The sequence below is a fragment of the Arthrobacter sp. 01T428 genome (assembly GCF_056398685.1).
On the sequence record NZ_JBFTPW010000003.1, the window covers coordinates 1 to 57,671 of the forward strand.

Below are 57,671 nucleotides of genomic sequence, written 5' to 3' on the forward strand. Positions count from 1 at the left end.
AGGCAGCCGCCGATCACCGCGGCAATGATGTACAGGAACTCGTTGCCCACGCCCTCACCGGACTGCACCGCGTCGAACGCGAAGAGGTTGTGCATGCCCAGGACCCAGCCGCAGAACCCCACCGCCATGAACAAGCCGATCTTGGTCTTGGTCACCGGGACACCCACCGCACGGGCAGCGTTCGCGTCCCCGCCGGCGGCGAAGATCCAGTTGCCCACCTTCGTGCGCAGCAGCACCCAGGACGCGATCGCGACCAGGATGATCCAGAAGAACACCGTGATCTTCACCTCGACCCCGCCGATGCTGACCGACGACGCGAACACCGCATGCGCCGACTCGAACCCGTCCAGCTTGGAAATCGACGGCGAGGACACGGACCCGCCAATCAGCCGGGTCAGGGCCAGGTTCAGGCCCGTGAGCATCAGGAACGTCGCGAGCGTCACGATGAAGGACGGCAGCTTCGTCTTGACCAGGATCCAGCCGTTGATGAAACCGATGCCGAGCGAAACGACGAGCGCCAGCACGACGCCGACCCACGCGTTCAGCGAGAAGTTCCAGCTGAACAGCGAGGCAGTCAGGGCCGAGGAAATCACGGCTACACCGGTGGAAAGGTCGAACTCGCCGCCGATCATCAACAGCGACACCCCCACCGCCATGATCCCGATCGTCGAAGAACCATACAGCACGGTCGCGAGCGCGTTCGGCTGCGTGAACGTCTGGGACACCGAAGCGAAGAAAATGAAGAGAACAACGGCCCCCACGAGGGCGCCGACTTCAGGCCTGCCCAGAAACTTCTGGACCGGGCTCCGGCGTCCGATCCGCTCATCGCCGGGGGCCGAAGCCGGTGCCGGCGGCAGGGTTGCTGTGTTTGCCATAGGAAGAACTCCTTGTTGGTCAGGCCGCGCGGCGGTCACCCGCCGCGCGGCCAGAATCCTGGATCTAGCGGACGCCCTGCTGGGCGAATTTGAGGACGTCGGAAGCGTTGGACTTGTCCACGATGGTGGGACCGGTCAGAACGGGCTGGCCGCCGCCGAGCTTGAAGCCGCCGCGCTTGGCCTGCCACAGGGAGTCAACGGACATGTAGCCCTGGAGCCACGGCTGCTGGTCCACGGTGAAGATCACAGAGCCGTCCACGATTTTCTGGGCGAGGTCCGCGTTCAGGTCGAAGCTGGCCACCTTTGCAGAGCTGCTGGCGTCCGTGACGGACTTGAGGAGCGTGAGGGTGATCGGCGCGCCCAAGCCGATGATGACATCTGCATCCTTGGCTGCCTGGAGCTTCGCAGTAGCGGTGGACTGGACCGCAGTCATGTCCTTGCCATCGACGTAAAGGATTTCCGTTCCAGGCACTTTCGCCTTGACACCGGCACACCGTGCCTCAAGGCCAACGTGGCCTTGCTGCTGGATCACGCAGACCGGGTGTTTGAAGCCTTGCGATGCAAGCTTGGTTCCGACGGCCTCGCCAGCGAGCTTCTCGTTCGAGCCGAAGTGGGTGAACGCGCCGAGCTGTGCCGAGACGCCTTCGCCGGCGTTGAGGCTCACTACGGGGATACCGGCATCGGTTGCTTTCTTAAGGACGTCCTTGAGGGCATCCGGCGTGGCGAGCGTGACGGCTATACCGTCAACCTTTTGGTCGATAGCCTGCTGCACGAGCTGGGCCTGGCGGCCAGCTTCGGGGTCGCTTGTGTACAGGAGGTCAACATTGTCCTTCGCGGACGCTTCCTCAGCGCCCTTACGGACGATATCCCAGAATGTATCGCCTGCCGCCGCGTGGGTGATGAGGGCGACTTTCATACGCGGAGTGCTGACGGCTTGACCGCCGCCGGCGGCGTTACCGCTGTCAGCTGGCTTCCCGCCCGTGCTGGAACAAGCGCTTAGAGCCATCATCGGAACGACGGCCGCAACGAGTGCCGCCTTCCGCCAGGAAAACTTCTTCACGATTTATCTCCTTTGATTGGGGTTGTGGCCCTGCCACTCTGCAGGAGCTCAAAGCCCTCTACACAGATCATGGTGACTCGCCTCACAGATGTCAATACTTTGTCCTGACATTAGGATGTTTTTACGTGAGATGGTCACGTGATCTCCCGGGGAACACCGTTCAGATCGGGGCTACGGGGCGGGCCGAGACGTGGTGCTTCGCACCACCAGGACGGGATCAATCAGGGTGCGCTCGGGCTTGATGGCGGGGTCTTCAATCCTGGCGAGCAGCCTGTGCGCAGCATTAATGCCGACAACGTCGCTTCGGTTGTCGACGGAAGTGATGTCCAAGTACCTCGACTTGGCCAGCGGGGAATTGTCGTAGCCGATCACAGAAATGTCGTTGGGCACGCGAAGGCCCCTGGCCTTGAGGACGGCGAAGGCGCCCACGGCCATGGTGTCGTTGGCCGCGAAGATCGCGGTGGTGTCCGGATGGTGGTCCAGCAGCCAGGAGGCGCCGGCGTAGCCATCTTCCTCCGAAGTACCTTGGGACTCGGCAATCAGGAGTTCGACGCCGGCTGCCTGGATCTGCCGCCGGAAACCGGCGCGCCGATGGGCTGACGCGCCGTCGGACCCTGAGAGATGGCCGATGCGGGTGTGGCCCAGCTCCAGCAAGTGGCTCGCGGCCAGGCCGCCTCCGCCGTCGTCGTCGTTGGTAATGAGGTCGGCGCCGCTCGGCACCCCCATGCGCCATCCGGCCACCACCGTGGGTACCCAGGTCCGCGCCAGCATAGGCTCGCTCGGTTCCGCCGCGATCACCAGCGCATCAATGTGCATGGCGAGGAGGCCGTCCGTGGCTTCTTTGATGCGGTGCTCGCCGGGCCGGGAGTCGGCCAGCATGACGTGGTATCCGAGATCGGAGAGGACGGATTCCATACCCCTCAGCAGGTCCACGAACCAGAGGTTCCGGTAGTCGTCGATCACCAGGCCGATGCTCTTGGTCCGATTGCTCGCGAGGGTTGTCGCGGCCCGGCTGGGCCGGTAGCCCAACTCCGATATTGCGGCCTGGACGGCTTCGCGGCGCTTGTCACTGACCCTCGCCGGCGCTTGGAGGACCAAGGACACCAACGACGGCGAGACGCCGGCTAGCTTGGCAACGTCATAGATGGTGGGGCGGCGGGTTTTTGGACTGCTGGCACTCATGGTTCGGGAACCTTTCTCCTCTGCTGTCAAGGGTATTCCCAAGACATTGACAGGACATACTCACATGATTACGCTGTAAGTCCAGTGCTAAATTGTAGCGCTCCAAAATGCCCCGGTGTGCTCGACACCCAGGCTGAATTTCGAAGGAGAAATCAATGGCTGAGAGCCTAGGGGTCGCCGTCATCGGCGCAGGAATGGCCGGCAAGGCACACGCGGCGGCCTACCGCACAGCGTCTGCCCTTTACAGCCCCGTGCTTCCGCCGGTGCGCCTCGTGTCGATCGGCGACGTGAACCCGGAGTTCGGGTCCCTCGCTGCCCGGCGTTTCGGCTACGAACGCAATGACACCTCATGGCAGGCGATCGCGGAAGCGGACGATATCGACGTCGTGAGTGTCGTCATCGCGAACTCTCTTCACCGCGAGGTGGTCGAGGGACTCCTGGCCGCAGGGAAGCACGTCCTCTGCGAGAAGCCGCTGAGCGACTCGATCGAGGACGCCCGGGCCATGGCGGACGCAGCCCGCAACGCTTCCAGCATCGCGCGCATCGGCTTCACGTTCCGCCGCACACCGGGCATCGCCTACATCCGCGACTTGATCCGCACCGGCGTCCTCGGCAAGGTGCTGCACTTCAGCGGCCGCTACTGGACCGACTACGGCTTCAGCCCTTCCGCTCCCATGAGCTGGCGCTACAAGGGGGGTCCCGGCTCCGGTGCGCTGGCCGACGTCGGAAGCCACCTGGCCTATGTCTCCGAGTTCCTGTGCGGCGACATCACGTCCATCAGCGGCGGTCGCCTGAGCACCGTCATCGACAAGCGCCCTGTGCCCCTTGGCGCCGTCATGGGCCACGACCACGCCGCTGTCAGCGACACCTTCGAGGCCGTAGAGAACGACGACTACGCTGCTTTCAACGCAGCATTCGAGAACGGCGCGGGCAGCTTCGAAGTGTCCCGCGTTGCAGCCGGCCACGCCAACAGCCTCAACTTCGAAGTGTTCTGCGAAAACGGTGCGGCGAAGTTCGACCAGCGCCGCCCCTCCGAAATCCAGCTCTTCCTCAACGATGGCTCCGGCAACGAGAACGGCTACCGCCAGGTCATCCTCGGCCCGGGCCACCCCTACATCGCCGGCGGCCTCGCCATGGACGCCCCCGAAGTGGGCTTCGGGCAGAACGACGCCTTCGGTTACCAGGCCCGGGCGTTCCTCGAGGAGGTCGCCGGACTTCCGGAATCCGAGTCACTCCCCCGCTGCGCCACGTTCGACGAAGGCGTCCGCAACATGGAACTGCTCGGCGCCGTCACCGAATCCGCACTCAACAACGGAAAGACCATCACGCTATGAAACTCGGCGTCTACAACGCAATCCTGCACGACAGGCCGCTTCCCGAGGCCTTGAAGGTCATCGCGGACCTGGGTCTGACGGGCATCGAGATCAACACCGGCGGCTTCCTCCCCGCGGTCCACGTCCCCACCTTCGACGACATTCTTGTCTCGGATGCCGCCCGCGACGACTACCTCGCGATCTTCGAGGGGACCGGCGTCGCGATCGCAGGACTGAACTGCAACGGCAACCCCTTGCACCCCAAGCGCGAGATCGGCGAGAAGCATGCCGAGGACATCCGCCGTTCCATCCGGCTTGCAGAGCGCCTCGGCCAGAACCGGGTAGTGACCATGTCCGGCGTGCCCGGGGGCGAGCCGGGAGCCACCACGGTCAACTGGGTCGTCAACGCCTGGAACTCGGCGGCCCTGGACGTGCTGGACTACCAGTGGGACATCGCAGCGAAGTTCTGGCGCGAGACAGACCGCCTGGCCGCTGGGTATGGCGTCAAGGTAGCCCTCGAACTGCACCCGCAGAACATCGTGTTCAACTCCGCAGATGTCCACAAGCTCATCGAACTCACGGGCGCCACCCACGTCGGCGTCGAACTGGATGCCTCGCACCTGTTCTGGCAGCAGATGGATCCGGTAGCCGTGGTCCGCGAACTCGGACCCCTGGTCTTCCAGGCAGCCGCGAAAGACGTGCGCATCAACACCGCGAACGCAGCCCTCTACGGGGTGCTCGACAACAGCTTCCGCCGGCTCTCCCCGGAGGAAAGCCGCACCAACCTCGGCGGCGACGAATGGGCCAACGGGTGGCCCAAGAACTCCGCGTGGGACTTCGTTGCCCTCGGCCGCGGGCACGACACCGCCTACTGGACCGAGTTCCTGCGTGCCCTCTATGAAGTGGACCCGAACATGCTGGTCAACATCGAGCACGAAGACACTTCCCTCGGCCGGATCGAAGGACTCGAAGTGGCAGCCAAGGTCCTGCGGGATGCCGACGCAGCGCTGGAAGCGTCGCTGGAGGTGACGGCGTAGGGGGTTCCTCGCTAGCCGGTTCACCGAACCACAGAGGAGGGCCTCATCCGAGATGGGGCCCTCTTGTGTTGGCCTGCAGGGCTCTCTATTCCCACCCTTGTTACACTGGATGATGAATCCATAAAATAGTCAAGCAAAGACTCGTGGTGTGGGCCAGGGAGGCAATCATGGAAGAGTTCGCGGATTTCCGGGCACCGCTATACGAGGTGAAGGCCAATCTGTTCAAGGGGCTGGCCCACCCGGTCAGGATCCGGGTACTGGAGCTGCTGTCGGCCGCGCCCGAAGTGTCAGTGACTGAGCTTCTGGCCGCAACGGGCCTGGAGGCCTCGCACCTGTCCCAGCATCTGTCGGTGCTGCGCCGATACCACCTCGTCAAGGGAGAGCGACGGGCGCTGCAGATGTTCTACACCCTGGCCTACCCACAAGTCGCGGAACTCCTCTCCGTCGCCAGACTGCTGCTCAACGACATTCTGCACACCACCCGGGCGCAGCTTGAGTCCTCGGAAGCGACTGCATCCGCGTCAGCCGCAGCGGCCAGCACCCGGTGAAGCTACTGGTCGCGGTCCGAGCCTTGCTGCCCGGGCGGCAGGATTACGCGCTATTGCCCGGTACCTGGAAAGGAGACTTGATTGCCGGGGTCACGGTCGGCATCGTCGCGCTGCCGCTGGCCCTGGCATTTGGTGTCAGCTCCGGCGCGGGTGCGGCCAGCGGATTGATCACCGCGGTGATCGCCGGCGTGATCGCGGCCGTCTTCGGTGGTTCCAACATCCAGGTCTCCGGACCCACCGGCGCCATGGTCGTGGTTCTGGGCCCGGTCATCGCCGCCCACGGGCTCGGGGCGCTGGCCGCGGTCTCGGTCCTTGCCGGGGTGATAGTGGTGGCCGCGGGGCTACTCAAACTCGGGCGGGTCGTGACGCTCCTGCCCTGGCCGGTGATCGAGGGCTTCACCGTCGGAATCGCGGTGATCATCTTCCTCCAGCAGGTCCCTGCCGCGTTCGGCACCAAGCCGGGCCCCAGCAGCAACGCCGTCATCTCTGCCGCCCAGGCCATCGGCACCGTGTCCCCTGCCTCGTTCCTTGCGCCGGTTGCCGTGGTGGCTCTGGTGGCGGTGATCATGATTGCGTCACCGCGGATCCACCCCCGGATCCCGGGCTCGCTCATCGCGATCATCATTGCCACTGTGGCCGCACAGTTCCTCGACCCGCCTGTGACCCGGATCGGTGCGCTGCCCGATTCCCTGCCGGCCCCGATGATCCCCTCCCTGGACCTGGGGACGATCACCGCGCTGGCCGGGTCCGCGGCTACGATCGCGGCCCTGGCCGCGATCGAGTCACTGCTCTCTGCACGGGTCGGAGCGTCGATCTCGGATACCGGCCCCTATGACGCGGACCGTGAGCTCCTGGGCCAGGGCCTCGCGTCCGTCGCGTCCGGATTCTTCGGCGGCATGCCGGCCACTGGTGCCATCGCCCGCACAGCGGTCAACATTCGTTCCGGGGGCAGGACACGCCTTGCCGCCATTACCCATGCGCTGGTCCTGCTTGCCGTGGTGTACCTGGCCACCGGCCCGGTTTCCGGCATCCCCCTTGCTGCCTTGGCCGGGGTCCTGATGGTCACCGCGACTCGCATGGTCTCCCTCAAGACGCTGCGCAGCGTGATCGGATCGACCCGCGCCGACACGGTCGTGTTCTTCGTCACCGCACTGATCACCGTTTCCTTCGACCTGATCGAGGCCGTGGAGATCGGGATCGCCGTCGCTGCATTCTTCGCCTTGCGTGCTTTGGTCCGGTCCAGCGGTGTGCACCGGGAAGAAATCCCCGGCCCGGTCCACGAAGGGGACGAGCACATCGCCGTGTTCCGGCTCGACGGGGCACTATTCTTCGCCGCTGCCGAGCGCGTCCTGGAGCGGGTCAGCGCCATCCGGAACGTCGACGTCGTGATCATCCGCATGTCGCAGCTGCAGATCCTGGACGCAACCGGTGCCAGAACCATCACAGACATCGTCCAGGCCCTGGAACGCCGCGGAATCACCGTGCTGATCAAAGGGATCCAGGAACGCCACCTTCGGCTCGTCACCCAGGTGGGGGTCCTGGACTCCCTTCGCCACCACAACCACCTCTTCACCGAACTGGGCCCAGCCGTCGAACACGCCCGAAGCCACGTCGCCCGCGCCGCCAGCGCACGCAACCCCGGCAAGACCCCGTAAACCGGTCCAGCCGCGGCCCCCCTTATTGGACCTTCGCGATGTATTTGCCCATGGTCTCCAGCTGGTAGCGGGACACCTCGTTGGCATTGTCGTCCTCGGCGAAGACGCTGGACACCATGACCGTGTTGTCCTTGTCCAGGAAGCCGATTTCCTTGAGTCCGCCGAAGAACTCGTCCCAGTTGACGTCGCCGTCGCCGATCTTGAGGTGCTGGTGGACGCGCACGGCGTTTCCCGGCGGGTTGGTGATGTAGCGCAGCCCGTGGGAGGCGTGGTGGTCCATGGTGTCGGACACGTGGACCAAGCGCAGCTTGTCCCCCGCGGCCCGCATGATGTCGAGCGGCTTGTTGCCCATGTGGAACGTGTGGGAGGCAACGTAGACCATACCGATGTTGGGCGAATTCACGCCACGGATGACACGCAGCGCGGCGAGTCCGTCCTCCACGAAGTCGTCCGGGTGCGGGTCGATGAGGACGTCCAGGCCTTCGCGCTCGATTATCGGCAGCAGCTCTTCCATGGAACGGTAGAAGGCCCTTTCGGACTCCTCCGCCTTTTCCGGGCGGCCGCTGAATTCGGTATTCATCGTCTGCACGCCAAGATCGACCGTGATCCGGATGGCGCGCTTCCAGTAACGGACAGCGGCCTCGCGAGCGTCTTCGTCGGGTCCGGACCAACGCAGCACCGGGAGCACCGAGGCGATCTCGACGTCGGCGTCCTTGCAGGCTTTCTTCAGCTGGCCCACAAGTTCGTCGTCGGCCTTCGGGTGGTTGAAGAACGGGATGAAGTCCGCGTGCGGGGTCAGCTGGAGGTACTTGTAGCCGAGGTCGGCGGCCAGCCGCGGAAACTCCAGCAGGCCGTGGCTGTGGTGGAACGGGGTGGGATCGAGGGCAATCTTCATGGCCACTCCTACTTGTACAGCTCAGGCTTGGTGTTGAGCTGTACCGCGACCTTCTCGCCCGACTTCTGGGCCTCAACGCCGGCTTCGCAGCACGCAGCGGTGGCATAGCCGTCCCAGGCGGTGGGGCCGCCGATTTCGCCGCGGCGGGCGGCGTCAACCCAAGCCTGGACCTCGACGTCGTACGCGGCACCGAAGCGCTCTTCGAAGCCGGGCGTGACCTTGCCGCCCCAGCGGCCCGCGCTGCGGACGTAAGGACCGCCGTCGCCACCGATGCTCACGATGCCGTCCTCGAAGGAGGCCTGGGTGGCCACTTCGTAGCCGAACTTCGCGTTCACATAGATTTCGACGTCGGCCAGGACGCCGGACTCGGTCTCGATCAGGACGTGCTGGGGATCGTGCTGGCCGTTCGGGGCGTTGCGCGTCGCCTTGCCCAGGCGGACCTGCACGGAGGTGATTTCCTCACCGGTGAAGAAGCGGATGGCATCGAATTCGTGGACCACGGAGTCGTTGATGAGCATCTCGTTGGTGAAGCCCTGAGGAGTGTCCGGGTTGCGGTGCTGGTGGTGGAGCATGAGCAGCTCGCCGAGTTCACGATCGCGGATCACGGAACCCAAGGCGGCGTATTCGGCGTCGAAGCGGCGCATGAAGCCCACCTGGATGCGCTTGTGGCCGGTTGCCGTTTCGGCCTGGACAACCTTCCACGCGCTCTCGGCATCCGGGGTGAGCGGCTTCTCGCAGAGGATCGGGAAGTCCTTCTCCAGTGCCTTGTACAGGATTTCCTCGTGCAGGAAACCGGGCGTCGCGATCAGCACGGCGTTGACGTCGCCGTTGTTGAGGGCATCATCGGCGCTGGCGAGGGCGACGGCGCCGTCGATCCCTGCGATGGCGGCCTGCGCACGGGCGAGGTCGACGTCGACGACGGCGGCCACCTCGGCGCCGTGGATGCGGGTGCTGAGCCGCTTGATGTGGTCGGCGCCCATGCGGCCTGCGCCGATGACGGCCACGCGGAGAATGTCAGTCATTGTTTCTGTCCTTGGTTGTTTGTGCTTGAGAGGCAGCGTTAGTTGACAGTCGTGCGGGAGCCGCACGAGAGCAGGTAGTTTCGGGTGCGCTTGGCGATGGGCATCGGGACGTCGAAGGCCACGGGGTACATGTCCTGTTCCACAATGCCAAAGATCGGGCGGTTAAGTCCTTCAACGGCTTCGATGACGGCGCGAAGATCCGGCAGTCCGTTCGGCAGTTCGGTCATGACGCCCGCCAGGTTGGCTGCCGCCCAGGTCATGTTTTCCTCATTGACCTTCTTCAGGACATCCGGGTTGATCTGCTTCAGGTGCAAGTAGCCGATGCGGTCCGGGTAATTCTTGATCAGTTCCAGGCTGGAGGCTCCGCAGTATTCCGCGTGCCCGGTGTCCAGGCACAGGTTCAGGTACTGGGGATCGGTCTCGGCGAGCAGGTGCTCGATATCCGACTGGGCGCCGACGTGGGAATCTGCGTGGGAGTGGAATTGCTGCTTGAGGCCGAAGTCTTCCAGCAACACCTTGCCCATGCGGTTGTGGCCGGCGAACAGATCGTTCCACTGATCCTGGGACAGCTCCCCGCTCTCCACGGCCTCGCCGGTGACGTCGTCGCGCCACATCGCCGGAATGACCACGATGTGTTCGCCGCCCATGGCTGCAGTCAGCTCAGCCACCTTGCGTGCCGGCTCCCAGGCTTCCTCGTACTGTGCGGCACCGCGATGGAAGGCCGTGAAGACCGTTCCCGCCGTGACCTTGAGGTCACGCTGCTTGAGCTCCTCGGCGAGGCGGGCAGGGTCGTTCGGCAAGTATCCGTAGGGGCCCAGCTCGATCCACTTGTAGCCGGACTCAGCCACTTCGTCCAGGAAGCGTTCCCACGGGGTCTGCTTGGGGTCATCCGCGAACCAGACGCCCCAGGAGTCCGGGGCCGTGCCGATGATGAGTTTGTTCTCTGTCATTGCTCAATCCTTAACGTTGATTGCTCCCCACCGGGGGCCGCAGCCCAACTAACTCGCATTTGTTGTCGTTATGAGGGCCCAAAACGACATCTATTGCGAGTCAGTTGGGTGGCGACTAGTTGGAGGGGAAGTTGTAGGAGGCGCCGGAGGCGTGGGTGGGTTCGGGCCAGCGGGAGGTGATGACCTTGCCGCGGGTGTAGAAGGAGACGCCTTCGGGTCCGTAGATGTGCTTGTCGCCGAAGAGCGAGGCTTTCCAGCCGCCGAAGGAGTGGTAGGCCACGGGTACCGGCAAGGGGACATTGATGCCGACCATGCCCACGGTGACGGAGCGCTGGAACGTGCGGGCGTTGGCGCCGGAGGAGGTGAAGATCGCGGTGCCGTTGCCGTAAGGGTTGGAGTTGATCAGCTTGATGCCTTCATCGAGGTCCTCGACGCGGACGACGACGAGGACGGGTCCGAAGATTTCCTCGGTGTAGGCGGTCATTTCGGTCTTGACGTGGTCGATCACGGTGGGGCCGACCCAGAAGCCTTCTTCGTGGCCGGGGACCACCAAATCGCGGCCGTCCACGACCATCGCCGCGCCCGCGGCTTCGGCTTCGGTGACGATCCGCACGATGCGTTCCTTGGAAGCCGGGGTGATGACGGGGCCCATCTCGGCGTCGGGCTCGGTGCCGTTCTTGACCTTCACGGCCAGCGCACGTTCTTCGACCTTCTTGACGAGCAGCTCTGCGGCGTCGCCGACGGCGACCGCGACCGAGATGGCCATGCAGCGTTCCCCGGCGGACCCGAACGCGGCGGCGGCCAGGTGGTCCGCGGCATTGTCCAGGTCGGCGTCGGGCATGATGATCGCGTGGTTCTTCGCACCGCCCAAGGCCTGCACCCGCTTGCCGTGCTTGGTGGCGGTTTCGTGGACGTACTGGGCGATCGGGGTGGAGCCGACGAAGGAGATCCCGTCCACGTCCGGGTGGGTCAGCAGCCCGTCGACGGTTTCCTTGTCCCCGTGCAGGACCTGGAACACACCGTCGGGCAGCCCGGCCTGCTTCCACAGCTTCGCCAGCAGCATCGAGGCGGAGGGATCCCGCTCCGAGGGCTTGAGGATGAAGGCGTTGCCGGTGGCGATCGCCATCGGCGCCATCCAGAGCGGGACCATGACGGGGAAGTTGAACGGGGTGATGCCGGCGACGACGCCGAGGGGCTCGCGGAAGGAGAACACGTCGATGCCGGTGGAGACCTGGTCCGAGTAGTCGCCCTTGAGCAGGGTCGGGATACCGCAGGCGAACTCGATCACTTCGAGGCCCCGGCCGATCTCGCCCTTCGCGTCGGAGATGACCTTGCCGTGCTCGGCCGTGACCAGGGCGGCGAGCTCGTCCACGTGGGCAGCGACGAGTTCGCGGAACGTGAACAGCACGGCCGTGCGCTTGGCCAGGGAGAAATCGCCCCACTTCTCGGCCGCGGCCTTGGCTGCGGCAACGGTGGCGTCCAGGTCCGCCCGGTTCGCGAGCCGCAGCTGAGCGGTCACGGCGCCGGTGGCCGGGTTGTAGACCGGCTGGCTCCGGTCGCCTTCGCCGGCGGTTTCTACACCGTTGATGAAATGCTTGATGGTGGTCAGTGTGGTCGTCGTCGACATGTGCGGACTTCCTTGTCTGGTGCTTGAAGAGAGCTTGAGGGGGTCTAGCCGAGCAGCTTGCGCTGGCGGTTCTTGTGGTCTGTGTACGTCTGGTAGGCCTGCTGGGTGGATTCGAGTTCGGAGACCTGCGAAACGGGAACGTCCCACCAGGATTCGGAGCTCGGGGCGTCCAGCAGGGGGTCCGATTCGACGTGGATCACGATCGGTCCGCTGTCTTCCGGTGCTGCTTTCGCGTCGCGGATAGCTTGTTCGAGTTCGGCGATGACCTTCTCCCCCGGTTCGATCCGGATGACTTTCGCGCCGAGGGACTCGGCGTTGAGGGCCAGGTCGATGGGCAGGTTCTCGCCGGCGTCGAAGGAGTGTTGTTCCTTGTCCAGGACGCGGTACTGGGTGCCGAAGCGCTGCGAGCCCAGCGACTCGGAAAGCGAGCCGATCGAGGCGTAGCCGTGGTTCTGGATAAGGACCACGATCAGTTTGATGCGTTCGGCGACGGCGGTGACCAGTTCGGTGTGCATCATCAGGTAGGAGCCGTCCCCCACCATGACCACGACGTCGCGATCCTTGCCGTCTGCGCCGGCCTCGGCCAGGGCCGCGCGCTTGACGCCCAAGCCGCCGGGGATCTCGTAACCCATGCACGAGTAGGCATATTCGACGTGGTAACCGAACGGATCCCGGACACGCCACATCTTGTGCAGGTCGCCCGGCAGGGAGCCGGCGGCGCAGATGACGACGTCCTGCTCATCCATGGCCCGGTTGGTGGCGCCGATGATCTCGTTCTGGGCCGGCAGCGGGGTGTGCCGGGTATCGAAGGCTTCATCCACGATGCCGTTCCAGCGCTTCTTCTCGGCCGCGATCGTTTGCTCGAGGTCCGCGCCGACACGGTAGCCGCCGAGGGCTGCGTTGAGCTTGACGAGGGCCTTGCGGGCATCGGCGACGATCGGCAGTACGGTGCCGTGCTTGTACGCGTCGATCGCGGCCACGTTGATGTTGACGAACTTCACGTCGGGGTTCTGGAAAGCAGTGCGCGACGCCGTCGTGAAGTCCTCGTAACGGGTACCGATTCCGATGATCAAGTCAGCTTCGGCCGCGATGGCGTTCGCCGCCGTCGTGCCCGTGGAGCCGATGGCTCCGAGCGAGAACTTGTGGTCCCACGGAAGGACGCCGACGCCGGCCTGGGTGTTACCCACCGGGATTCCGGTCAGTTCGGCGAACGTGGCGAGTTCCTCGTTCGCGAAGGCGTACAGGACGCCGCCGCCGGCGATGATCAAAGGGCGCTTCGCGGCACGGATGGCCTCGGCGGCGCGGCGGATGTCGTCGTCGTCGGCCTCGGGGCGGCGGATCCGCCACTCACGCTCGGCGAGGAATTCCTCTGGGACATCCAAGGCTTCGGCCTGGACGTCCTGCGGCAGCGAAATGGTGACCGCGCCGGTCTCGGCCGGGTCCGTCAGGACGCGCAGGCCATGGTGGAAGGCCGAGAACAACTGCTCGGGCCGGGACACCCGGTCGAAGAACTTGGACAGCGGACGGAAGGCGTCGTTGACCGTGATGTCGTAGGCGTACGGCAGCTCGAGCTGCTGCAGCACCGGGTCCGCGGCCCGGGTGGCGAAGGTGTCGGACGGCAGCAGCAGGACAGGCAGCCGGTTGGTGGTGGCCAGCGCCGCGCCGGTCAGCAGGTTCGAGGAACCCGGGCCGATCGAGGTGCTGATCGCGAACGTCTGGCGGCGGCGGGTGTGCCGGGCGTAGCCGACAGCCTGGTGCGCCTGGGCCTGCTCGTTGCGGCCCTGGTAATACGGCATGATGCTCGGATCGAGCTGCTGGTACTGCTTGAGGGCCTGCCCCACACCGGCGACGTTGCCGTGTCCGAAGATCCCGAAGGTGCCCGGGATCAGGCGTTCCCGGTACTCGCTCCCGCCGACGGTGTCCACCGTGTACTGCTTGGACAGGAACTCGACAACCGCCTGGGCGACCGTCATTCTGCGCGTTGACATTACTCTTACTCCGATACTTTCGCAGGTGTCTTCAGCAGCTCTGGCGTCTTCAAGAGCGAGGCGGCGGTGGCAACGGCCCCGGCCACGTCCCCGTCGGCCGGATACAAAAGGGTCCGGCCCACGGTCAATCCCTGGACTCCCGGCAGGGCAAGGGCGGCCTGCCAGCTGGCGAAGACCTCGTCCTGGCCCGCATCCGGGTCCCCACCCAACAGGACCGTGGGCAGCGTGGTGGCCGCCATGACGCGTTCCATCTCGGCCACGACAGGCAGCTTCATCCACGTGTAGGCGCTCGTCGAGCCCAGTCCTTCGGCAATCGCGATCGACTTGATCACGGCATCCGGGGAAAGGTCGTTGCGGACCCTGCCGTTCGCCTCCCGGACAGACAGGAAAGGCTCCACCATGGCGATCAGCTTGCGCGCGGCGAGGGAGTCGACGGCTTTGGCCGTGGCTTCCAGGATGTTGGCGGTGTCCGGGTCCCCGAGGCAGATCCGGGTCAGCATCTTCCCGCCGTCGGCGCCCAGGGCGTCCAGGGCCGCTGCGGTATGGCCCGTGAAACGGTCGTCGATCTCGTTGACCAGTCCGGCCAGCCCGCCTCGGTTCATCGAACCGAAGACAAGCTTGCCCTCAAGTGCCCCCAGCAGGAGCAGGTCGTCCATGATGTCCGGGCTCGCGAGCACACCGTCGACGGCGGGATTCGCCAAAGCGATCTGCAAGCGGTCCAGTAGTTCCCGGCGGTCAGCCATGGCCACCGGGTCCGAGCCGACGGAGAGGGCGCCGCGGGCCGGGTGGTCGGCCGCGACGATGAAGTTCTGGGTCCCGTACTTCAGCCCCGGGTGGCGGCGACGTGCGGCGGCGGCGCGGGCAACGGCGTCGGGATCTTCAAGCCGGATGGCACTCAGGTGCTCGTAACGGCGGGGGTCGTCATTGAAGCTCAACGTGTTGCTCCTTCGGAAACTGGCGCGTGGGAAGCTGCTGCGTCGGTGCCGGCGGGCGTCAGGCGGCCGCGTTCGGCGAGCAACGAGGTGACCTCCTCCGGCGTCGGCATCGCGTCCGCGCACGAGAGGCGTGAGGCGACAATCGCGCCGGCGGCGTTCGCGTAGTCCAGGACCTGGGCCAAAGGCCAGCCGGACAACAATCCGTGGCAGAAGGCCCCGCCGAAGGAGTCGCCCGCGCCCAGGCCGTTGACGGTCTCCACCGGGACCGGCGCGGAAACGACGCGTTCGGTACGGGTCTTGGCCATGACGCCTTCGGGGCCGAGCTTGACGACCGCGATCTCGACGCCGGCCGCGAGGAGGCGATCAGCCTGCTCGTCCGGGGTTCCTTCACCTACGGCGACAGCGCATTCCTTGTCGTTGCCGATGGCCACCGTGACGTGCGGCAGGATCTTGGCGACCTCGGCCCGGGCCTCGTCCTCGGAAGCCCAGAACATCGGCCGGTAGTCCAGGTCCAGGATGGTGTATTGGCTCTCTTTGAGTCCGGTGCGGGGGCGCGCTTCGTGGGCCGCGAGGTGGGCCGAGCGGCTCGGTTCCTGGCAGAGACCGGTCACGGTGGACCAGAAGATGCCGGCGTCCTTGATGGCCTCCAGGTCCAGTTCCTCGGCCTTGATCTGCAGGTCCGGCGCCGTCGGGAAACGGCCGTAGAAATAGAGCGGGAAATCGTGCGGAGGCTGGATCGCGCAGAACGTGGCCGGGGTCTGAAGGCCCGGCACCGGGGTGACGAACACGTCGTCGACCTTGAACTTGCGCAGTTCGCGGTGCAGGTAAATGCCGAAGGGGTCATCACCGGTGCGCGTAATCACGCCGGATCGGCGGCCGTGGCGGGCGGCGGCGACGGCCACGTTGGACGGCGAGCCGCCCAGATACTTACCGAAGGACTGCACGTCCTCCAGTCCCACACCGATGTCGTTCGGGTAGATATCAACGCTGATGCGCCCGATGGTGAGCAGTTCGTGGGTCACGGTGATCGCGGACCTTTCTGTAGTGAACTCTTCTTGCGGGACGGTGAGAGCTCCAGTGCTTTTGCCGGCCCGCAGTGAGCGGGGCCACAACCACTACTTTGCACCAGAATTCATGTCCTGTCAAAGGTTTGTACTGACATATTTACAACGAAACGTAATGGCCTAAACTGCGCAGTGATATGGACCTAAATCCGCTCCAAACGCCCGAGTTACGGCGCGGGAACGGCAAGCTCGCCAGTGACATACTGGGCCCTGCCGAAGCCAAAGGACCAGTCATCGGCAGTGTTTTCGACGTACCCCAGGAAGACATCCTCCCCAGGGACGCCGATCTCGCCGAGCCGGGCGGCGATCGCAGCGAACAAGGACTGCTTGGCTTCGCGACTTCGACCGACCTGGGTGAAGATCTGGATCATGACCACGCCGGAACTTCGCTCGAAGCCGAGTCCGGCATCCTGCGCAACGATCTGGCCCACGGGATGCTCGGTGATGATGTGGAAGTAGTCGCGCTCGGGGATGCCGTACTCGGCAAGGATGGCATCATGAATTCGCCGACTGAGTTCGCCGAGCTGCTCCGGCGTGCGGCCTTCGTTGACGTCAATGCGGACGAGGGGCATCTGCTCTCCTTTGATAGTTTGTCCTGACATACTAACAAACTATCGAATCGCGCCACAAGCTCTAGCGACAATGACGCCCCTCCCCACCGACGCCCGCTCACCTATATGGCCTTAACCGCCAACGCTCGCTCACTAGAGGTGGGCGAGCGTTGGGCGAAAAGCCTTCAAAGGTGAGCGAGCGTCGGTGCCGACCCGCCCGGACCCCAACGGTTAAACAACGACGGCGCCCGTCACCTTCACGTGGAAGGTGACGGGCGCCGCCGTACTTCAATCGCGCGGAAACCCTGCGCGGGGCATTGCTAGAGGGCTGCGAAGACCTCGCGGAGGAGCTTGGCGGTCTCGGACGGCGTCTTGCCGACCTTCACGCCTGCAGCTTCGAGAGCTTCCTTCTTGGCCTGTGCCGTACCCGCGGAACCGGAGACGATGGCGCCTGCGTGGCCCATGGTCTTGCCCTCGGGGGCGGTGAAGCCTGCAACGTAGCCGACAACCGGCTTGGTGACGTTTGCCTTGATGAAGTCGGCTGCGCGCTCTTCGGCGTCGCCACCGATTTCGCCGATCATGACGATTGCCTTGGTCTCCGGGTCAGCCTCGAACGCGGCCAGGGCGTCGATGTGCGTGGTGCCGATGACGGGGTCGCCACCGATGCCGATCGCGGTGGAGAAACCGAGGTCGCGCAGTTCGTACATCATCTGGTAGGTCAAGGTACCGGACTTGGAGACCAAGCCGATGGGGCCCTTGCCCGTGATGTTTGCCGGGGTGATGCCAACCAGGGCTTCGCCCGGGGTGATGATGCCGGGGCAGTTCGGGCCGATGATGCGGGTGATCTGCTTGCCGTCAGCGTCCACCGTGGCCTGGGCGAGTGCCCAGAACTCGGCGGAGTCCTGAACCGGCACGCCTTCGGTGATGACAACAACCAGGCCGATTCCTGCTTCGATGGCTTCAACTACGGCGGCCTTGGTGAATGCCGGCGGAACGAAGACGATCGAGACGTCGGCGCCGGTCTCCGCAATGGCTTCCTTGACGGTGCCGAAGACGGTGATTTCCTTGTTGCCGTGCAGCACCGTGGTGCCGGCCTTGCGGGCGTTGACGCCGCCGACGATGTTGGTGCCGGCCTTGAGCATCAGGGCGGTGTGCTTGGTGCCTTCGCCGCCGGTGATGCCCTGGACGATGACCTTGGAGTCCTTGTTGAGGTAGATAGACATAGTCTTGCGTCCCTTACTTCGCTGCGTTGGCGAGCTCGGCGGCCTTGTCGGCGCCCTCGTCCATGGTGGCTGCCAGGGTAACCAGCGGGTGGTTGGCCTCGGCCAGGATGCGGCGGCCCTCTTCGACGTTGTTGCCATCGAGGCGGACAACCAGCGGCTTGTTGGCATTGGAGCCAAGCTCGGCCAGTGCACCGACGATGCCCTTTGCCACAGCGTCGCACGCGGTGATGCCACCGAAGACGTTCACGAATACGCTCTTGACCTGCTCGTCACCAAGGATGACGTCCAGGCCAGCGGCCATGACCTCAGCGGAAGCTCCACCGCCGATGTCCAGGAAGTTGGCCGGCTTGACGTTGCCGTGGTTCTCGCCTGCGTAAGCGACGACGTCGAGGGTGGACATCACAAGACCGGCGCCGTTGCCGATGATGCCGACCGAGCCGTCAAGCTTCACGTAGTTGAGGTCCTGAGCCTTGGCCTTGGCCTCGAGCGGGTCGGCTGCGTCCTTGTCCTCAAGTTCACCGTGGTGAACGTGGCGGAAGCCGGCGTTCTCGTCGAGCGAGACCTTGCCGTCAAGGGCAACGATGTCGCCAGCGCCGGTCTTGACCAAGGGGTTCACCTCAACAAGGGTTGCATCTTCCTTCTTGAAGACGTCCCAGAGCTTCAGGATGACGGAAGCAACCTTGCCACGCAGTTCTTCGGAGAAACCGGCAGCGGCGACGATTTCGTCGGCCTTGGCCTGGTCGATACCGACGGCGGGATCGATGGCGACCTTGGCGAGGGCCTCGGGGCGCTCAACAGCAAGCTGCTCGATTTCCATGCCGCCTTCAACCGAGCACATGGCCAGGTAGTTGCGGTTGGCCCGGTCCAGCAGGACGGAGAAGTAGTATTCCTCAGCAATGTCGGCGCCCTGGGCGATCATGACCTTGTTGACGGTGTGGCCCTTGATGTCCATGCCAAGGATGTTGGTGGCGTGTTCAAGCGCTTCGTCAGCGGACTTTGCGACCTTGACACCGCCGGCCTTGCCACGGCCACCGACCTTTACCTGCGCCTTGACGACGGTTACGCCGCCGATGCTCTCGGCAGCAGCCTTTGCTTCTTCAGGAGTGTGCGCCACGATGCCGGCGAGCACGGGTACACCGTGCGCTTCGAACATATCGCGCGCCTGATATTCAAACAGGTCCACGGTTTAGTGTCCTTCTACGTCGAAGTAGTTTCTGTACAGCCGGAAACCACGGTGACCGCGAAAACCGGCTGCGGATAGGTGCGCATCGAACGGCTGCCAAGCAGCCGGTCACATTGCGCAAGTTCCTCTCGAACTTTAGCCCCCCGGGGAGGCCAGCCGGTTCTACAGTACCTGTTAAGTGAGTAAGCACACACTTCTATCGACCGTAGAAAAACCCCTATATGACGCGGTTTTCCGGCTTCAAGAGCCGCTACGAATCCAGTTTGGTCAGCGGCGCGTAACGCAAGAGCAGCCGTTTCTCGCCGACGTCGAACTTCACCTTCGCCACGGTCTTGTCCCCGGCGCCTTCGACGCCGATCACGGTGCCGTTGCCGAAGCTCGTGTGGTTCACTTTGTCCCCCACGACGACGGCGACCACTTCCTTTTGCGGCTGGACACGATTGCGTACGACGGCGGCCGGCACGTCCGCGTTGAAGCCCGCCGTATCGCTGGCTGCGGCCCCGCGCGAGGTTCCGGCACCCCAGAAGGAGCCCCCGTAACGCCCGGAACCGATGGGGGCGTTCCCCCAGCCGCTCATTTGGCGGGAGGTGCCCTCGCGTTTCCACTCCACGAGACCGGTAGGGATCTCCTCGAGGAACTGGCTGGCAGGGTTGTATTGGCTCTGGCCCCACATGCTGCGAACTTCCGAGCGGGTCACGTAAAGGCGCTTCCGTGCACGGGTGAGGCCCACATAGGCCAGGCGACGCTCTTCCGCCAGTTCCTTGGGATCGGTTGCGGACCGCTGATGCGGGAAAAGTCCGTGTTCCATACCGGTCAGGAAGACAACGGGGAATTCCAAGCCCTTGGCCGTGTGGAGCGTCATGAGCGTGACGACGCCCATCCGCTTGGCCTCTGCGACGGCGGCGGCTGCGTCCTCGGAGGATCCTTCGGGAGCGTCCGGGATCTGGTCGGCGTCGGCTACGAGGGAGACTTGCTCCAGGAATTCACCCAGTGAGCCTTCGGGGTTGTCGCGCTCGTATTCCCGCACCACCGCCACGAGTTCGGCGAGGTTTTCCACGCGGGATTCGTCCTGCGGATCGGTGCTGGCGCGGAGCCCGGCAAGGTACCCGGTCTGTTCCAGTACTGCTTCCAAAGCTGCCGCAGCCCCGGAACCCGAAGCCACTTCGGCCAGGTCATCCAGGAGTTTCACAAAGCCTAGGACCGCGTTCACGGAGCGGGTGGCCATGCCGGGAGCCTGGTCCGCCTTGCGCGCCGCAGTCATGAACGACGTGCGTTCGCGCTCGGCGAGCGCCGCGACGGCGCCTTCGGCACGATCACCGATTCCCCGCTTGGGTTCGTTGAGGACGCGACGCAAATTGACGTCGTCGTCCGGGTTCACCAGGACGCGAAGGTACGCGAGGGCGTCCTTGATTTCCTTGCGCTCGTAGAAGCGGGTGCCGCCCACCACTTTGTACGGCAGTCCGACGCGGACCAGGACGTCTTCAATGGAGCGGGACTGGGCGTTGGTGCGGTAGAAAATGGCGACGTCGCCGGGACGCAGGCCTTCCTCGTCCTGGAGCCGGTCAATCTCCTTGGCGATGAACTGGGCTTCGTCGTGCTCGTTCTCGCCTACGTAGCCGATGATCTTCTCGCCGTCGCCCTCGGCCGTCCAGAGTTTCTTGTCCGGGCGGTTGGGGTTGCGCGAAATAACGGAGTTCGCCGCGCTCAGGATGTTCTGGGTGGAGCGGTAGTTCTGCTCCAACTTGATGGTGCGGGCTTCCGGGTAGTCCTTCTCGAATTCGACGATGTTGCGGATGTCCGCACCGCGGAACGCGTAGATGGATTGGTCGGAGTCGCCGACGACGGTCAGCTCGCTCGCCTGAGGACCCTCACCGACGATTTCGCGGACCAATGCGTACTGTGCGTGGTTGGTGTCCTGGTATTCGTCCACGAGGACGTGGCGGAATCGACGGCGGTAGGACTCCGCGAGCGCGGGGAAGGCCCGGAACATGTAGACGGTCTGCGCAATGAGGTCGTCGAAGTCCATGGCGTTGGCCTGGCGCAAGCGCTGGGTGTAGCCCTTGAAGACCTCGGCAACGGCTTGTTCGAAGGGTTCGTTGTAGTTGGCGCTTGAGGCGAACGCGTCGTCATCGATGAGCTCGTTCTTGAGGGCCGAGATCTTGTGCTGGATCGCTTTGGGCGCGAACTTTTTGGGATCGAGGTCCAGGTTCTTCGCTACGAGCGTGATGAGCCGCAGGGAGTCTGCGGAATCGTAGATGGAGAAGTTGGAGTTCAGCCCCACGTTGGTAGCTTCACGGCGCAGGATACGCACGCAGGAGGAGTGGAACGTCGAGATCCACATGGACTTGGCACGGGCACCCACCAGGGCTTCGATGCGTTCCCGCATTTCCGCGGCCGCCTTGTTGGTGAAGGTGATAGCCAGGATCTCGCCGTGATGGGCCCGCCTGGTGGCGATCAGGTACGCAATGCGGTTCGACAGCACGCGGGTTTTGCCCGAACCGGCCCCGGCCACGATCAGCAAAGGGCTGCCGGCATGTTTGACGGCTTCCTCCTGCTGGGGGTTCAACCCTTCGAGCAACGCCTCCGCAGACGGCAGGCCCGAGTGGCCGCCGTCTTGCCCACCGCCGGGCTTGCCGGCCCAGGACGCACCCCCACCGGGCGCACTACCACCGGGCGCACTACCACCGGGCGCAGCGCCGCTTCCGGCGCGTGAAAGCATGGCCGGAGCGGCTTTGGTGGCAGCTCGGCTTGCCGCTTTGAAGGGGCCATCAGCGTACGGGTCAAACAACATATCCATGGTGTTTACCAGTCTAGGCGGTGGCCCTGACACTGATGGACCCGCATGTCCTTCCCCGGGCTGCGTCAAAAAAGTGTTCGGTCGGAAAATACCGCGGCTCCGAAGTGCCCTCCCAATCATGCTTCTTGGGAGCTACGAGTTCGTTGGGTCGCCGGCTTCCTCTGAAAAGGTTGAATTCAGGTTGCCGCTGCGCAGTCCGGCCTTGAGGTGGACCACCGGAATTCCCTGGTAGAACGCCGCCAGCCCCGCGGCATGCTGCCCGGTCACTGCTACTGGCGCCTTGTAACGGCCGGTTGCACGCAAGGCCTGGACCAGCGGCGCCATCTTGATGGCCTCCGGACGGGTCCCGTAAACGAGCAGGACAGTGCGGTTGCCAAGGGAGGCGCATCCTCAAGCGAATTGCGGCACCGAGGTGAGCGCCGCACGCAACTCCCGGACCGCCGTCGGGCCCCCCGCGAGGAACCAGTCCAGGCCGTTGACGCGCACGACGTCGGTGTCCCCGCCGGCCGCGCGGACGATCGCCTTGCCGGGGAGCCAGTCCCACTCGGGGCAGCTGTGTTGGAACCAGCAGCCCAGTTCGCCGTCGGCCACCCGGCCGAGATCGCAAGAGCCGGAACCGAACATGCGCAATGAAGCTGCCGACACCGCTGCAGCATGCCAGGGCATGGCGGCTCGGGGATCGGCGAGCCACGTGGGGTGGATGTAGGTCGCGGCACCGAGTTCACTTAGGGCAGCACCCGACGGTCCCGGAATCCGTTCGTCGTTGAGGGTCGCGGGATGCCCTTCGCCGCCGGTCCAAAGCTTGTCGAGCTCCGGTTGATAGATGGCCCCGAGAATGACGTCGGCATCCGAGGCGGTCCCGGGTGATGCCGTGCCCTCGCGTTTCAAGGCGATCGCGGAGCACCAATAGGTGGAGCCGTGCAGGAAATTGTAGGTACCGTCCACGGGATCGATCACCCAGGTGCGGCCGCTTCTTCCAGCCACCGAGCTTCCTTCTTCACCCAGGATGCCGTCGTCGGGGCGGCAACGGCGCAGTTGCTCAAGGACGTAGGCCTCGGCCGCATGGTCCGCGGCGGTCACCACGTCCGAAACCGAGGTCTTCCGTTCGCCTTGCAGGCCGCCCATCCGCATCAGCAGGGCAAGCTGCCCGGCTTCCCGGACCAGGGCGGCAGCGAGTTCGTAGTCGTCGAGCGATGGATCAAGTTCTGTGGCGGAGTGCCTGCCAGTGGTCATGGGTCCAGCTTATGTGGCGGGATAATGAATGACATGGCCAAGACCCCAGCCCAACGCATCAAGAAGCACGGCGCCAATGCCGCTCTCCCCCAGCACCACTTGCCGTCGGTGATCAATCCCACCACCCAGCGGTCGCCCGAGAAGGCCCAGAACAACGGCCGCCTCATAGTGATTGCCGGGGTCGTGGCCAGCCTTTTCCTGTTTTGGTATGTGCACCTGCTGACCCTGAACCAGATGACCCAGTTGTCCGGCGGCATGGCCATGCCCGATTCCCTCATCGGCGGGTTCTCCACCGATTACGTCCACCAATTGCATGGCGCCATGACGGACGACGCCCGCGGACAGCTCAGCTACATCCACAAGACCGCCGGAACCCTGTTTCCGCTGATCTTCGGTTTCACCTGGCTTCTGCTCATCGGCACCAATGTGGCCGGAAAGGCACTGCGCTGGACGCTGTGGGCTGCTCCCCTGCTGTTCGCCGTGGTCCGTTTGTGGAGCAACGTGGCGGTGGACGCCGCGCTGGGATCGGCAACGCCCGACGCCGGCCAGGTGGCTTTGGCTTCCACGCTCACCGTTGTGGGCTGGGTACTGTTCCTGCTGAGCCTTGCGGCCGGCGGCGCGGCTGTGTTTGTGGGGCGGCGGCGTTCGAAGAGCGCCTAGCAGAAGCGCCGAACGCAGCCAACGCCCGCACGCGCTAACCCGGCCCAGAATCGGGCCTCCGAATCAGGCCCCCGGCTCAAGCATCTCCCGGGCTTGGAGGGCACGCTGGTGGGCGCCGGCTTTCTCGAAGCGATCGGCCGCTTCGACCAGGCTTTCTTTCGCCGCCTGCTTGTTCCCGGTACCGGCTTGGGCCCGCGCCATCAAGAGGAATACCTCGCCTGCCATCTGCGCGGGCAGTTGGTCAGCGCTGCGACTGATTTCGTTCAGCAGCTCAAGCGCCGCCCCGGCGTCTCCTGCCAGGTAGTTCCAATGCGCGCGGTTGAGGCGAAGCAGGAGAATTTCCTCTTCGCTGCCGCCGACGACATCCGTGGCAAGCTCCGCCCGTTCAATGCACCGAAGGGTGGCCGCATCGGCCACTTCAGCGGCCAGCCTCATCGCGGCCGAGGCTTTGTTGAACTTGGCCCAGACATCAAGGTTCCGCGAAGGGGAAAAGGTTTCCGCGGCAAGCTCATGGTAGTGGAGGCCTTCAGCTACCTTGTCGCAGAGGAACGCCACATTCCCGATGACCCAGTACGCCTTGCCGGCCAACTGGTCATCCATTTCATCAGAAATTCTCGCCGAGAGGGACAGGCACTCCTCCCACGCCTCCTCCAGTTTGCCGGACTCGCCAAACGCGGCGATCAGTGCCTGCCGCGCATGGACGTCGATTTCCATGTCTGCGTCATCATCGACCAGTCCAACTGCCGACGCCGCAGCCGAGGTGGCCATCTCCAACAGCCCTTCGCCCCGAAGGGAGTTCGCCATCAAGATGAGTGCCCGGGCCCGGTGCTGGGGTGAGGCCTCAGCCAACGATGCCTCGGAAAGGGATCTCGCCAGCGCAGTGCTGGCAGCGAAATCACCTGCGTCGAGAAGATTCTCTGCTTGAAGGAAAGTCATGTTCCACCATCCGGCGGAATCGCCCTCATCGAGGGCAATATCGGCGGCCGAGCGCGCACCATCGGCAGCCTTGGCGAAGTCATGGCTGGCCCGGTGACCCCTCGCTTGCAGTTCCGCAGCGGCGTACGACGGCGCAACCTTCTTTTCTCCCATGGCTCCATTATGTCCCTGAGACACTCCGCCCATGATTCGGGCGAGCGTTTAGCATGTTTCTCCACCGTCCGGACGGACACTGATGACACGGCGTGTCGTTACTCTTATAATGAGCGTGCTTCACTTCGTTCACTCCAGTCGCATCAGTCACATATCATCAGGAGCTTTCGCATGAAAAGAACTCTCGCCGCGCTCCTCGCGGCAGCAGCAATCTTGCTCGCAGGAATTACCGGCTCGGCAGCTGTGTCCGCCAGCAGCCAGAGCCCCTCACAGGATTCGTCCATAGCCACGGGCTGGTGGCCGAACTTCGCACAGAACTCGGCGGAGGCTACCGGCTGGTGGCCCAACTTCGCACAGGATTCGGCCCAGGCCACCGGCTGGTGGCCCAACGCCACCACCCAGAACTCGGCAGAGGCCACTGGCTGGTGGCCGAACTCCACCACTCAGGGTTCGCCTCAGGCGACTGGCTGGTGGCCGAACTCCGCCACCAACTCCACTCCCTCCAACTAGCAATACCTGAAAGGCACCGGACCTAAGGTCCGGTGCCTTTCCGCTGCCCGTCTTCCGTTGCCGGGAGGAGGCATGCTCAGGTGCCTCGCAACAGTTCCGCGAATTTATCCGCCGCCATGGGCCGGCCAAAGTAATACCCTTGGCCACTGGCGCAGCCCAGGCGGGCAAGCTCAGCCGCCTGCTCCGCCGTTTCGATACCCTCGGCAACAGCCTGCATCCCGCAGGCGTGAATGAGCTGGAGAACAGCCGCCACAAAGGCCCGCTCCTTGTCGTCCGTGCCCAGCCCTTGGATGAGGGAGCGGTCAATCTTGACCACGTTGACGGGAAGGCTGCGCAGGTAGCTGATGGACGAATAGCCAGTCCCGAAGTCGTCGATTTCCAGCCGGATACCGAGTCGCCGGAGGCCGGTCAGAGAGTATTTGTCGATGTCGCTTCCGTTCACGGCCATTGACTCCGTGAGCTCGATGACCAGCTTGGATGCCTCCACTCCGGTTTCGGCGAGCACTTCCCGCACATGCTCGATCAATTCCAGGCTTTGCAATTCGGTGGTGGAGATATTGACCCGCATGCTGAAGTCTTCGTCCATGCCCGGACCGTCCTGCCACTCGCGCAATTGCTGCATCGCCCGCCGGAGAACCCAATAGCCAAGATCGATGATGATGCCGGTTTCCTCGGCCAACGGGATGAATGCATCCGGCATCAACAATCCCCTATCGGGGTGGTTCCACCGCACCAGCGCTTCAGCGCCTTCAATCCGCCCCGAGGCCAACTCGACAACAGGCTGGAAATGGAGGACCAGCTGATCTGTCCGGATGGCTTCACGCAGTTCCGAGATCATGAGTCCTTGGAGCCGGCGCGCGTACAACAAAGCCGGTTCGAAAACCCTGACGCTGCTCCCCTGCTCGGCCTTTGCCGCATACATCGCCGTGTCGGCTTCCATGACGAGGTCGTCCACGGACTGCCCTGGTTCGGCGACCCGGAGCCCGATGCTCGTTCCACAGATGATCCGGACTTCGCCGATGTCGATGCTCTCACCCACGGCCCGAAGGATCCGCTTGGCAACGCCACGCGCATGCGCCGCATTGGATTTGGGCAGCATCACGGCAAATTCGTCCCCGCCGAGCCTCGCCACCATGTCAGTGTCGCGGACCGCTGCGAGCAAGCGCCTGGCGGTAACCTTCAAGACGGTATCCCCGGCGCCGTGCCCCAGAGTGTCGTTGATCCCCTTGAATGAGTTCAAGTCCAAAACGAGCAACGCGGGCGGGAGCTCACCCCGCTCGGATTCGACGAGTTCATGGTTCAGCGCCCTTTCGAGTGCCGTGCGATTCGCCAACTGGGTCAGCGGATCAGTGAGCGCCATCCTTTCGAGTTCGATCTGGGCCTCGCGCAGCATGGCAGTCCGGCTTTCGACCCGCTCCTCGAGCTCCTGGTAAATGGCTTGAAGATCGTCGGCCATGAGGTTGATCCCGGTGATGACTGCAGCCACTTCGTCCCGCGGGCCGGAGACCGGGATCCTCGTGCTGAGGTCTCCGTCCGCGATCCGGACCACCCCTTCAACGAGGGCAAGCAGCCGCGGGTCCTGGGGCTCATGATTCACGGTGGTGCTCTCTCAACCAGTCACGGGCTTCCGCCTCGGACGTGAAGAACCGTCCCGGAAGGGAGCCTGGCTTCGCGCGAAGGAGAAAGTGTGCAATCACCCGGTCCACCGGGCTCTCCCCCAAGAGGGCGCAGGCCGAAATAGCCACGGAATTCGTGTAGGTCAGGCGCGCGTCGTCGGTGACGGACAGTACTCCGGTCACCCTGAGCAGAAGCGGGAGCCGCCGTCCGTCCGCAAACATACGAACGGCCGCCGCGGCCGCCTGGGCTTCGGGTGAGCGGACCACGCTGTTCGGTGGCAGGGTGACCTCGATAATGCCGTCCTCCGCCAAGTCAACGGTGATCTGATCGGCAGGGACTATCACGTCTTCAGGCGAAGCATCCAGGGCATCATCGGGAATCCGCGCATCCCGGGCGGGGAGTGTCTGGGAGCTCATCGCCGCGCCACCTGCCGCCGTCGGGCGATCGGCCCGCGAAGGTCCCGAAGGCCATTACCCGAGGGGTGGGATGCTGCCTTTATGGGGGATGTATCGCCTGCGTGTCCCGGACGACGCAGAACAAGCTGATGAGTCATGGGTCCTATGTTCTGCCGTGTCGGTCAATCTAATCTGCGCCAAGACTGCATGGAACCCTCAGCCCGGCGCCATTCCGGTGAGTGCACTCATGATAATGCAAAGATTGCCCACCCGCTGACATGAGGCTACCCGCGAAAACTCATCGTTTCGCAAGCCGCGCCGCCGTTCGCCGTACTTCCCGGACCCGTTGCGCCACCACAAGTCCCGCGGCGGAAAATCCGATCGTGACCGGATAGGCCATCAGTCGTTCCAGGGTTCCCGGTTCGGGGACATCCATCCGTGTCAGGCCGCCGACCACCAGGGCGCCCAGCGTCAACGTCCCGCACGCCAGGATGAACCAGCTCATCGCTGTATGCGGCAGCCAGAGCAGCCCGAGGAGCAACAGTGCGAATGCTCCACCGATAAAGAACATCAGGGCGCCCGCAAGATGGAAGGGAGAACCCAGGTCTTCCGGCACAAACCCAACAACCACAGTTCCCAGCCCGGAGATACCTGCCAGGAACCGGACCGCGACGGCGGTGGGCCGCGCTTTGCGGTAGGCGGCACCCTGCAGGATCCGCACGCCGGGACGGGCCGCAATGCACAGGAGCGCCGAACTCAGCAGGATCGCCCCGAAAAGCATGCCCAGGCCCTGCACGACGAAGGAGGCATTCATGAGCAGATGCAGGGGCGAACAGACGTCGCGGTGCTCGTAGACCCCGCACTTGAGCGCGCCAAGATCACTGATGAACCCGGTCCGGCGGTCGTAGGGTCCGGGGCCCCGCCAGGCTTCGATCACCGCCGATTCGGCCACGAAATACTGCACCACGCTCAACTGGGCCCAACCGCCGATGTTCGAGCGGATGGTGCCGAGCTCCGGGAGGTGGCCGCCGTGGGCGGCCGCCACGGTCATTTGCTCTCGCATGCGGGCCAGCCTAACGCCAGCACCCGCATGCGGTGCCGCGTGCGCCGCCGCCGGTGTTGCCGGGCAGCGCGTGTTGCCGGCGTCGGTGTTCGAGGGCCGCCCCGGTAGCTTGTATGCTTGTATGCGTGCCCGGCGAGCGGCTCCCAGGAGCTTCCAGCACGCGCACAGGCCCTCGTAGCTCAGTGGATAGAGCACGGCTCTCCTAAAGCCGGTGTCGTTGGTTCGATTCCAATCGAGGGCACTTGAAAGACCAGCTGCGCGAATCGTCTCCGACGCAAGACCTGCGGGCTTACCTGCTGGGCAGCTGGACCGTGGAACGGTCCCTGTGGGACCGGGCGGGCGGCACCCGCGGTACCTTTGCCGGCGTCGTGCGCTATTCGGAAACCCCCGACGGCGGTCTCTTCCTTCGCGAAGACGGCACCATGACCTGGCCCACCCACACCGGCCCCGCCTTCCGCGAATACCTCCTGCGGCCTTCCGACTCCCCCGAAGCCATGGATGTCTACTTCCCTGATGGGAAACCGTTCCACCGCATGAGCTTCCGCGACCACGCCAACCAGGACACCCACTGGTGCGATCCCGATGACTACAAAGTCAATTACCTCTGGGGCGGGCCGGATGCCTTCAGCTACGCCTGGGACGTGCACGGACCAGCCAAGGACTTGCTGCTCGAATCCCGGCTAAGGAGAGAGACATGACCAGCAACAGTCCAGCCAAGGACCTGATAGTCGTCAGCGCGGTCTGCGTGTACGACGACGCCGGACGGCTGCTGACCGTGCGCAAGCGCGGCACGGACAAGTTCATGCACCCCGGCGGCAAGCCCGAGCCAGGTGAAACCGCGGCGGAGACGGCATCCCGCGAGCTGGCCGAGGAAGTCGGAATCGAGATCGACCCGGCCGACCTTGAGGCCTTGGGGAGTTGGCTCGCCGTCGCCGCCAATGAGGCCGCGACTGACATCGAGGCCACCGTCTTCACCGCACCGGGCACGTGGGAAGCCCGCCCTTCGGCCGAGATCGCAGAGATCCGGTGGTTGGATCTCTCTGCTGAACTTCCGGACGATTTGGCTCCGCTCCTGACGGACCACGTCCTGCCCCTGCTCGCGAAAAAGTAGGCCTTCCCGCTCCCGGAAAAGCCATGCGTGTCGGGGCCTGAACTTCCCTGTTTTGCCATGAAAATCCGGTGAGAACTGGCTATAGTGATCGCACAGTTTGTTTTAACCTGATACAGGCTGCATTGTCAGATCCAGCTGGGGGATCGCATGCAATCTCTTGAACAGCGCCGACGCGTCCGGGGGGACGTCGGCGGAGAACGTCCGCAGTTCCGTGACACTCCTGTGGAGGTCAAGGCGTACTCGACGGCCGGAATGGCCGGCTGGGCGGCGCAACTGGGTTCTCCCGCGCCCGAAGCTCCCCGTTCCCGCAGAATGGCCAGGACCGGCGGGATAGCTGCGATAGCAGCGTTGTTGCTCTACCTGACGTGGCGGGTCGCATTCACCATGCCGCTTGGTGGCGGGGATCTTGTCATCGCGTGGACGCTGGTGACGTTTGAGGCCCTTCCCCTGATAGGGCTGGTCCTGAAATCCATCACTCTGTGGAACATCGACTGTTATGCGCCTGAGCCGGTTGCCGAAGCTCCCAATGGCATGAAGGTCGCCGTGCTGATCCCCACGTATAACGAGCCGGTCGAAGTCCTTGCGCCCACCATCGCCGCGGCCTGCGCGCTTCAACCGCGCCACGAAACGTGGGTATTGGATGATGGAAGCCGCCCGTGGGTTGCCGAGATGTGCGCATCCTTCGGTGCAAGAGTGGTCACCCGCGCCGAGCACGACCATGCCAAGGCGGGCAACATGAACCATGCATTGGATTTGATGGCTGCGGAGGAAGCAGCCGGAAAAGACCCAATAGACATCATTGCCGTGCTCGACTGCGATCACGTGCCCCTCCCAACATTCCTGACGGCCACCTTGGGTTGGTTCGCCGACGAGGAAATCGCCCTCATCCAGGGGCCGCAGGCGTTCTACAACTCAGGAGCCTTCGACGACGACGGCATCTCCGGCGAACAGGGGTTGTTCTTCAACGTCCTGATGCCTTCGCGCAATGTTCCCGGTGCAGGACCTTTCTGGTGCGGTTCAACCTCGCTGCTCCGGATCAAGGCGCTTCGCGAGGTAGGTGGAGTAGCCACCGAGACCATCACCGAAGACATGCACACCACCCTCAAGCTCATCCGGCTCGGGTGGAAGACCGTGTACCACCACCAGACCCTGGCAGTTGGCCTGGCCCCGGCAACGGCCGATCAATACCTGCTGCAGCGCAGACGCTGGGGCATGGGCGCGATGCAGATCCTGACCTACGAGCGCCTTTGGGCGGCCAAGAGCTGGATGACCTGGCGGAACTTCCACGAATACATCAACGGAACCTTATGGTGGCTTGAGGGCATTGCCACCTTGATTGCCTTCATCATCCCCATGGCAGTCATGGTCTCCGGCGCGCAGACCTCCACCGCCGGGCCCGTTGAGTTCACCCTTGCCTTCGCCGCCATGTTCTGGGTGCGTTTGTGGGGCGCCAAGAGGCTCATGCGCCACCAGATCCACTGGCCGACGGCGTTCGCCCTGCGGATTTTCCGGGTTCCTGTCGGGATGGCCTGCCTTTGGTGGCTCGTTTCCCGGAAGTCCTTGGAGTTTCAAGTCACCCCGAAAGGCGCCGCGGAACTTCGACTCCGCGGAAGGGCCCCGCGGATCCTCATTGTGCTGATTGTCATCGTGGGCGCGATTATTCTCTATGCGACGGCCGGAGTCCTCGGTTGGGTGCCCTGGCGGACGAGTCCTGGCTCCACGATTGCCGCCGGAGTCTGGCTGGTGCTGGCGGGGGTTGTCTTGGTGCTGGGGACGCTCCGGATCAGGGCCGCCGAATTCGCCACATCACGCAGGAGCGCCCACCGGGTCACCGTCAAGGTACCTGTCACGGTTTCCGGGGTCCCGGGCCAACTGCTGGACATTTCCATGGGAGGCGCCGCAGTCCGGGTCGGGGCGGACGCGCTACCGGAATCAGGCCGCGTACTCTTGGAACTCCCGGGAGACGCACGGATCCCCCTGGATATCGTCCGGGTGTGGTCTAGTTCGAAGGGAGAATACACTGCTTCGCTACGGGTTCGTGACCGCGACTGGGAGGCGTACCGCAGGCTCTCGCTCTGGCTGTTTCATACTCCCGATAACGCACTGCCCGGCTTTCCTCCCGGGGTCCCTGCCGTCGCAACCCGCGAGTCGGCATGAACGGCCACGCCTTGCGTAGGCCCGCCCTCGCCTGGACTGTTATCGTCACCGCTGCGGCAGTGGCCATCCTGGCGGCGATCCTCGGCGCAAACCAAGGGACGTCCGGGGCCCAGTCAGCCGGTGACCTCGCCATCCTGGCAGCATCGCTGCTCGCCACAGCCAGTTGTGCATGGGCGGGGCGGCGCAAGGATGAAAGCGCCCGTGCGTGGCGGGTCATGGGCCTAGCCACGCTGATCTGGAACACCGGACAAGCGATCTGGACCTTCTACGGCTTGACGCTCGATCACGACTACCCCTACCCCTCCGTGGCCGACGCCGCTTTCGTCGGCTATTCGATCCCTGCCGCCATAGCCCTCTACTTGTTCCCTCGTCCCCGGGTCTCCTCGGTTGCTTTCCTGCGTGCACTCCTGGATTCGGCAGTGATTGCGTCCGCAGTGCTGTTCATGAGCTGGGCTACCGTCCTCGGCTCCATGTACAAGACCGAAGGGCAGGAGACCCTCGTCCACCTCACCGGCCTCGCGTATCCGGTTGCCGACATTGCGATGGTCTCCATCGTCCTCATGCTCACCATGCGGACGGCACCAGGGGAACGCCTCAGGTGGGTCTGCCTGGGTGGCGGACTCCTCGTCCTTGCGATCACTGACAGTACGTACGTGGACCTGACGTCCGAGGGCGTCACAGGTCTCACCGGAACTCCCCTGGCGGCAGGCTGGATCACGGCGTTCCTGCTGATAGCCCTCGCCCCGCTGGTCCCCTACGCCCCGCGTCCCCGGACGGAGCGGCGCCTCTACACCTTGGCCCTGGAACTGCTCCCCTACGTCCCTGTCCTGGGTGCCGTGATGGTGGCGCCCATACGGGTCGGGCGTCCCGGGGACCCCTTCCTCCAGGCCGTGGGGCTCACTGCCCTGGCCCTGGCCATCACCCGCCAGATTCTGATCATCCTCGAGAACATCAACCTCACGCGGGATCTCGAATCCAAGGTTGCCGAGCGTACAGCGGAACTTGAAGGTCTCGGCGCGATCGTCAACTCCTCAGCGGATGCAATCGTGGGCAAGTCACTGGACGGTGTCATCACCAGCTGGAATCCCGGAGCCGAACGGATCTACGGATACAGCGCCGCCGAGGCAATCGGCAGGCATGTTTCCTTCATCATTCCGGACGAACTTCAGGAGGAGGAAGAAGAGCTCTTGGCGGGCATCCGGGCCGGCGGGGAAACCCACAGCTACGAAACAGCACGGGTCCGCATCGACGGCTCCATCGTTCCCGTTTCCCTGACGATGTCTCCGATCCGCGGCACCGGCGGCATCCGCGGAGTCGCCACGATCGCCCAGGACATCACCGAACGCAGGATCGCCCAGGCCGAGTTGGTGACCGCCCGGGAAGCCGCCGAGGAAGCCAGCCGCTTGAAGTCGGAGTTCCTCGCGACGATGAGCCATGAGATACGCACGCCGATGAACGGAGTGATCGGGCTGACCGGATTGTTGCTGGACACCCCCTTGGAGGAAACCCAGCGCCAATATGCCGAAGGCGTCAAGGGCGCGGGCGAATCCCTGCTGTCCTTGATCAATGACATCCTGGACTTCTCGAAACTCGAAGCAGGCAAGGTCGATCTGGACCCTGCTCCCTTCAATCCACGCACCTTGGTGGAGGAACTCGCGGTCCTCCTTGCCGAGGCCGCACAGGCCAAAGGCCTGGAGCTGATTGCGTACTGCCGCCCGGAGGTTCCGGCGATGCTGGTGGGCGACGCCGGCCGCATCAGGCAGATCCTGCTCAACCTGGCCTCGAACGCCGTGAAGTTCACTCCCTCAGGGGAAGTTGTCATCAGCGTGAAGCTCGTGAAGCAAGAATCCGCGAACGTTCGTGTACGCTTCGAGGTCCGCGACACCGGGATCGGGATCGATGCGGCAGACCACCACAGGCTCTTTGAGTCGTTCTCGCAGGCCGATGCCTCCACTACCCGGCGGTACGGCGGGACCGGCCTTGGACTGGCGATCTCACGGAGGCTTACAGAGGTAATGGGCGGCGAAATCGGGGTGGACAGTTCCTTGGGCAACGGGAGCACCTTCTGGGCCACCCTTCCCTTGGCAGTGAGCGAAGCTGCGGCAGCTCCGGCGTCGATCTCGCCCGACCAGCTCACGGGACTCCGGGTCCTTGTGGTGGATGACAACTCGACCAACCGATTGGTGCTCGAGGGGCAATTGGCTGGCTGGCGGATGAAACCGGAAGCTGTCAGCGACGCCCAACAGGGCCTGGACCGCTGCCGCGAAGAGGCCGCCGCCGGACGTCCCTTCGACATTGCGGTGCTCGACATGTGCATGCCGGACATGAACGGCTTGGAGCTGGCACACCAGCTGAGCACCGACGTCGCGCTCGCATCCACCCGGATCATCATGCTGACGTCCACCATGAATGTGGACAAAGCCGAACTCGTGGCCGCCGGGGTCCAGGAATGGCTGACCAAGCCGGTGCGCAGCTCCGAGTTCTACGACCGCCTCATGCGTCTTGTCGCGGCCCGCCCGCTCGCGGCTCCCGTGGTCCTTCCAGCCATCCCGGTGACCATCAGCCAGCCTTCGCGCGGCCTGATTCTCGTCGTCGAGGACAACGAGGTCAACCAGCTCGTGGCCCGCAGCATGGTTGCGAAGCTCGGGTACGAGGCCGACGTCGTAGCTGATGGCAGCGAAGCAGTCGCCGCCACTGCGGCCACCGAGTATGCCGCGGTCCTGATGGACTGCCATATGCCCGTCATGGACGGATTCGAGGCCACCAAAGCCATCCGGGCACGGCACGATGGGCGCAGGCGGCTGCCGGTCATTGCGATGACCGCAGGCGCACTCGATGAGGATCGTGAGCGCTGCCTTGCGGCCGGCATGGACGATTATCTGACCAAACCGGTGGACGTGGACAAATTGGAGCGGGTTCTCTCGCGATGGATCCCGGAAACATCGAAGGAAGGCGGCGGCACTGTCCTCGACCCCGCGAGGCTGGAAACGTTGCGTGACCTCGGTCCGGCAGACGGGCTCGGGTTGCTGCCCGCCGCCGCCCAGGCCTTCAGGCAAGACATCCAACCGAGCTTGGAGGCACTCCGCCACGCTTTGGACAACGGAAGCCGAGACACTTTCAGGCACGTTGCCCACAAGCTAAAAGGAGCCGCAGCCAACATCGGGGCCGCGCGCGCGGCACGGATGTGCGAGGAATTGGAACGCAGCTCATCAAGCGGCGGGCCCGTCGATCCCGCGCTCCTGGCCGGCCTTGAGGCCGAACTGGGACTTGTTGACAAAGCGTTGGACCACGCCCTGTCGGTGGCCTCGTGAAGGTCCTGGTGGCGGACGACGATTTCGGTTCGCGTCTCGTAGCGAAGGCGGCAGTGGAGCAGTCCGGCCACGAATGCATCGTGGCCGCGGACGGCAACTCCGCTTGGGAGCTGTACAGGCAACACCGGCCGCAAGTTGTGGTGACTGACCTGATGATGCCCGGGCTCAACGGACTGGAACTCTGCCGCGCCATTCGCAGCGCGGAAGAGGACTCCTACACCTACCTTGTCCTTGTCACCTCGAAAGATTCACGCGAGGACGTCGTCGCGGGCATGCAGGCCGGTGCTGACGACTACGTGGCCAAGCCGCTTGACCCGTTCGCCCTGCATACCCGGCTGCTCGTGGCTCAAAGGGTGACTTCGCTGCACACCGATCTTGCACGCTACCGTGCCGCGCTCGCGGAGCAAGCGCGCACCGATCCCCTGACGAAGCTCCACAACCGGCTGAAGCTCTCGGAGGACCTGGAACAGCTGCACCACAGATGCGCCCGTTACGGAACGGACTACAGCCTGGCGATCTGCGACGTGGACAACTTCAAGAGATATAACGATCTTTATGGCCACCAGGCCGGAGATCTCGCATTGCAGTCGGTTGCGGCCTCCCTTGCCGCCCAAGGGCGCGAAAGCGACGGAATCTACCGCTTCGGCGGGGAGGAATTCCTCTTCCTGTTGCCGGGCCAGACGGTATCCGGCGCAGAAGCCAGGCTCGCCCGCGCTCTGGAGGCCGTGCGGGAGCTGGGCATCGCGCACTCAGGTAACCCCTCGGGTACCCTGACCTTGAGCGCCGGTCTCTCGGCCTTTGTGCCCGGCCATCGCGTCAGCAGCGAGCGGCTCCTCAAAGAGGCCGATATGGCGCTGTACGCCGCCAAGTCCGCCGGCAGGAACCGCGTGGAAGTGGCCCCGGAAGTCCGTCAACACACCAGGAGCTGAAGCCCGGCACCGCGCCTACAGCTCCGGAACAGCTTCCTGTGCCACAGCCGTCGCCTCAGCGAACTGAGTGTTGTACAACTCTGCGTAGCGCCCGTCTGCGGCGAGGAGCTCTGCGTGCGTGCCGCGCTCAATGATCGATCCGTCCTCCACCACCAGGATCACGTCGGCGGCCCGGATGGTGGAGAGCCGGTGGGCGATCACGACGGCGGTGCGTCCCTCGAGTGCCTCGCCCAAGGCCGCCTGGACCGCGGCTTCGCTGGTGGAATCCAAGGCTGCCGTTGCTTCGTCGAGGATGACGACCCTGGGTTGGGCGATGAGGAGGCGTGCGATGGTGAGCCGCTGGCGTTCTCCTCCGGAAAGGCGGTAGCCGCGCTCCCCCACCACGGTCTCCAGGCCATCCGGCAAGGAACGGACCATCGCTTCGAGCCTGGCGCGCCGGAGCACGTCCCACATTTCCTCGTCCGTCGCTCCCGGCCGGGCCAACCGCAAGTTGGAGGCGATGCTTTCATGGAAGAGGTGGCCGTCCTGCGTGACCATGCCCAGGGTCGCCCGGAGGGAATCGAACGTTGCGTCCCGGATATCCAGGCCGGTACCTCGCCCATGCCCGCCCAATCGCACGGCGCCGGAGTCGACGTCGTACAGCCGGGACAGCAGCTGGGCCACGGTGGACTTGCCCGCGCCGGAGGACCCCACGAGCGCAACGGTCTGCCCGGGCTCCACGCGGAAGCTGATTCCGTGCAGGACCTCCTCGCCGCCGCGGGTGTCAAGCGTCGCCACTTCCTCCAGCGAGGCAAGGGACACCTTGTCTGCGGACGGGTAGGCGAAGCGGACGTCGTCGAACTCCACCGCAACAGGGCCCGAAGGCACCGCGACGGCGTCGGGCTTCTCCTGGATGAGCGGCTTGAGGTCCAGGATCTCGAAGACCCGCTCGAAGCTGACCAGCGCGCTCATGACCTCAACGTGGGCACTCGACAGCGCGGTGAGCGGCGCATACAGGCGGGTAAGCAGCAGCGCCAGTACGACGACGTCGCCCGCGGCCAGCTGCCCGCTCAGCGCAAGCCAACCGCCCAGTCCGTAAACGAGTGCGAGGGCCAGGGCGGAAACGAGGGTCAGTGCGGTGATGAACGTGAACTGCAACATGGCGGTGCGGACGCCGATGTCACGCACACGGCCGGCGCGCAGGGCGAACTCGGCGGACTCTTCGTCCGGGCGGCCGAACAGTTTGACGAGCGTGGCGCCGGGTGCGGAGAACCGCTCCGTCATTTGGGTTCCCATGGCCGCGTTGTGGGACGCGGCTTCACGACGGAGGTCGGCCAGCTTGGAGCCCATGCGGCGTGCGGGAATGAGGAAGATCGGCAGCAGCACCATCGCGAGGACGGTGACGAGCCAGGACGTGTTGAGCATGACAATGAGGGTCAGCGCCAAGGACACGACGTTGCTGACTACACCGGAGAGAGTGCCCGCGAACGCCGACTGGGCTCCGATGACGTCGTTGTTGAGCCGGCTGACGAGGGCTCCGGTACGGGTCCGGGTAAAGAAGGCGATGGGCATGCGCTGCACATGGTCGAACACCCGCGTCCGCAGGTCGACGATCACGCCTTCGCCGATCACGGAAGACAGCCACCGGGTCAGTAGTCCCACTCCGGCGTCGGCGACGGCCACGGCAGCGATGAGCGCGGCCAGCCCGACCACGACGTCCACGCCCGCATGGGCGATGATCGCGTTCACCACTTTGCCGGCCAGCACCGGGGTGGCCACGGCAAGGAACGCACCAGCGATGGAGGCCAGCACGAAGGCGATCAGCTTGTTGCGGTGCGGTTTCGCGAAAGCGAGCACGCGCCGGATGGTTTCCCGCGAGAACGGCTGGGAGCCGCTCTTGGCACGGGTGATGTTGTAGAGCGAGCGCCAGGCGACGCCATCCATGCTCATGGCTTGTGATTCCCCATTCCGGAAGTGTGGTGCAGTTCGGTCACGGTGCCGTTGTCAAGGTGCCAGCGGGAATCGAGCCGGACGTTTTCGAGCAAGCGGCGGTCGTGCGTGACCAGCAGGAGCGCGCCTTCGTAGCCGTCAAGCGCATCCTCGAGCTGTTCGATCGCCGGCAGGTCGAGGTGGTTGGTGGGTTCGTCCAGGACAAGCAGGTTGACGCCGCGGGCCTGCAGCAGCGCGAGCGCCGCGCGCGTGCGTTCGCCCGGGGACAAGGAATCCACGGTCCGGGAGGTGTGGTCCGCCTTGAGGCCGAACTTGGCCAGCAGGGTACGCACATCCGCGGAGTTCCAGTCGACCAGGACAGATTCGACGGCGTCTGCCAGGGTAAGGTGCCCAGCCAGCAGTCCGCGGGCTTGGTCGATCTCGCCGATCGCCACGGATGCACCCATGGAGGCATCTCCGGCGTCGGGCTGTTGAATCCCGAGCAACAGCCGCAGGAGGGTGGACTTTCCCGCGCCGTTGGGTCCCGTGATGCCAATGCGTTCGCCGGCGTTGAGCTGGAGGTTGACGGGTCCCAGCGTGAAGTCGCCCTGGTGTGCCACGACGTCGCGCAAGGTTGCGACGACGGAGCTGGAGCGCGGAGCCTGGCCGATGCTGAACTGCAGCTGCCATTCCTTGCGCGGCTCTTCCACCTCGTCGAGCCGGGCGATGCGGGATTCCATCTGCCGGACTTTCTGGGCCTGCTTTTCCGAAGACTCAACGCTCGCGGCCCTGCGGATTTTGTCGTTGTCCGGGCTCTTCTTCATGGCGTTGCGGACGCCCTGCGAGCTCCATTCGCGCTGCGTCCGGGCCCGGGACACGAGATCCGCCTTGGTGTTGGCGAATTCCTCGTAGCGTTCGCGGGCGTGCCGCCTTGCTACCGCCCGCTCTTCGAGGAAGGAATCGTAGCCGCCGTCGTAGACGGCCACGCTGTTCTGGGCCAGGTCCAGTTCCAGCACCTTGGTGATGCAGCGCGCCAGGAACTCGCGGTCATGCGAGACCAGCACCGCGCCGCCTCGAAGGCCTTGGACGAACGATTCAAGCCGGGCCAGTCCGTCGAGGTCCAGGTCATTGGTGGGTTCGTCGAGCAGCACGACGTCGAAGCGGCTCAGCAGGAGCGCAGCCAAGGCAACGCGGGCGGCTTGCCCGCCGGACAGGCCCGTCATAAGCGCATCGGGACCCGATTCGAGGCCAAGTTCCGCCAGCACCGCGGGGATCCGGTCTTCCAGGTCCGCGGCACCCGATGCCATCCAGCGGTCAAAAGCCAGGGAGTACGCGTCGTCGGCCTCCGCGGTTCCGGCTGCGAGCCCCTCGGCTCCGGCCTCCATCTCCTCAGTGGCCTGGGCGCAACCAGTGCGGCGGGCAATGTAGGCGGCGACGGTTTCGCCTGGGGTGCGTTCGTGTTCCTGGGGCAGCCAGCCGACAAAGGCGTCGCTCGGAGCGAGGCTGACCGTGCCCTCCTGGGGACGGTCGGCTCCCGCGAGGATGCGCAGCWGGGTGGATTTCCCGGCGCCGTTGGCGCCGACGACGCCCACGACGTCTCCTGGCGCGACGGTGAGGGAGAGCTTCGAGAACAAGGTGCGGTGACCGTGGCCGCCGGAGAGCTCTTTGGCGACAAGCGTTGCAGTCATTGGTCTATCCTCTCACTGCTCCGCTCCTGAGCGGAAAGGCCGGCCACGCGAAAGGGCGGCCGTGCGAATACCCTGCCGTCCGAAAGACCGGGGCATGGAAGAACCCGCTGGTCCGTACTTGGGGGGTGTGCGGACCAGCGGGTTCGAGAATCAAGCATAATTCAATGTGCCTGCATCGTAAAATCGACTTCGCAGACCTGAAACCGTCTAGCAGAAAGTGGTTCATGTCCCTCCCCTCCAAGGCGTTCCAACGCTGGCTGCACGGGATCGCCCCGAACACCAGCACGGCCGATGTCTGCCGCTTTTCGGGAGTGAAACGCACCACACTGGCCCAGCAATTGGTTCGCGGCAAGGTGGCCGAGAGTTCGCTCGTGAGCATCAGCCGGGCCTTCGACATGAATCCCTTCGATGCTTTGGCACAATTCGAGGCCTACGCGGCGCTTCGGGGAACCCCGGTTCCCCCCACTGATGCGGAACTCGTCAGCCAGGTGTCCACCATGGATCTGCTGCGTGCGGTCGTCGAGCGCTCCGATCCCGGCGAGGGCGTCCCGCCCCTGGTCCTGGCGGAGACCCCGCACGGTAGTTCAGTCAGGAACTGGGTGGACGCGATCGACGACGGCGAGCTGCGCCACCGGGTGAGCGGCTCCACCGGGATCGCACCGCAGAACTTTTCCGCGCACCTGACCGCCAACCGGCTGCCCCCGGAACTGGCCTTGGCAACGTCCCGGGCGGCCGGCGTCGGACCGGCCGGAGGCCTCGTGGCCAGCGGCCTCGTCACCGAGGCCGAGGCAGGATGGCCCCCCGGGGCGCGGGGGGACGCCCTGGACAGGATGACGGACGGCGAACTGGCCCTGCTGGCCGGAGAGCGGCTGCAGGCCCTGGGCAAGGCCCTGCGCCGCCATGAGCACGAGCTCGACCACAGCAACAGAATCTGGGAGAACCTGGGATGACCACCGTGTTGGCGTGGGCTACGCTCTCCATTTGCCTCATTTTGACGGCCATTCGCATCCCCAGCGCCGTTCGGGGCGAGAACCGCATGATGTTCGTCTTGTTCGCACTGATTTCCCTCGACATCCTTCTCAGCATCGAGGGTCCCTATGTGCTGATTGACGGGTGGCTGGGCAACTTCAACCTCGGCAACCTGCTGCTCCGGTTCCTGCTCTACGGAACGTTCCTGCTCATGGGCATCAAGGTGGCCAGGGCCTTTGGCTCAGCTGGCGGAGAACGCGCCATCCGCGGGCCGATCGGCTTGGCCGTTTTGGGAGCAACCGCGGTCCTCACGGCCTTCTTCTTCTTCTCGATGGACACCCGGGACTCCACGGTTGGCCTGAATGACCTTGACCCTGGGCCGGCCCTTGATCTGTATGCGGCCTTGGGCAGGTTCTACCCGGGCTACGTTGCCGTATGCCTCATCCCGGGCATCTGGCGATCGGTCCGAGGTTCGGGTCCCGTTCTGCTCCGGGCCGCCTCAGCGACACTGCTCCTGGGCCTTGCCTTGCTAACGGTTTCACAGGTCTTTCCGCTCATCCCGCCAACGAATACGTGGCTGCGGCCTCTCATCAATTACTCTGCCGCTTTGGCCACTGCACTTGGCCTGGGAGGCATCTGGCTGTCCAAAACCGTTGCCAGCCGGACTAGCCGCACGGTAATTTAAAAACATACCGCGTAACCTCTTTCATAAATCCATTATATCGTGCCATAATTATGAATGTGTGAAGGCGACGCAGCCTGACCTTTGAATCAATGAACGGGTTTCCAAGGTTCGTGGCGCGTGCGGGAGCACTTTTGGGGGGATGAGTGGTGGCGGGCTGTTGGGGACCGCCCCCACTCAGCCTTTTTAAGCGTCCTCCCGTGTACGCCGGACACCGCCCGAAGCACCCCAGTCCGGTCCCGTGACTAAGATGGCTTTCATGAAGAGCCTGCCCACCCGCCGCACAGCACTGTCCGCAACCCTGGCCGCCGTCGCGCTGGCACTGACCGCTTGCGGCGGTGGTTCCTCGCCGTCGTCGACGTCGGGTGGAGATACCTCGCTGTCCGCCATCAAGTCCAAGGGCGAGATCGTTATTGCCACGGAAGGCACCTACCGGCCGTTCAGCTTCCACGAGAACGGGGCCGGTCCGCTCACGGGCTTCGACGTCGAGATCGCCCAGGCCGTCGCTGCCAAGCTCGGAGTGAAGGCGACCTTCCAGGAAACCCAGTTCGATGGCATCTTCGCGGGTCTTGATTCCAAGCGCTTCGACATGATCGCCAACCAGATCTCCATCAACCCCGAACGCACGGCCAAGTACGATTTCTCGGCGCCGTACACGATCTCCAATGGCGTCGTCGTGACCAAGTCGGACAACAACTCCATCAACAGCTTCGCCGATCTCAAAGGCAAGACCACCGCGCAGTCGCTGACCAGCAACTTCTACAAGATGGCAGTTGACGCAGGCGCCAACGTGCAGTCCGTCGAAGGCTGGGCGCAAGCCGCAACCCTGGTCCGCCAAGGCCGCGTCGACGCAACCGTCAACGACAAGCTGACCTACCTCGACTACGCCAAGAGCACTCCGGACTCCGGCTTGAAGATCGCCGCGGAGACCACCGACAAGACGCAAAGCGCCATGGTCTTCCGCAAGGGATCCGCCGAACTCAAAGCCGCGGTCGACAAAGCGCTCACGGACCTTCAGGCCGATGGCACCCTCGCCAAGATCTCCCAGAAGTACTTCGGCGCAGACGTTACCAAGTAGCCGGCGGCCAATCAGATGACCTTCAACTGGGACCTCGTCTGGAGTTCCTTCGGGCCAATCGTCGGGGGCGCCGTCACAGGAACCATCCCCCTCACCCTGGCTTCGTTCGCCATTGGCCTGGCGTTGGCGCTCCTCGTTGCCCTCTTGCGCTTGAGCCCCAACAGGCTGCTCTCCGGCGTCGCACGCTTCTATGTCTCAGTGATCCGTGGGACTCCCCTGCTGGTGCAGTTGTTCGTGATCTTCTACGGTCTCCCGAGCATCGGCGTGAAGCTGGAGCCGTGGCCGAGCGCCATCATCGCGTTTTCGCTCAATGTGGGCGGCTACGCGGCCGAGGTCATCCGAGCCGCGATCCTGTCGGTGCCCAAGGGCCAGTGGGAGGCCGGGCACACCATCGGAATGTCGCGTCCGCAGACGCTCGTGCGGATCATCCTCCCGCAAGCGGCCAGGGTCTCGGTACCTCCACTGTCCAACACCTTCATTTCCCTCGTGAAGGACACCTCGCTGGCTTCGCTCATCCTGGTCACCGAGCTTTTCCGCAACGCCCAGCAGATCGCCGCATTCAGCCAGGAATTCATGATCCTGTACCTCGAGTCCGCCCTGGTTTACTGGGTCATTTGCCTCGTCCTCTCCACGGGCCAGTCCGCCCTGGAGCGCAGATTGGACCGTTATGTCGCCCACTGAGCCCAGCAACGCCCCCCACGGGAACTCCGGGCTGGTGCTGTCTGCCCGGGACCTCGCCAAAGCCTTCGGCAGCAACAAGGTGCTGCGCGGAATCGACATCGACGTCAGGCGCGGCCAGGTGGTCGCGTTGATCGGGCCGTCCGGTTCGGGAAAGACCACCGTCCTGCGCTCACTTAACGGCCTCGAAGTGCCCGACGCCGGAACGGTCACCTTCGGGGACGCCGACGCGGGGACGGTCCGGGGCTCCGGCGCAGGACTGACCCTCGATTTCGCGGGCAGCGTGGGCAAGCGGGAGATCGCCGCCCTCCGGGATCGCAGTGCCATGGTGTTCCAGCACTACAACCTGTTCCCGCACATGACGGTGCTCAAGAACATCATCGAGGGACCGCTCCAGGTCCAGAAGCGTCCACGGGCGGAAGTGGTCGCGGAGGCCGAGCGGCTCCTGGCCCGGGTGGGCCTCGCGGACAAACGAGACGCCTACCCCTTCGAGCTGTCAGGCGGCCAGCAACAACGGGTGGGAATCGTGCGCGCCCTCGCCCTCAAGCCGCAGTTGCTGCTCTTTGACGAACCCACCTCGGCGTTGGACCCGGAACTGGTGGGCGAAGTGCTCGGTGTCATCAAGGAACTTGCCGACGAAGGCTGGACCATGGTGATCGTGACGCACGAGCTCGCCTTTGCCCGCCAGGTTGCCGACGAAGTCATCTTCATGGACGGCGGCGTAGTGGTGGAGCGCGGACCAGCAGCGGATGTCTTGCGCGAGCCGCGGGAGGAACGCACCAAGCAATTCGTCAAGCGCCTCCAGCACGACGTCTGACCCCCAACTGATCCCCACCGCCACCCTCGCCTCGCAAGTCCCCACCGGCTCCCAGCCTTCGCAAGCTCAGGCCGGGGCCCTCGCCGGTGTGGCCCCACGGCCAGGGAACCCTGGCGGCGTGGGCCCAGCATTTGTTGTCGTTTTGGGCCTCCAAAACGACATCTACTGCGAGCTAGTTGGGTGGGCCGGGCACGCAACCGTCTAGCGGCTGAAACGCAAGGTCACCAGCTGGAACGGGCGCAGGGTCAGTTCGGCAGCTCCCGCTCCGGGCTTCACTCCGGGAGCCTCGACGGGACGTTCCAACAGGTCCACGGATTGCACCATCCGGGATTCGAAGTTGGCTGTGATGAGGCCCGTGGAGCGTTCTCCCAGAGATTCGTAAAGCCGCACGATGACGTCTCCGGAGCCGTCCTCGGCAAGCTTGACGGCCTCGATGACCAACGCTTGGTTGAACAGCGTGAAAAGCGGCTCAACGGGGTTCGCCCCTGCCAGCAACCTCGGTTTGAGATTGGTCCGGTAGCCCTCTTCCACGGCCCCGCCGATGCTGGCGCCGGGCCGGATGCTCAGATCCAGGACGTGAACCCCAAGGTCGGCTTGGGGGTCCGGGAACTTGGGCGCCCGCAGCAGTGACACACGCACATTGGTGGTGGTTCCGCCGTCGTCACGGATGGTCCGGGTGACGTCGTGCCCGTAACTTGAGGCATTGGAGATTGCGACTCCATAACCCGGCTCCGCCACGTGGATCCAGCGGTGGGCGCAGAATTCGAACTTGGCGGCTTCCCAGGACGTGTTCGTGTGCGTAGCCCGGAAGACATGCCCGAATTGGGTCTCCGAGGCGGAACGGTCCGCACGGACATCCAGCGGGAAACCGATCTTGAGCAGTTTCTCGTGTTCCTGCCAGTCCACCGTGGTGGAAATGCCGAGGGATTCCGCGCCCGCTTCGAGGGAAATGCGCTGCGTGATGGTGGAGGAGCCCACCGTCCGCTCCACCACGACGACGACGTCCCAGCCTGCACGTTCCAGCGTCACCGATCGCGCGTCGACCACCGGGACGACGTTCCGGCGATAGAACTCGTCGATGTCCCAGGCATCCCATTCGTTCGGCGTATCCCGGTGGAGCTCAAGGTGGTTGCCGAACGTCCCGGGCGCAATGGCTTCCCGGCCCGTTGCGTAATCGGAGAGGGAGGTCAGCAATCCATTGGCGTCCAGCACCGCCCGGATGATGCCGTTGTCCAAAACATAACCGCCGGCGCGCTCTGTGACACTGACTGGACTATCCGAGTGGACCGGCTCGGCAGCGGCGAGCGCCGGAACACCGTTGCGCTCGTGCGGCGCGGCATTGAGCAGGAACGTGGTGTCTCCCTCGCCCAGAACGGCTGACGCGGCACCCGCTATGATGCCTTCCAACTCCCGGGCGATCGCGGCATAGTTCCGCTCCGCATCCTGGTGGACCCACGCGATGGAACTGCCCGGCAGGATGTCGTGGAACTGCTGCAGGAGTACAAGCCGCCACAACCGCTTGAGGTCCGCCGCGGGATAGGTGAACGAACCCGCAGTCCGTACTGCCGCCGTCGAGCACCAAAGCTCGGCCTCGCGCAGCAGGTGTTCCGAGCGGCGGTTGCCTTGTTTGGTATTGGCCTGGCTCGTGTACGTCCCCCTGTGCAGCTCAAGGTACATCTCCCCTACCCAGACCGGGAGGTTGTGGTACTCGGCCTCGGCCTGGGTGAAGAACTCCTTCGCGGTTCCCATGCGCACCTTCGGCGAGCCTTCGAGGTCCGCCGTCCGGTGGGCGGCGGCAACCATTTCGCGCGTGGGTCCGCCACCGCCGTCGCCGTAACCGAAGGGGACCAGCGAAATGGTGCCGCGGCCATGCTCCCGGTAGTTGCGCTGGGCATGGGCCAGTTCGCGGCCGTGGAGCTCGGAGTTGTAAGTGTCCACGGGCGGGAAGTGGGTGAAAAGCCGCGTGCCGTCGATGCCCTCCCAGTTGAAGGTGTGGTGCGGCATCTTGTTGACTTGGTTCCAGGAGATCTTCTGGGTCAGGAACCACCGGGAACCAGCGGACTTGACGATCTGGGGGAGGGCCCCGGAATATCCGAAGGAGTCAGGCAGCCAGGCCTCCTGGCAGTCGATCCCGAACTCCTGCAGGAAGAAGCTCTTGCCCTCGACGAATTGGCGGGCCATTGCCTCGCCACCGGGCATATTGGTGTCGGATTCCACCCACATGCCGCCAACCGGCACGAATTGCCCGGCCTTCACCTTCTCCCGGATCCGGATGAACAGCTCAGGATAGAACTCCTTCATCCATGCCAATTGCTGCGCCGAGGAGCAGGAGAAGACGAAATCGGGGTTCTCATCCATGAGGGCCACAACGTTGGAGAAGGTGCGGGCGCATTTGCGGATGGTTTCCCGGACCGGCCATAGCCAGGCCGAGTCAATATGGGCGTGGCCAGTGGCCAGAAGTTCGTGGGCCGAGGCGTAAGCGGGCCGGCTCAAGACCTCGGCGAGGGCTTCCCTGCCGGCGGCTGCGGTACCGGCAACATCGTCCGGGTCCATGATGTCCAGCATGCGCTCGAAGGCGCGGAGGATCTCATGCCGCCGCGGCAGTTCGAAGGGCAGTTCGTGCATCAGCCCGCTAAGGGTCCAGATGTCCTGGTGGAGCTCCCAGACCACCTCGTTGAGTTCGGCGATGGCTATGCGTCCGAGCCGGTAGCGGGGCTCGTCTCCGGAGGTGGACTTGTCCCCGAGCGGGGTTGCCGCGAAGGTCCAGCTTTGGCTGAGATCCGGATTGGCCGCGGCTTCCACGTAGAAGTCCACCGAGAGTCCGCCACCCAGAAGCTTCAGCGGGACATGCTGGTTGCGCGGAGAGATGGCCTTGATGATGGTGCCGTCCGGGCGCCAGGCGATGCCCTCGCACTGGAATCCGGGTGCGTCGATGCTGAACCCGAGATCGACGACGATCTCCACCGTGGTGCCATCGGCGACTCCCCACCCCTCCGGGACCTCGCCCCGAAGCCGCAGCCACTTGGTGCTCCAGGCCTTGCCCCACGCGGCACCGTGTTCCTGGGGCTCAAAGACCTGGCGGAGTGCTTCCGAGACCGGAACCGGCTCCCCCGGGGCATCCCAGCTGCTCAGTTCAAGAGGCAGCGCACGGCCATAGATGGCGGGAGCTATCCGCTCCCGGACAAAACGTTCGAGCCGCTTCTCAGTGATCCGGCGGTCGTCGTGCAATTGAGGTCCCCTTTGGCGGTGGGCTGGGTTGATTGCTTCCTTACCGTTATGAGCAGCCTAGTAGGCAGGTCACTGTCCGGAGGAACCAGATTCCATTCGATGGATAAAATCTACGTCGTTCCCGAACAATAGCCAAGTGATTGGCGGCTATCCCTGCAGGTCCCTACTCCCCACCGGCTCCCGCCTTCGCAAGCTCAGGCCGGGGCCCTCGCCGGCGTGGGCCCCCCACCGGCTCCCGCCGGAACTCCGACCCGGTCGCTGCCCGCGTAGACGTTCAAGCTGGTCCCCCGGCTGAAGCCCACCAGCGTCAGGCCGGTCTCCTGTGCTAGCTCCACTGCGAGGCTGGAGGGTGCGCTGACGGCGGCCAGGACCGGGATCCCTGCGAGCGCCGCCTTCTGGACCAGCTCGAAGGATGCCCTCCCGGAGACCTGCAGGACGGTGCCGCGCAGGGGCAGCATTCCTTCGCGCAGCGCCCAGCCCACCACTTTGTCCACCGCATTGTGCCTCCCCACGTCTTCCCGCAGGCACAGCAGCTCGGCAGCACCGTCGTCGTGGATCCGGAAGAGTCCGGCGGCGTGTACTCCCCCGGTTTTGTCGAAGACCGCCTGTGCTTCACGGAGACGGTCAGGCAGCGCGGCCAGAACCTCCACCGGGACATTCAGGGGGTCGTCCTCGGGGCTGAAGTGTGAGGATTTACGCACTGCCTCGATGGAGTCAGTGCCGCAGATCCCGCACGAGCTGGAGGTGTAGACGTTGCGCCCGGTCTCCGGCAGGACGACGTCGGGACGCAACTGGGCTTCCACCACGTTGAAGGTCTGAACGCCGTTCTCGTCCTCGCCGGCACAGAAGCGCAGGGAAATGAGCTGGGCCGGGTCCCAAATAACACCCTCGGAGACCAGGAAGCCCGCCACGAGGTCGAAGTCGTCGCCAGGGGTCCGCATGGTCACCGAGAAGGACATGTGCCCCAAACGCACCTCGAGCGGTTCCTCGACGGCCAGGAAGTCCTCGCGGTAGCGGACCGGGTGCTCCAGGGCCTGGGCGGAGCCGTCCAGGACGAATTTGTGCACCTTGCGGCGCTGGGTCACCCGTCCCATCTCAGCTACCCACCTTCCCGGCGGGTTCCGCATGCCCGGCGGCTTCCCCGTGTCTGACGAACCGCACCGTCATGGCCTTGTAGCCGGGGGTATTGGATTCACGGGCAACGAGCTCCCGGTGGACCAGGGCGTTGGCCTCGGGGAAGTACGCGGCGGCGCAACCCTTGGCCGTTGGGTAGGCAACCAGCCGGAACTTGTCCGCCCGGCGCTCCGTTCCGCGGAAAGTGGAGATGACGTCCACCATGTCCCTGTCTTCGAAGCCGAGTTCGCCGAGATCGTCCTCGTGGACCAGTATCACGCGGCGGCCTTCGGAAATGCCCCGGTATCGGTCGTCGAGCCCGTAAAACGTGGTGTTGTACTGGTCATGGCTGCGGACTGTCTGCAGGATCAGGTGGCCGGCAGGGGCTTCGAGGTACTCCAGTGGGCTCACGGTGAATCGTGCCTTGCCGATGTCCGTGGCGAACGTGCGGGTGTCGCGTGGCGGGTTCGGCAGCACGAAGCCGTTCTTGGTCCGCACCCGCGCGTTGAAGTCCTCGAAGCCGGGGATCACCCTGGAGATGTGGTCGCGAATGACGTCGTAGTCTTCGGCCATGGCCCGCCAATCCACGGGGTGGTTGTCCCCGAGGACCGCCTGCGCCATGCGTGCGACGATGACGGGTTCGCTAAGCAAATGCTCCGAAATCGGAGTCAACCGGCCCTGCGTGGAGTGGATGACGGACATGGAGTCTTCAACGGAGAGGATCTGCCGTCCGCCCGGGTGTTTGTCGTCCGTGTCCGTGCGGCCCAGGGTGGGCAGGATCAGGGAGGTCTTGCCGTGTACAACATGGGCGCGGTTGGGCTTGGTGGAGATATGGACCGTCAGCCCGGCTTTCTTGAGCCCTTCCTCCAGGGCGACGGTGTCCGAACCTGCCGCGGCGAAGTTGCCGCCCATGGAAACGAAGACGTCCACCTCGCCCTTCTCCAAGGCGTGCTGGGTTTCCACGGAGTCGTATCCGTGGACCCGCGGTGTGGTGAATCCAAACTCTTTGTCCAAGGCTGCCAGGAAGCCTTCGGACGGTTTCTCCCAGATGCCCATCGTGCGGTCGCCCTGTACGTTGGAGTGGCCGCGCACGGGGCAGGCGCCGGCACCGCGTTTGCCGAAGTTCCCCTGCAAGAGCAGCAGGTTGATGATTTCCCGCAAGGTGTCCACGGAGTGCGGCTGCTGGGTGAGGCCCAGCGCCCAGCAAATGATGGTGCCCTTTGAGGCGGCGAGCATGCCGGCCACCTTGGTGATTTCGATGCGGCTCAGGCCCGTGGCGCGTTCCGTCTCTGCCCAGTCCAGGGTAGCCCGGGCTTCGGCGTAGGCCTCGAAACCGTCGGTCTGCGCCTCGATGAAGGCGCGATCAACCACGGTTCCAGGCTTCCGCTTCTCCTCCTCCAACAGGAGATGGCCCAGCGCTTGGAACAAGGCAAGGTCGCCACCCACCTTGATCTGGAGGAATTCATCGGCGATGTCCGTGCCGCCGCCCACCACGCCGTTGAGCGACTGGGGGTCCTTGAAGTTCAGGAGCCCGGCTTCCGGCAATGGATTGACGGCTACGACCTTGCCGCCGTTGTTCTTGCAATCACGCAGGGCTGAGAGCATGCGCGGATGGTTCGTGCCGGGGTTCTGCCCCACAACGAACACCAACTGAGCTTCATGGATGTCTTCCAGGGAGACAGTGCCCTTGCCGATGCCGATGGTCGGGTTGAGGGCGCTTCCGGAAGACTCGTGGCACATGTTCGAACAATCGGGCAGGTTGTTCGTGCCCAGGCTGCGGGCGAACAGCTGGTACATGAAGGCTGTCTCGTTGGCCGTGCGCCCCGAGGTGTAAAAAACGCAGCGGTCCGGCGTGGTGGCATTCACGTGCTCGCCGATCAGGGCGAAAGCATCCGTCCAGCTGATCGGCGAATAGTGCGTCTCGCCAGGGCGGATGACGACGGGCTCGGCAATGCGGCCTTGGCTGCCGAGCCAGTATTCGGTCTTGTCCCCAAGCTCGGCCAGGGAGTGCCGGGCCCAGAACTCCGCGTCGACCACGCGTGTGGTGCTCTCCTCGGCGATTGCCTTGGCCCCGTTTTCGCAGAACTCGGCGGGACTGCGTTTGCCCGTGATGGACTCCGGCCAGGCGCAGCCGGGACAATCGAAACCGTCCCGCTGGTTGACGCGGAGCATTGACTTGACGGTCCGGCCGACACCCGCTTGGGACCAGCCCCGTTCCAATGCCACGGTGACAGCTTTGACGCCCGCCGCGGAGCGCTTGGGTGGGTGGATCTGGAGGTCATCTTCATTGATGTCCTGCTCGGGAGCATGCCTGTTCATGTCCCCATCATTGCAAGGCCTGACTCTCTAATCCACCCGCGTCCATCCCGCACCTGAAACTCTCAGCCCGTCAGGGCGCTCCAGTCCACCGGACCGGACGAAACCTTCCGTGCTGGCTTGGCAGGAGTCTTCTTGGCCTTGTCCTCCGGTGGCTTCGGCCGGGGAAGCGGCGGCCCCCACGGCAATGGAAAAGCTGGCACTGCCTCTCCAAGTTGTACGCCGTGCGGCGGCACCACCATGATTCCGTCCGCACTGGCGAGGCCGCGCATCATCCCGGGCCCCGCGTGCTGGGCCGGCGACGCCAAGCCGTACACAAACCTGAAGGGAAACAAGCGCGTGCGCCCGGGATCGGCGTCGAGCATTGCACCGCAAGGAACCTCGCCCACCTCGGGCAGTGTTCCGTGACCCAGACCCGCGAGGAGCGGCGCGCCGATCGTGAAGAGGACCATCATGGCCGCGAGCGGATTGCCTGGGAGGCCCAGCACGAAGCGACCGTCCGGCAACTCGGCCAAAACGCCGGGATGTCCCGGACGCATCGCAATTCCATCAATCAGCAAGCGGCCACCCAGCTCCGCAATGGCCCGACGGAAGTGGTCCGTCCCCGAACGGCCGGTACCCCCGGTGGTGATGACGACGTCGGCGGGTGGCGCGTCCGGCGACAGCTCACCTTCCTCAAGGGCCGAGAGCCATTCGTCATAGGAGTCGCCCACCTTGATTTGCTCGCCGCGAATGCCGCCAAGGAGCTCGACGACGGCGCCAAGCTGGGGACCGAAAGTATCCCTCACGCGCCCGGGGGCCGGGACACCCGCGGTCACCACCTCGGCGCCGGTCAGCACCATTTTCACGAGGGGCTTGCCCAGGACGTCCAGTTCATCACGTCCGGCCAGGGCGGCCAGGGCGAGATGGGCCGGGTTCAGGACGACGCCTGATTTGATCAGCAGCTCGCCCGCCGCGGCTTCTTCTCCCGCGTCGCGGATGTGTTGCCCGTTGCGCGGTTCGCCGGGCTTCGCGTTCCCGCCGAGCGCGAGCAGTGGTAAGCCGTCTTCGTCCGTGGTCAGGACCCCGCTCTCCCTCCGCAGAACGGCCTTGGCCCCGGGCGGGATCAGGCCACCCGTGGCGATCGGGCTGGCTTGGTGCGGTGCCAGCCGATGGCCGGGTTCGGCGAGGATCCATGGACCGCTGCCGTTGACTGCCCAGCCATCCATCGCGGAGGACGCGTAGTGCGGCAGGTCCTGCAAGGCGTGGACATCCGAGGCCAGGGTCCTGCCGATGGCGTCCTTCAGGGCAACGGGTGCGGCGGGAATGGGCGTGGCGCTATCGAAGGCAAGTTGCCGCGCCTCGGCCCACAAGTGGTCGGCATGCGGGACATGCCCGGGGGCTTCCGTCATCCGGCGTCGGTTCCGGGGTTCGTATAGTCCTTCGCGAGCGTGCGTGCCAGGCCCAGGGCTGCATCCATCGACGCAGATTGAGTGGCTTGTCCCGAGCCCGAGGCAAGCCCGGCCGCAAAGCCCGCAATGAAGGTTGTCAAAGGAGCCGCCGGCCGGACCACCGAATGGGCTGCAACGCCCGCCAGGGACAGGATCTCGTTGATGTCGATCTCGACGTCGTCCAACTCATACGCTTGCAGCAGGCTCCTGCACCATTCCTCGAGCGTTTCTTCCTGGCTCTTCACGATCCGCCTCCACTGTCCGGTACAGCTGTTGTCACGGCAGGTCGCCGTCCACTCCAAGCGCCGCGGCGTCATCCCAGGTATCCACGTCATCGGTGGACCCTGCGGGGACAGGCACGGCCTGCAGATCAAGCCTAGCAAGCAGGCGGAAAACCGCGGCGTTGACCAGGCCACGTTCTTCTCCGGCAGCTTGCACTTCGCGCTGCAAAGCAGATACGCGGTAGATCCCGAGCAGCGGCTGCTTCCTACCGTCGCCGGATACGGACATGGCCCCGTCCGTGTCCTGGTGGCCTGCAACTTCCCGGAGCAGGACCGGAACCGCGGCGGCGGCCAGGGGCATATCGCAGGCCAGGACGAGAACCCAGGGCGCGTGCTTCGTGGACGGCTCCTCGCCGTCTTGCGTTTCGCCTCCGTGCCCCAGGGCGAGGAGTCCGGCGGCGATCGCGGCTGCGGGTCCGGCGAAGGGCGGCTCCTCCCGCGCGGTCAATGTGCCGTCCGGCAGAGTGCCGGGATCCGGGCCGACGACGACGACGCTTCCCGCACCGCGTGCGGCCGCCACGGCGCGCTCAAGGAGTGTGGCGCCGTCGTATCTCAACTGGGCTTTGGGCACGCCGCCGAGGCGGGAGGACTTGCCACCCGCCAATATCACCGCATCAAAGTCCACCCGCCCAGATTACCCGGGAAGCGGGCTCAATTCCGGTTCAGGCCGCCGACTCGGGCAGGAGGAAGGGATCCCATGCGGGCGCAGGTTTCTCAAGCTCCTTGATTTGCCAGATAGTCCCGGTGGGCGCCGCCGGAGTGAACCTCAGTTTCCAGCCCATCTCGGCTGGGGTGTGGTCACTCTTGGCGTTGTTGCAGCGCAAGCACGCTGCCACCAGGTTTTCCCAGGAATCCGCGCCGCCCCTGGATTTGGGGTGGACGTGGTCAATGGTGTGCGCTGCTTTCCCGCAGTAGGCGCAACGGTGACCGTCACGGCGCAAGACGCCGCGGCGTGTGACCGCCGTGATGGTGTTGTACCTTGGCCGGATGTAGCGATTGAGCAGAATCACGGAAGGACGTCCGAGAATCTCTTGTGGCCCGACGACAGGCTCGTCGCCTTCGGCCACTACGCTCGCTTTTCCGGTGAGCACAAGGACCAGCGCCCGGCGGAAGGTTACTACCGCCAGCGGTTCATATCCAGCATTCAGAACGAGTGTGCGCATGCACGTACCTCTTCACGGCCGCACCCGTCAGGGGCGCGAGGGCCGGCTGCCCTCTGCATGTACGGGCTGTGGATCGACAACCTAAGAGTAAACACCAGAAGGCCAGATCAACGAATCCATGCGGCGGTTCCAGCGCAGTGTCGGTCAAAGTTCATGTGCCGGACACGTAAGCGCACGCTCGTTAAAACAGGACATCCCCACCGGCGGACCAGCGGGGATGTTCCAGTGAAGCTATGTAACCGGGGCTATTTAGCCACCAACGCGGATGAAGACGGGGCCGGAGCCGACATTGACGCTGTAAAGGGCGGTGGTGCCACCGTTCCAGCCGCCGTGGACTGCCATGCCGTTGCCGACGTAAACAGCGATGTGGGCCATGCCCATGCCACCGTTCTGGTAGTAGACCAGGTCTCCCGGCTGCGCTTCAGCAGCGCTGACCGTACGGCCAAGGGAGAGGTAGTCTGCCGGCCAGCCGTGGAAGTTGATGCCAACAGCGGCCAGGGAGTTCGAGGCCAGGGCAGTGCAGTCCTGGGCAACGCCAAGCTGAGCGTAAGCTGCGGCAGCAATCGCTGCGCCCTTGCCGCTGGCAACCTTCGTGGCGGGCGAAACAGCAGCGGTCACAGAAAGCGTCGAGGAGCCGGTAGCGGCACCCGTGGCAGCCTGCGAAGCCGGAGCGGCTTCCTGGGTGGCAACCGGAGCTGCGACAACCGGAGCAGCTTCGGTGGAAACCACCGGGCGTTCGTACTTGATGGCGACGGAGGAGTCGGCCGAAATGCTGGCTTGGGCGATGGACTGGACTTCCAGGGCGGAGGTCGAAGTGGACTCGCGGGGAACGTTGGTTTCTGCAGCGTTGGCTGCGATACCGCTAGTGAGCACCAGACCGGAAGCAGCTGCGATAACGGCTGCCTGACGGCCTACGCCACCGGCGTTGCTGCCGACAGTCTTAGCGATAACGGCAAGCGAGTTGGTCTTGGTGACCGCGGCACGGTGGCGCGCAACAGTAGAGCGTGAAGACACGTTAAGAGGCCTCTCCCTATGCCCGCGAGGTAAGCTGTCGGATTCGGATGGGAGTCATCCGGCCACACTCCTCCCTCTCGGAAGTCGTGCGACTTAACCCCAAGGCCATCGGTGAAGATGACCAAAAGTGGGTCCCCCGCCTCTGCCAGACGATGTTTTGCGAACGGAACCTCGGGCAGTGGCAGAGCTAGGCAATCCACCCGAGTGCATCAACTCTCTAAAAGTTGATGCGAGTTAGACGGTACATGAGTTTTGGCTGAATGTCACATTCAGGTCACGGAGCGTGACAAGCATGCGAGAGACTTCCATCGGATTGGCTACAGCCAGCCCAGGGGGTCAACGACGTCGCCGTTGACCATGACTTCAAAGTGGAGGTGGCAGCCCGTGGAGGCGCCCGTAGTGCCGCTCAATGCGATGACATCGCCTCGGCCAACCGTTTGGCCCACCTGGACGTTGAACGACGACAAATGGTTGTACGTGGTTTCCAGGCCGTTGCCATGGTCCACCACAATGCGGTTTCCGCCGCCATACGGATGCCAGCCGGCGAAGGTGACCTTGCCGGCCGCGGCAGCATGGACCTGGGTGCCGCACTGGGCCACGAAGTCCTGGCCGCGGTGGAACTCCCCCAAACCGCCCGTGATGGGATTCACGCGGTAGCCGAAAGGCGAGGCCGTGGTCAGGGTGTCCAGGGGCGCCCCCAGGGTGCCCTTGGAGGACGAGGTCTTGATGGTGCCGACGGACTGTGCGCTCAAGAGCTGCTTGAGCTTGCTGTCCGGATCCGCAGTGGTTGACACTGCGGCACGGCTGAAGTCGATCGTGGCGCTTGCCGCGGCAGGAATCTCGGGCTGGGTGCCCACAGCCGAGGCGGCCTGGCTTGAATCCGCCGTGGCCGTCATGGCGCCGGTGCCCGGCATAGCGACTGTCAGGATGAGGCCCGTCGTGGCGAGGGCCACTCCGGCCTTCTGTCCCGCTCCGCTCGCGGCGGCGAATTCGGCCATCTGCCGCAAAGGACCCTTGCGGCGGCGAAGTTCGCGATGGGGATCGCGCGGCCGCTCGTGCTCGACGGCGCTTGTGCCCCGCAGCTCAGCAGTAGGACCGGACGCGCGCCTGCGGCCCCTGGTGTTCTGCGTGGTCAAGGTTTTCCTCTCTGGCAAGCCTGCGAAGTTAGCTGTCGGATTCGGGCCAGAGAGATCGTGGACCCGGTCCGCGCGAAGGGCACGAAACGCAAGGTACCCGGAGGGGCCTTGCGTTGTTTGCACTTCCGCTACGGACTTCACCCCAAGGCCGTCTTTCGACAGCCGATGGTGGTTCCTCCGTTTCTGCCAGTGAATGGACTAATCCACCTGATCCGCTGGCAGAACTCGGCTTCGGATCAGGTAACGCTTTGGTATCGGCGCCAGTATTTAACTATAGGGGATTAAGCCCCACGGTAATAATTTCGTTATCTTTGCGGGCGACCCCGCCGGGCCGGCTAGGCGACCGTGACAAACACGTGCGAGGCAACCTCAGGCGGCAGCTCCAGCGCGCCCTCGATATTAGGCACGCGAACGGAGATGTACTCCCCCACGCGCTCCAGGGACACCCTGGCGCCCGGGCGGATTCCGCCCTCGTCCAGCTGGACCAGAAGTTCCGGTTCCACCTGGATCGGTTCAGCCAGCCGGCTGACGGTGACCCGGTTTTCAGGTGAATATTCGTTCATCGCGTCAAGAAGGTTGACCACGCCATCCGTAAAGGCGTGGGACGCGGCTCCACCCAGCGCTTCGAGTCCGGGAATGGGGTTGCCATAGGGCGATTCCGTGGGGTGGTCCAGCAATTCATAGAGCCGTCGTTCCACGCGCTCACTCATGACATGCTCCCAACGGCACGCTTCATCGTGCACGTAGGCCCAGTCCAGTCCAATGACATCTGCCAGGAGCCGTTCGGCGAGCCGGTGCTTGCGCATGACCTCGGTGGCGCGTTTCCGGCCCGTTTCAGTCAGCTCAAGGTGCCGGTCGTTGGACACAATCACCAGGCCGTCGCGCTCCATCCGCCCGATCGTCTGGGAAACGGTGGGGCCGGAGTGCCGCAAGCGCTCGGCGATGCGGGCGCGAAGAGCCACGATGTTCTCTTCTTCAAGCTCCAAAATGGTCCGAAGATACATCTCAGTGGTATCGATCAGATCCGTCATCCAGCTCAGCTCCTCGAGCGCAGTATCTTGCGTATTTTCGCCAGCTCCAAGCTTAGCTTATTTGGAATTACTCCGGATAATTCCGGCGCTTGTCCACCGCCCGGTCCGCCGTCCTCTCCTGAGCCGGCGGAACGATGGGTTTCCACGTGGCGGACTATGACACCTTCGGTTCTGCCCCCGCCTGCGGTGTCAGGCAGAATTGGGGAGTCGAAGGGGCAGCTTGCCACCTGCCACGACCCATCTAGGCCGCTACTTCACCATTGGAGCATCCCGTGAGCGACAACAGCATCACCATCCCCGCCGATTTGCTGCCCAAGGACGGCCGCTTCGGCGCCGGGCCCTCCAAGGTCCGCCCGGAGCAGATCGAGGCCCTCTCCGCCGCCTCGACAACGATCCTCGGCACCTCCCACCGCCAAGCACCCGTCAAGAACCTGGTGGGCTCCGTCCGCGAGGGACTTAGCCAGTTCTTCCGTGCGCCCGAGGGCTACGAGGTGATCCTCGGCGTCGGAGGCTCCACCGCGTTCTGGGACGTCGCCAGCTTCGGCCTGGTCGAGAAGAAGGCCCAGCACCTCTCTTTCGGTGAGTTCGGTTCCAAGTTCGCTTCGGCGACCAACAAGGCACCGTTCCTTGAAGCTTCCTCCATCATCACGTCCGAGCCTGGTACCCGGCCGGTTTCCCAGGCCGAAGCAGGCGTGGACGTATACGCGTGGCCACAGAACGAAACCTCGACGGGTGTCGCCGCTCCGGTCAAGCGGGTTCAAGGCAGCGACGACGGCGCCTTGGTCCTGGTGGATGCGACGTCCGCAGCCGGCGGCCTGGATGTTGATGTTGCCGAAGCCGACGTCTACTACTTCGCCCCGCAAAAGAACTTTGCGTCCGACGGAGGCCTGTGGCTCGGCCTCTTCTCCCCCGCCGCCTTGGAGCGCGCCGCCCGTATCAAGGCAAGCGGCCGCTGGATCCCCGATTTCCTCGACCTGCAGACGGCCATCGACAACTCGAAGCTCAACCAGACCTACAACACGCCGTCCCTGTCCACCTTGGTGACATTGGATGCCCAGGTCCAGTGGCTCAACAAGAACGGTGGCCTGGATTTCGCTTCCGGACGCACCGCGGACTCCGCAAGCCGTATCTACAGCTGGGCAGAGGCTTCCGAGTACGC

The 57,671-nt window shown here is 64.6% G+C and carries 48 protein-coding genes, 1 tRNA gene, 1 pseudogene and 2 riboswitches (1 of these 52 running past the window's edge); of the genes and pseudogenes, 18 read left to right on the forward strand and 32 right to left on the reverse strand.

The annotated features are described in order from the left end of the window. The 3 genes from AC1DJB_RS05335 to AC1DJB_RS05345 form a co-directional block, all read right to left on the reverse strand. Window positions 1–875 (reverse strand): ABC transporter permease (locus AC1DJB_RS05335; RefSeq protein WP_476910012.1); only part of this gene is annotated, 875 nt, incomplete at its 3' end. Between the two features lie 64 nt (window positions 876–939). Next, window positions 940–1,935 carry a substrate-binding domain-containing protein gene (locus tag AC1DJB_RS05340; protein ID WP_284989657.1) on the reverse strand — a complete coding sequence of 332 codons (996 nt, stop codon included), beginning with the start codon at window positions 1,933–1,935 and terminating at the stop codon, window positions 940–942. 171 nt (window positions 1,936–2,106) lie between these two features. Then, window positions 2,107–3,117, reverse strand: coding sequence for a LacI family DNA-binding transcriptional regulator (locus tag AC1DJB_RS05345; protein WP_441432776.1), 1,011 nt, complete (start codon window positions 3,115–3,117; stop codon window positions 2,107–2,109). 155 nt (window positions 3,118–3,272) lie between these two features. Here AC1DJB_RS05345 and AC1DJB_RS05350 point away from each other — a divergent pair, with 155 nt between their 5' ends. The 4 genes from AC1DJB_RS05350 (at window position 3,273) to AC1DJB_RS05365 (ending at window position 7,670) form a co-directional block, all read left to right on the forward strand. Next, window positions 3,273–4,451: a Gfo/Idh/MocA family protein gene (locus AC1DJB_RS05350; RefSeq protein ID WP_306962934.1), complete on the forward strand. Its 1,179-nt coding sequence runs from the start codon at window positions 3,273–3,275 to the stop codon at window positions 4,449–4,451. Next, on the forward strand, window positions 4,448–5,467 hold the full coding sequence (locus AC1DJB_RS05355; protein WP_441432775.1) for a sugar phosphate isomerase/epimerase family protein: 1,020 nt from the start codon (window positions 4,448–4,450) through the stop codon (window positions 5,465–5,467). The genes AC1DJB_RS05350 and AC1DJB_RS05355 overlap by 4 nt, the downstream gene beginning before the upstream one ends. Before the next feature lie 167 nt (window positions 5,468–5,634). Then, window positions 5,635–6,015 (forward strand): ArsR/SmtB family transcription factor, encoded by a 381-nt coding sequence (locus tag AC1DJB_RS05360; protein WP_284989653.1) that lies wholly within the window; start codon window positions 5,635–5,637, stop codon window positions 6,013–6,015. Then, window positions 6,012–7,670, forward strand: a complete 1,659-nt coding sequence (locus tag AC1DJB_RS05365; RefSeq protein ID WP_476910013.1) for a SulP family inorganic anion transporter — start codon at window positions 6,012–6,014, stop codon at window positions 7,668–7,670. Before AC1DJB_RS05360 ends, AC1DJB_RS05365 begins: the two co-directional genes overlap by 4 nt. A 22-nt stretch (window positions 7,671–7,692) precedes the next feature. Here the strand turns inward: AC1DJB_RS05365 and AC1DJB_RS05370 are convergent, their stop codons facing one another. From AC1DJB_RS05370 to AC1DJB_RS05430, 13 genes and pseudogenes are all read right to left on the reverse strand, one after another. Beyond that, the gene (locus tag AC1DJB_RS05370; protein ID WP_441432773.1) at window positions 7,693–8,565 is read right to left on the reverse strand and encodes a sugar phosphate isomerase/epimerase family protein; all 873 of its coding nucleotides are present in this window, start codon (window positions 8,563–8,565) and stop codon (window positions 7,693–7,695) included. An 8-nt stretch (window positions 8,566–8,573) separates the two neighbouring features. Then, the gene (locus tag AC1DJB_RS05375) at window positions 8,574–9,587 is read right to left on the reverse strand and encodes a Gfo/Idh/MocA family protein (protein ID WP_284989650.1); all 1,014 of its coding nucleotides are present in this window, start codon (window positions 9,585–9,587) and stop codon (window positions 8,574–8,576) included. 38 nt (window positions 9,588–9,625) lie between these two features. Then, window positions 9,626–10,537, reverse strand: coding sequence for a sugar phosphate isomerase/epimerase family protein (locus AC1DJB_RS05380; RefSeq protein ID WP_476910014.1), 912 nt, complete (start codon window positions 10,535–10,537; stop codon window positions 9,626–9,628). Window positions 10,538–10,652: 115 nt separating this feature from the next. After that, complete coding sequence (locus AC1DJB_RS05385) at window positions 10,653–12,164, reverse strand: CoA-acylating methylmalonate-semialdehyde dehydrogenase (protein WP_441432771.1); 1,512 nt, start codon at window positions 12,162–12,164, stop codon at window positions 10,653–10,655. 44 nt (window positions 12,165–12,208) lie between these two features. Continuing rightward, on the reverse strand, window positions 12,209–14,137 hold the full coding sequence (gene iolD, locus AC1DJB_RS05390; RefSeq protein WP_476910061.1) for a 3D-(3,5/4)-trihydroxycyclohexane-1,2-dione acylhydrolase (decyclizing): 1,929 nt from the start codon (window positions 14,135–14,137) through the stop codon (window positions 12,209–12,211). A 20-nt stretch (window positions 14,138–14,157) separates the two neighbouring features. Further along, window positions 14,158–15,087, reverse strand: coding sequence for a Cgl0159 family (beta/alpha)8-fold protein (locus tag AC1DJB_RS05395; protein WP_307052785.1), 930 nt, complete (start codon window positions 15,085–15,087; stop codon window positions 14,158–14,160). Continuing rightward, window positions 15,084–16,109 carry a 5-dehydro-2-deoxygluconokinase gene (gene iolC / locus AC1DJB_RS05400; protein WP_441432770.1) on the reverse strand — a complete coding sequence of 342 codons (1,026 nt, stop codon included), beginning with the start codon at window positions 16,107–16,109 and terminating at the stop codon, window positions 15,084–15,086. Before iolC ends, AC1DJB_RS05395 begins: the two co-directional genes overlap by 4 nt. 209 nt (window positions 16,110–16,318) lie before the next feature. Beyond that, on the reverse strand, window positions 16,319–16,723 hold the full coding sequence (locus tag AC1DJB_RS05405; RefSeq protein WP_441432784.1) for a tautomerase family protein: 405 nt from the start codon (window positions 16,721–16,723) through the stop codon (window positions 16,319–16,321). Window positions 16,724–17,022: 299 nt separating this feature from the next. Next, window positions 17,023–17,925 carry a succinate--CoA ligase subunit alpha gene (gene sucD, locus AC1DJB_RS05410; RefSeq protein ID WP_284989645.1) on the reverse strand — a complete coding sequence of 301 codons (903 nt, stop codon included), beginning with the start codon at window positions 17,923–17,925 and terminating at the stop codon, window positions 17,023–17,025. 13 nt (window positions 17,926–17,938) lie between these two features. Then, window positions 17,939–19,108 carry an ADP-forming succinate--CoA ligase subunit beta gene (sucC, locus tag AC1DJB_RS05415; protein ID WP_284989644.1) on the reverse strand — a complete coding sequence of 390 codons (1,170 nt, stop codon included), beginning with the start codon at window positions 19,106–19,108 and terminating at the stop codon, window positions 17,939–17,941. A 250-nt stretch (window positions 19,109–19,358) separates the two neighbouring features. Beyond that, window positions 19,359–21,905, reverse strand: coding sequence for a DNA helicase PcrA (gene pcrA, locus AC1DJB_RS05420; protein ID WP_441432769.1), 2,547 nt, complete (start codon window positions 21,903–21,905; stop codon window positions 19,359–19,361). Between the two features lie 153 nt (window positions 21,906–22,058). Further along, window positions 22,059–22,229 (reverse strand): annotated as a pseudogene (locus tag AC1DJB_RS05425) (UDP-N-acetylglucosamine 2-epimerase); the annotation flags it as partial. Between the two features lie 66 nt (window positions 22,230–22,295). Next, entirely contained in the window at window positions 22,296–23,138 is an 843-nt protein-coding gene (locus AC1DJB_RS05430; protein ID WP_284989642.1) for an inositol monophosphatase family protein, read from the reverse strand. A gap of 33 nt (window positions 23,139–23,171) precedes the next feature. Here AC1DJB_RS05430 and AC1DJB_RS05435 point away from each other — a divergent pair, with 33 nt between their 5' ends. Further along, the gene (locus AC1DJB_RS05435; protein ID WP_284989641.1) at window positions 23,172–23,798 is read left to right on the forward strand and encodes a hypothetical protein; all 627 of its coding nucleotides are present in this window, start codon (window positions 23,172–23,174) and stop codon (window positions 23,796–23,798) included. 63 nt (window positions 23,799–23,861) lie between these two features. Here the strand turns inward: AC1DJB_RS05435 and AC1DJB_RS05440 are convergent, their stop codons facing one another. Further along, window positions 23,862–24,887 (reverse strand): hypothetical protein, encoded by a 1,026-nt coding sequence (locus AC1DJB_RS05440; RefSeq protein ID WP_332601700.1) that lies wholly within the window; start codon window positions 24,885–24,887, stop codon window positions 23,862–23,864. A 171-nt stretch (window positions 24,888–25,058) separates the two neighbouring features. Between AC1DJB_RS05440 and AC1DJB_RS05445 the strand changes: the two genes are divergently transcribed. Beyond that, complete coding sequence (locus AC1DJB_RS05445) at window positions 25,059–25,397, forward strand: hypothetical protein (RefSeq protein ID WP_306962957.1); 339 nt, start codon at window positions 25,059–25,061, stop codon at window positions 25,395–25,397. A 76-nt stretch (window positions 25,398–25,473) separates the two neighbouring features. Here AC1DJB_RS05445 and AC1DJB_RS05450 read toward each other — a convergent pair whose 3' ends face one another. The 3 genes from AC1DJB_RS05450 to AC1DJB_RS05460 all read right to left on the reverse strand — a co-directional run bounded on the left by AC1DJB_RS05450 (window position 25,474) and on the right by AC1DJB_RS05460 (window position 28,472). Further along, entirely contained in the window at window positions 25,474–26,994 is a 1,521-nt protein-coding gene (locus AC1DJB_RS05450) for a putative bifunctional diguanylate cyclase/phosphodiesterase (protein ID WP_284989638.1), read from the reverse strand. Next, window positions 26,984–27,430 carry a DUF7793 family protein gene (locus tag AC1DJB_RS05455; protein WP_441432768.1) on the reverse strand — a complete coding sequence of 149 codons (447 nt, stop codon included), beginning with the start codon at window positions 27,428–27,430 and terminating at the stop codon, window positions 26,984–26,986. The genes AC1DJB_RS05450 and AC1DJB_RS05455 overlap by 11 nt, the downstream gene beginning before the upstream one ends. 277 nt (window positions 27,431–27,707) lie before the next feature. After that, window positions 27,708–28,472 carry a hypothetical protein gene (locus tag AC1DJB_RS05460; protein ID WP_441437411.1) on the reverse strand — a complete coding sequence of 255 codons (765 nt, stop codon included), beginning with the start codon at window positions 28,470–28,472 and terminating at the stop codon, window positions 27,708–27,710. A 168-nt stretch (window positions 28,473–28,640) separates the two neighbouring features. On the opposite strand from AC1DJB_RS05460, the gene AC1DJB_RS05465 reads away from it, so the two are divergent. The 6 genes from AC1DJB_RS05465 to AC1DJB_RS05490 all read left to right on the forward strand — a co-directional run bounded on the left by AC1DJB_RS05465 (window position 28,641) and on the right by AC1DJB_RS05490 (window position 35,980). Next, a tRNA-Arg gene (locus AC1DJB_RS05465) sits at window positions 28,641–28,713 on the forward strand. Between the two features lies 1 nt (window position 28,714). Continuing rightward, window positions 28,715–29,170, forward strand: a complete 456-nt coding sequence (locus AC1DJB_RS05470) for a DUF6314 family protein (protein WP_253257207.1) — start codon at window positions 28,715–28,717, stop codon at window positions 29,168–29,170. Further along, window positions 29,167–29,583 carry an NUDIX hydrolase gene (locus AC1DJB_RS05475; protein WP_059388181.1) on the forward strand — a complete coding sequence of 139 codons (417 nt, stop codon included), beginning with the start codon at window positions 29,167–29,169 and terminating at the stop codon, window positions 29,581–29,583. The genes AC1DJB_RS05470 and AC1DJB_RS05475 overlap by 4 nt, the downstream gene beginning before the upstream one ends. 147 nt (window positions 29,584–29,730) lie before the next feature. Then, a complete protein-coding gene (locus AC1DJB_RS05480) occupies window positions 29,731–31,740 on the forward strand; it encodes a glycosyltransferase family 2 protein (RefSeq protein WP_306962967.1) in 2,010 nt (669 codons plus the stop codon). After that, window positions 31,737–35,051, forward strand: coding sequence for a PAS domain-containing hybrid sensor histidine kinase/response regulator (locus AC1DJB_RS05485; RefSeq protein ID WP_476910015.1), 3,315 nt, complete (start codon window positions 31,737–31,739; stop codon window positions 35,049–35,051). Before AC1DJB_RS05480 ends, AC1DJB_RS05485 begins: the two co-directional genes overlap by 4 nt. Beyond that, window positions 35,048–35,980, forward strand: coding sequence for a GGDEF domain-containing response regulator (locus AC1DJB_RS05490; RefSeq protein WP_284989634.1), 933 nt, complete (start codon window positions 35,048–35,050; stop codon window positions 35,978–35,980). Before AC1DJB_RS05485 ends, AC1DJB_RS05490 begins: the two co-directional genes overlap by 4 nt. Before the next feature lie 15 nt (window positions 35,981–35,995). Here the strand turns inward: AC1DJB_RS05490 and AC1DJB_RS05495 are convergent, their stop codons facing one another. Both AC1DJB_RS05495 and AC1DJB_RS05500 read right to left on the reverse strand, forming a co-directional pair. Further along, a complete protein-coding gene (locus AC1DJB_RS05495) occupies window positions 35,996–37,909 on the reverse strand; it encodes an ABC transporter ATP-binding protein (protein WP_284989633.1) in 1,914 nt (637 codons plus the stop codon). Continuing rightward, window positions 37,906–39,576: an ABC-F family ATP-binding cassette domain-containing protein gene (locus tag AC1DJB_RS05500; RefSeq protein WP_476910016.1), complete on the reverse strand. Its 1,671-nt coding sequence runs from the start codon at window positions 39,574–39,576 to the stop codon at window positions 37,906–37,908. The genes AC1DJB_RS05495 and AC1DJB_RS05500 overlap by 4 nt, the downstream gene beginning before the upstream one ends. A gap of 224 nt (window positions 39,577–39,800) precedes the next feature. On the opposite strand from AC1DJB_RS05500, the gene AC1DJB_RS05505 reads away from it, so the two are divergent. From AC1DJB_RS05505 to AC1DJB_RS05525, 5 genes are all read left to right on the forward strand, one after another. Next, window positions 39,801–40,526, forward strand: a complete 726-nt coding sequence (locus AC1DJB_RS05505; protein ID WP_476910017.1) for a hypothetical protein — start codon at window positions 39,801–39,803, stop codon at window positions 40,524–40,526. Then, on the forward strand, window positions 40,523–41,230 hold the full coding sequence (locus AC1DJB_RS05510; RefSeq protein ID WP_306962973.1) for a hypothetical protein: 708 nt from the start codon (window positions 40,523–40,525) through the stop codon (window positions 41,228–41,230). The genes AC1DJB_RS05505 and AC1DJB_RS05510 overlap by 4 nt, the downstream gene beginning before the upstream one ends. A gap of 256 nt (window positions 41,231–41,486) precedes the next feature. Continuing rightward, window positions 41,487–42,305 carry an amino acid ABC transporter substrate-binding protein gene (locus tag AC1DJB_RS05515; RefSeq protein WP_059388190.1) on the forward strand — a complete coding sequence of 273 codons (819 nt, stop codon included), beginning with the start codon at window positions 41,487–41,489 and terminating at the stop codon, window positions 42,303–42,305. A gap of 15 nt (window positions 42,306–42,320) precedes the next feature. Next, complete coding sequence (locus AC1DJB_RS05520; protein ID WP_059388188.1) at window positions 42,321–42,986, forward strand: amino acid ABC transporter permease; 666 nt, start codon at window positions 42,321–42,323, stop codon at window positions 42,984–42,986. Then, complete coding sequence (locus tag AC1DJB_RS05525; protein ID WP_284989628.1) at window positions 42,973–43,800, forward strand: amino acid ABC transporter ATP-binding protein; 828 nt, start codon at window positions 42,973–42,975, stop codon at window positions 43,798–43,800. The genes AC1DJB_RS05520 and AC1DJB_RS05525 overlap by 14 nt, the downstream gene beginning before the upstream one ends. Window positions 43,801–44,001: 201 nt before the next feature. On the opposite strand, the gene AC1DJB_RS05530 is transcribed toward AC1DJB_RS05525, so the two are convergent. The 10 genes from AC1DJB_RS05530 to AC1DJB_RS05575 form a co-directional block, all read right to left on the reverse strand. Then, complete coding sequence (locus AC1DJB_RS05530; RefSeq protein WP_441432765.1) at window positions 44,002–47,028, reverse strand: alpha-mannosidase; 3,027 nt, start codon at window positions 47,026–47,028, stop codon at window positions 44,002–44,004. Window positions 47,029–47,222: 194 nt separating this feature from the next. Then, a complete protein-coding gene (fdhD, locus tag AC1DJB_RS05535) occupies window positions 47,223–48,122 on the reverse strand; it encodes a formate dehydrogenase accessory sulfurtransferase FdhD (RefSeq protein WP_476910018.1) in 900 nt (299 codons plus the stop codon). A 1-nt stretch (window position 48,123) separates the two neighbouring features. Beyond that, complete coding sequence (locus AC1DJB_RS05540) at window positions 48,124–50,460, reverse strand: FdhF/YdeP family oxidoreductase (RefSeq protein ID WP_284989625.1); 2,337 nt, start codon at window positions 50,458–50,460, stop codon at window positions 48,124–48,126. 62 nt (window positions 50,461–50,522) lie between these two features. Then, window positions 50,523–51,848, reverse strand: coding sequence for a molybdopterin molybdotransferase MoeA (locus tag AC1DJB_RS05545; protein WP_441432763.1), 1,326 nt, complete (start codon window positions 51,846–51,848; stop codon window positions 50,523–50,525). Continuing rightward, window positions 51,845–52,132: a DUF6457 domain-containing protein gene (locus AC1DJB_RS05550; protein WP_307052769.1), complete on the reverse strand. Its 288-nt coding sequence runs from the start codon at window positions 52,130–52,132 to the stop codon at window positions 51,845–51,847. The genes AC1DJB_RS05545 and AC1DJB_RS05550 overlap by 4 nt, the downstream gene beginning before the upstream one ends. 31 nt (window positions 52,133–52,163) lie before the next feature. Next, window positions 52,164–52,793, reverse strand: coding sequence for a molybdenum cofactor guanylyltransferase (gene mobA, locus AC1DJB_RS05555; RefSeq protein WP_441432762.1), 630 nt, complete (start codon window positions 52,791–52,793; stop codon window positions 52,164–52,166). Window positions 52,794–52,830: 37 nt separating this feature from the next. Then, entirely contained in the window at window positions 52,831–53,331 is a 501-nt protein-coding gene (locus AC1DJB_RS05560) for an HNH endonuclease (RefSeq protein ID WP_028266173.1), read from the reverse strand. Window positions 53,332–53,580: 249 nt separating this feature from the next. Next, window positions 53,581–54,345 (reverse strand): NlpC/P60 family protein, encoded by a 765-nt coding sequence (locus tag AC1DJB_RS05565; RefSeq protein ID WP_059388194.1) that lies wholly within the window; start codon window positions 54,343–54,345, stop codon window positions 53,581–53,583. 5 nt (window positions 54,346–54,350) lie between these two features. Next, window positions 54,351–54,517: riboswitch (cyclic di-AMP (ydaO/yuaA leader) on the reverse strand. 145 nt (window positions 54,518–54,662) lie between these two features. After that, the gene (locus AC1DJB_RS05570) at window positions 54,663–55,481 is read right to left on the reverse strand and encodes a M23 family metallopeptidase (protein WP_441432761.1); all 819 of its coding nucleotides are present in this window, start codon (window positions 55,479–55,481) and stop codon (window positions 54,663–54,665) included. Window positions 55,482–55,483: 2 nt separating this feature from the next. Next, window positions 55,484–55,691: riboswitch (cyclic di-AMP (ydaO/yuaA leader) on the reverse strand. A 125-nt stretch (window positions 55,692–55,816) separates the two neighbouring features. After that, window positions 55,817–56,512, reverse strand: coding sequence for an iron-dependent transcriptional repressor DtxR (locus tag AC1DJB_RS05575; protein ID WP_059388195.1), 696 nt, complete (start codon window positions 56,510–56,512; stop codon window positions 55,817–55,819). A gap of 272 nt (window positions 56,513–56,784) precedes the next feature. Here AC1DJB_RS05575 and serC point away from each other — a divergent pair, with 272 nt between their 5' ends. Next, on the forward strand, window positions 56,785–57,671 hold the 5' portion of the coding sequence (gene serC, locus AC1DJB_RS05580) for a phosphoserine transaminase (protein ID WP_284989620.1). The gene runs 244 nt beyond the window's last position; 887 of the gene's 1,131 nt are visible here — the first part of the coding sequence; the start codon lies at window positions 56,785–56,787; its stop codon lies off the right edge, out of view.

Bases quoted from the DNA above. Each gene is read 5' to 3' on its own strand.
- AC1DJB_RS05345 (WP_441432776.1), bottom strand. From the start codon at position 3,117: ATGAGTGCCAGCAGTCCAAAAACCCGCCGCCCCACCATCTATGACGTT.
- AC1DJB_RS05350 (WP_306962934.1), top strand. From the start codon at position 3,273: ATGGCTGAGAGCCTAGGGGTCGCCGTCATCGGCGCAGGAATGGCCGGC.
- AC1DJB_RS05355 (WP_441432775.1), top strand. From the start codon at position 4,448: ATGAAACTCGGCGTCTACAACGCAATCCTGCACGACAGGCCGCTTCCC.
- AC1DJB_RS05360 (WP_284989653.1), top strand. From the start codon at position 5,635: ATGGAAGAGTTCGCGGATTTCCGGGCACCGCTATACGAGGTGAAGGCC.
- AC1DJB_RS05370 (WP_441432773.1), bottom strand. From the start codon at position 8,565: ATGAAGATTGCCCTCGATCCCACCCCGTTCCACCACAGCCACGGCCTG.
- AC1DJB_RS05375 (WP_284989650.1), bottom strand. From the start codon at position 9,587: ATGACTGACATTCTCCGCGTGGCCGTCATCGGCGCAGGCCGCATGGGC.
- AC1DJB_RS05380 (WP_476910014.1), bottom strand. From the start codon at position 10,537: ATGACAGAGAACAAACTCATCATCGGCACGGCCCCGGACTCCTGGGGC.
- AC1DJB_RS05385 (WP_441432771.1), bottom strand. From the start codon at position 12,164: ATGTCGACGACGACCACACTGACCACCATCAAGCATTTCATCAACGGT.
- iolD (WP_476910061.1), bottom strand. From the start codon at position 14,137: ATGACGGTCGCCCAGGCGGTTGTCGAGTTCCTGTCCAAGCAGTACACG.
- AC1DJB_RS05405 (WP_441432784.1), bottom strand. From the start codon at position 16,723: ATGCCCCTCGTCCGCATTGACGTCAACGAAGGCCGCACGCCGGAGCAG.
- sucD (WP_284989645.1), bottom strand. From the start codon at position 17,925: ATGTCTATCTACCTCAACAAGGACTCCAAGGTCATCGTCCAGGGCATC.
- pcrA (WP_441432769.1), bottom strand. From the start codon at position 21,905: ATGGATATGTTGTTTGACCCGTACGCTGATGGCCCCTTCAAAGCGGCA.
- AC1DJB_RS05430 (WP_284989642.1), bottom strand. From the start codon at position 23,138: ATGACCACTGGCAGGCACTCCGCCACAGAACTTGATCCATCGCTCGAC.
- AC1DJB_RS05435 (WP_284989641.1), top strand. From the start codon at position 23,172: ATGGCCAAGACCCCAGCCCAACGCATCAAGAAGCACGGCGCCAATGCC.
- AC1DJB_RS05440 (WP_332601700.1), bottom strand. From the start codon at position 24,887: ATGGGAGAAAAGAAGGTTGCGCCGTCGTACGCCGCTGCGGAACTGCAA.
- AC1DJB_RS05445 (WP_306962957.1), top strand. From the start codon at position 25,059: ATGAAAAGAACTCTCGCCGCGCTCCTCGCGGCAGCAGCAATCTTGCTC.
- AC1DJB_RS05455 (WP_441432768.1), bottom strand. From the start codon at position 27,430: ATGAGCTCCCAGACACTCCCCGCCCGGGATGCGCGGATTCCCGATGAT.
- AC1DJB_RS05460 (WP_441437411.1), bottom strand. From the start codon at position 28,472: ATGCGAGAGCAAATGACCGTGGCGGCCGCCCACGGCGGCCACCTCCCG.
- AC1DJB_RS05475 (WP_059388181.1), top strand. From the start codon at position 29,167: ATGACCAGCAACAGTCCAGCCAAGGACCTGATAGTCGTCAGCGCGGTC.
- AC1DJB_RS05480 (WP_306962967.1), top strand. From the start codon at position 29,731: ATGCAATCTCTTGAACAGCGCCGACGCGTCCGGGGGGACGTCGGCGGA.
- AC1DJB_RS05485 (WP_476910015.1), top strand. From the start codon at position 31,737: ATGAACGGCCACGCCTTGCGTAGGCCCGCCCTCGCCTGGACTGTTATC.
- AC1DJB_RS05495 (WP_284989633.1), bottom strand. From the start codon at position 37,909: ATGAGCATGGATGGCGTCGCCTGGCGCTCGCTCTACAACATCACCCGT.
- AC1DJB_RS05505 (WP_476910017.1), top strand. From the start codon at position 39,801: ATGTCCCTCCCCTCCAAGGCGTTCCAACGCTGGCTGCACGGGATCGCC.
- AC1DJB_RS05510 (WP_306962973.1), top strand. From the start codon at position 40,523: ATGACCACCGTGTTGGCGTGGGCTACGCTCTCCATTTGCCTCATTTTG.
- AC1DJB_RS05515 (WP_059388190.1), top strand. From the start codon at position 41,487: ATGAAGAGCCTGCCCACCCGCCGCACAGCACTGTCCGCAACCCTGGCC.
- AC1DJB_RS05520 (WP_059388188.1), top strand. From the start codon at position 42,321: ATGACCTTCAACTGGGACCTCGTCTGGAGTTCCTTCGGGCCAATCGTC.
- AC1DJB_RS05525 (WP_284989628.1), top strand. From the start codon at position 42,973: ATGTCGCCCACTGAGCCCAGCAACGCCCCCCACGGGAACTCCGGGCTG.
- fdhD (WP_476910018.1), bottom strand. From the start codon at position 48,122: ATGGGACGGGTGACCCAGCGCCGCAAGGTGCACAAATTCGTCCTGGAC.
- AC1DJB_RS05540 (WP_284989625.1), bottom strand. From the start codon at position 50,460: ATGAACAGGCATGCTCCCGAGCAGGACATCAATGAAGATGACCTCCAG.
- AC1DJB_RS05545 (WP_441432763.1), bottom strand. From the start codon at position 51,848: ATGACGGAAGCCCCCGGGCATGTCCCGCATGCCGACCACTTGTGGGCC.
- AC1DJB_RS05560 (WP_028266173.1), bottom strand. From the start codon at position 53,331: ATGCGCACACTCGTTCTGAATGCTGGATATGAACCGCTGGCGGTAGTA.
- AC1DJB_RS05575 (WP_059388195.1), bottom strand. From the start codon at position 56,512: ATGACGGATCTGATCGATACCACTGAGATGTATCTTCGGACCATTTTG.